Consider the following 48,867-nt stretch of genomic DNA (forward strand, 5'->3'; position numbering starts at 1 on the left):
ACGCCGACCCGCTTGGCGTCCTCGGTCGCGATATTGGCCAGCGCTCCGGGCAGCCGTCCCTCCTCAGCTCCGCCGCCGGTGCCGCGGAGTCAGACGACCAGGTCCAGCAGGGCCAGCAGCTTGCGCAGCTCCTGCGTGGCGGTCTGCGGTCCGAAGAGGTGGGCCACACCGGTGACGTTGAGGACGATCTCGTCGACCCCCGCCTCCCGGAAGGCGTCGAACTTGGCCAGCAGTTCGTCCGGTTCGCCGTACAGGAAGGCGTCGCCCGCGATCAGAGCCTTGCCCTGGACAGCTTCGTCGGCGCCGGGTGGGCCGGTGCCCTCCGGTACGTCGTCCGGCAGGTCCACACCGCCGCGCCGGAGCATGTCGCGGTAGTGCTGTGCGCGCAGATGGTTCCGGTTCGAGGCGAGGGCGAGCTGTACGGGGTCACGGTCGGGGGCGGCCAGAGCGACGGGCACCATGGCCACCACGCGGGGAGCGGGCCGGCCGGCCTTCTGCGCGCTCTCGCGCACCGCGGGCACGATGTGGTCCCGCAGATAGCGAGCGGGCGTCAGCCAGGTGATGGCCGCGTCGGCCACCTCGCCCGCCACCCGGGCCATACCGGGGCGCAGCACCCCGAGTCCGAGTTCCACCTTCGGCCCCGGCATCGCCCGCAGCAGCGCCTCCTGGTGCACGTACTCACCGTCCAGCACATCCGGACTCCCCGTCAGCGCGGAGCGTACGGCGGTGAGGTACTCGCGGGCCGCGGTGAGCGGACTCCGGTACGGGGCGCCGAGCAGGGCCTGTTGCACACTCGGCGCTCCGGGCCCGTACCCCGCCAGTACCGACTCGCCGGTCATCAGGGAGAGCGACCGTGCCTGGAGTGCGGCCTCCGTGGGATGCCGCAGGGGCATCAGGGTCACCCCGAGTCCCGCCGGCACCCGGAACCCCGCACCGGCGGCATGGGCGAATCCCTGGTGGGACTCGGTGGCGAGGCTCTGCCCCTGCCACAGCCGGTGGGCGCCGGTCCAGTGCACGAGTCCCGCGAACGGCAGGATCTGCTCGGGTCTGCTCGGGACGAACGGTACGAGGACCGAGTAGGCGGTCATCGGGGGTTCTCTCCTTGTTCCTTGGCCGGGGCCTTGGCTGACGGGCGGGTGAACTCGTTCCGGTTACTAGTCCCAGTCGAGGATCAGGCGGCCGACCGGTACCACTTCGCCGAGGATCAGAGCGGGGAGAGAGGACAGATCGGTAAGGGCGGAACCGGTGGCCGGAGCGGTGGTGGCGGCCACCTGGGCCGGGGTGCCGGCCGAAGCCTCGGCCGCCTGGGCGGTGCCGGTGCCGGCGAGGCCCAGAAGAGCGGCGGCGACGAGCGAGGTGGCGAAGCGCTTCTTCATGACTGTTCCCCCTGGTCGAGATGTGTGGATCTGGAATCCGGTCAGTCCGGCCGGGATTCCGTGGAGCTTTCGGGGTGTTCCCGTGGGCTCCTTGTGACCACAACTCTGCCGTTCGGGAAGCCCGAGTTGGAGGGGTCTTGCGCGCAGCTTGCTGCGCGCGGCCATGTCACTTCATGCGCGTGTTCTGTCACCGATCTGAACGGACATGTCGATCTACGTAGTTTTTCCCTGCTCAGCCCGGTAGACCTATGTGTGCGACTGACCACCGTGTAGACCCTGGGGGGAGCTATGCCGCATCCGAGTCTTGAGTTTCTCGGCGTCAGATCCGAGGAAGAGGCCTTCTACCGCATGCTGCTGCGGACCGGCGGCGTCGACTTGAAAGAAGCGGCAGAGAACAGTTCCCCGGGCGAGGAGTCGACGCGGTCACTGCAGAAGCGGGCCTGCGAACTGGGGCTCGCCACCATCGCCGACGGCCTGCTGCGCCCCGCGGCACCCGCCAAGGCGATCGAGGCCCTCATCGACCGCCGCGTGACCCTGGCCCGGGAGGAACTCGAGAACTCGGCCGCCGAGCACGACATCGTCACCTCGCTGCTCGCCGAACGGGACGCCGCACCGGTGAGCGACGCCGTGGCCGGAACCGACCGGCCCACGATGGAACGCCTGGTGGGAATCGACCGGGTCCGCGCCGCCATCGACGAACTGACCTTCTTCACCCGCACGGAGAGCCTGACCACTTGGCCGAGCGGACTGATCCCCCCTCAGGCCATCGCGGCGTCCCGGTCACCGAACGAACGCATCCTGCGCCGTGGGATCCGGATGCGCAGCCTGATCGGGGCCGCCGCGCTTGACGACCCCGGCACCATGGCGTACCTGCGGGAACTGACGGCCAAGGGAGCGGAGATCAGGATCTCCCGGCTCCCCCTCGAACGTGTCCTGATCTTCGACCGGGTCGCCGCGCTCACTCCCATCGACCCGGCCGACAGCAGCCGCGGCGCCCTGCTCGCCCGGGAACCCGGGCTCGTCGCCACCCTCGTCTCGCTGTTCGACCGCATGTGGGGCCAGGCCCACGAACTCCCACCGCCATCCGGCGAGGGCGTCGGCGCGGAGCCGGCCGACCACCGCCCCGGCGAGATCGAGCGCAAGATACTGGAATCGCTGTGCATGGCGGACAAGGACGAGACCGGTGCCCGTGACGTCGGCATGTCGGTCCGTACGTACCGCAAGTACGTGGCGTCGCTGATGCACCAGCTGGGCGCGTCCAGCCGCTTCCAGGCCGCGCTGCTCGCCCGCGAACGCGGCTGGATCTGAGAGCCCGCAACCGATACGACGGGGGTCGGAGCACCGTGACCAGGTGCTCCGACCCCCGTCGTATCGGTCGCCGTAGCGCTTATTGCCCGCCGGCCCGCGTCAGCGAACGGGCGCAGAAGAGCGCCCCGATGGCGAACACGGACACCGCCACGACCTTCACCGCACCGTCGAAGATCACAAGAGAACAGGCGAGAGCGATCAGCAGCCCGGTCATCCCGGCCAACGGATTCCGCTTACTCCCACCCGTGGATTTCTGGGCCATCGCGCCGGCTCCTTCTGTAAGGGGGATTGGTCGTTCCACTGTCCCAGCGCCCCCCTGCCCCCTCGCTCCGAACGACGTGCAGCTTCCTGCGAGCCGGCTCGCAGCATCCTGCGAACACGCGGTGCCGAGGGGGGCGGGCCTACTTCGGGTGCCTACTAAACGCCACCTAATGGGGTAATTGTCCGTACCTGGCCGGGCATGTCGCAGCGGCCGACTGCCAGTCTTGGAGTAACGGGAGCGCTCTGCGTTCAGGTCCAGCGCGCTCCTCGACGCCCGTGCGGCACCGAAGGCCCGGCCGCGGCCATCGCCGGACGCGATGACACTGCCGTACGGACAGTAAGGAGCGCACATGACGGCTGAAAGGTGCATATATGACAGGAAATCCGAGAATCGGTTCAGCTCCGGGAGAACTGCCTCTGCTCGGTCATGCGGTGCCGTTCGCCAAGGGGCCGCTCGACTTCCTGTCCTCTCTGCCGGTGCACGGTGACCTGGTCAAGATCAAGCTTGGGCCGGTGTCGTACCACGTGCTCTGCGATCCGGCGCTGGTCCACCAGGTCCTCGTCGATGACCGGACCTACGACAAGGGTGGCGCGGTCTACGAGCAGGTGCGGACCGTGGCCGGAAACGGGCTGGCTACCTGTGTGCACAGGGATCACCGTCGGCAACGTCGGCTGACGCAGCCGGCCTTCCATCACGATCGCCTCCCCGGCTACGCCAGGGTGATGTCCTCGGAGATCACCGCGATGACCGAGAGCTGGACGGAGGGCCGGAAGGTCGACGTGCTGGCCACCATGAACGAGCTCATCACCAACATCGTGGTGCGCACGCTGTTCGCCGCCCATCTCGACGCTTCGACCTTCAAGGAGCTACGGCTGTGTCTGCACATTGTCATGACCGGCATGATGCGTCGGATGCTCATGCCCTGGTCCTTCGTGAATCGAATTCCGACGCCGGGCAACCGCCGGTTCGATCAGGCCCGGTCAGGGCTCAGGCGGTATGTCGCCCAGGTCGTCGCGGACTACCGGCGTGCGGGCGTGGACCACGGAGATCTGTTGTCCATGCTGTTGGCCGTTCGTGACGAGAACGGCCAAGGTCTGACCGACACGGAGATCCACGATCAAGTTTTCGCCTTCTACCTCGGTGGCAGTGAGACTGCGGCGCCCTCGCTGGCCTGGTCGCTGTACCTGCTCGCATGCGACCCCCTCGTCCGGCAGCGGCTGCACGACGAGGTCGACGCCGTGCTCGACGGCCGGCTTGCCGAGTATGACGACCTCCCGCAACTGGACTTGACGCGTCGGGTCATCACGGAGACGTTGCGCTTGCACCCGCCGGCCTGGCTGCTCACCAGGGTCACGACCAAGGACACCGAACTGGCAGGCCAACATCTCCCGATCGGCTCCAACGTCCTGTACAGCCCCCACATCGTGCAGCAGCGCGCCGACCTGTTCCCCGGCCCTGAGCGTTTCGACCCCGATCGGTGGCTCGACGACAGCACCAGGCTTCCCCCGGGTGCGTATACGCCCTTCGGCGGTGGTGCTCGCAAGTGCATCGGGGAAGTCTTCGGCATGACGGAGGCCACCCTGGCACTGGCCTCCGTGGTCGCCCACTGGCAGTTCGATCCGCTGCCCGGAGCACACGCACGCCTCACTCCACGCCTCTCCTCCACCCCCCGGTCGCTCCCGATGTCCATGCGCAAGCGACGAGGAGCGTAGGCCCGCAGACGCCATCGGCCATCATGATCCACTCCCCGCTCACTCCCGAGAGGTCCCGGAGAACGCGTCAGGCCCGGTTCCCTGTGAAGGAAACCGGGCCTGACCTGGTACTTCTCTGTTGGGGTGGCGGGATTTGAACCCACGACCTCTTAGTCCCGAATAAGGTCAGGGTAAGATCGAAACCAGGGTGCGACGACGTCAATGCAGGTCAAGTCGTCGGTATGAGCTGGCTCTTCTGGGTGCTTGGAGGGCGGCGGGAGAAGATCTTCTCCCAGGTTTCTCCCAGTCCTTCAGAGGAGTCACGGCTCAGGAGAGACGGTGGCTAGGGGGTCGTCGTCGGTGCTTTCTGACGGTGCCGATCGGACCGGTCGCGCCTTCAACCGGAGATGCACGCTCCTGATACCAGCGATGACAAGTGCGGCACACAGGCTTCCGAGAAACTCTGGCAGGGCCCCGGCGAACACGCTCACGACATCACCGCCGCAGTCGCATTGGCCGATGCACGTCGTACGGTGTACCTGTTCCCAAGTCGCTTGAGCTTGCGCCACACTCGTGCGCCGTAGGCAGCTGGCATCCCCTTCGCAATCGCGGCGACAGCCCAGGTGTCACCCGAGTACGCCCACTGGAGGGCGATTGCCGCCTCCGTGTCGCACAGACCGCGTAACACCGACGCGATTGAATCGCTGATTGGTTCGCCGTGAAGGGCCCGCGTTTCCGGGGTTTGGCGGTCAGCTAACAGATCCTCCAGGGTCAGGCTGGCACCAATCTCTTGGCCGAGCAGCACGATGTGCTTGTCTCGCACTCTGCGCTCCCACAGAGGCTGCAAGTGCCGGTGCTCGATGTCCGCTTGCCGGCGCAGAAGCTGGGCTAGGACTGAGTCGCTAGCCACTCCTTGGGTGAGCTCCTCAACCCAGTCGCCCAGCAGCGCCATCTCTACGGCCTCACGCCATGCCGCTGGCCGGCGCAAGCCCAGCCATGTTCGAGCGAAGGCATCCACCTGGTCCACGTCCCCGTCGATTGCAGCGTTACGCGCAATCAGCGCAGCAAGGAGAGCACTGCGAATCGGCGGCGTGGGGAATCGTCGCCAGCAACGGAAAAGCGACAACAGCCAGTGGGCTGCTTCCCTAGAGCGGAGTACTCCCCGTTCCCCCGAAGCAGGTGGAATACGCTGCAACACCTCGTCTGGAGGCAAAACGATGAAAAGGATGCTGTTGCGGATCGAGCCAGCGTAGCTCCGCTGGCGGAGTATCCCTAGGTCGTCCAATACCTTGCGGGGAAGCGCGGAGAAGATGCCAGCGACAACATCGTCGGGGTCAGGCTCTAGCGGGTGGGGTAGCGCATCGGCACAGCGGGTGCAGGGGAAGCTTCGGTCAGGGGCTGGCCGACTGGCGCTCAACACGATTTGCGGGTCAAGGCATAGGCCGTCGCAACGTGTGGCGGTGGGCCGACCTTGACCCAGGCACGCAACGAAAGACATGCGGACTCCTTGCTGGTCCCAGATGAGGTTTCCTACCTCTAGGCGCGGGAAGGGCCCGGACCGTCAAAAAATCTTGGAGCGTTTGGTGTGATGCTCGTCACTGGGTCAGAGTGGCGGCGTTGCCCACCGTGTGTCACCGCTCCCGCCTCACTCTGCATAGGTGGGGCCGCCGTGCACAGTCTCCAACCAGCTGTAGGGTCGGTCGCTTTGCATGCTGACCGTTTCGTCCCGAAGCAACTTGGGCGGGCGTCTGACCTTGCGCCGCTGTGCCTCTCACCTCCCGCGATGGTCCACAGGTGTGCGGGGTTGTCCGCCGCTGTGCGTCGGCGTTGTCACGCAGTCAGACACTCATACCCGCGCTTGGGTACGGCTGGTCACTTAGCCCCGCAGCCTCAGCTTCGAGTGGTCCGGACGTACGACACCTGTGAAAACGGCTCGTACGGCACCGTCGAGACCGGCCTCTCCGCATGATCGGGCCGATCGCGGGTAGGCGGCGGTGTATCGAGTGGCGGGCTCGTCCAGCAAAGGTATGGCGTCATGACTGAGATCCCCGCCGAGCTCTTCGAGGCAGTGGCGCGGGACGCTCTGCGGGATCTGGCCAGGGCGCCCGACAGCCGGACGTTGGAGGCGCTGGCGGGTTGTGATGTGTTGATCCCGGCGGTCAGCGGGATCCAATACACACGTGACCGCAGTGAGTTCGTGCGGTTTGTGCTGCCGGTGATCGAAAGCGTGAATTTCGCCCCCGCGGTCATGGTCTTCACCTCGGAGGAGCGGCTGCTCAGAGCCTTCCCCCAGGTGCCCTGCTACCGGCCTGTCACCTTGCGGCAGCTGGCCGCTCATTGGCCGACCGACGAAGTGGTGCTGGTCATCGATGCCGGGAACGAGGACTCGCTGACCCTGTCCGCACACGAAGCGCGGTGGCTGCTCGCCCGCTGCCTCGCCTGAAACGATCAGGCCGGGCCGGAGGAATGACCCTCCGGCCCGGCCCTGATACGTATGGAGCGGGCGACGGGAATCGAACCCACGTAGCCAGTTTGGAAGATCGCGTATGCAGATCGGGACTCAGCTGGTGAGACGTTGACGTGCGGGTTCTCGGGCTTCTCGCCTCTGTTCCCCGTTGTTCCCCGCCGTGCACTGCTCGATCGGGCACGTTAGGGGCACGGGCCTCGGCGCGACCGCGTGGTGATCCATGATCCGCCTACTGAGCTCTTCGGATTGTTGTCGGGGGTGGTGACGGGTGGTGATCTCTGCGGTAGGCCGGTGGTATGCGGTACGCACAGGGTGGCGGACTGACCGCCGAGAGGCAGCGATTACGCGAACGGATCCGGTACGAGGCAGGCGAGCGGTTCGGCCGCGATGAGAGAACCCCGGTGATCGCGAAAGATCTGCGGGTGAGTGAGCGGTCGGTGGAACGCTGGCGGCGTGCCTGGCGGGAGGGCGGGATGGACGCGCTCGCCTCCGCGGGGCCACCGAAACTGTCCAAGTTGTCCGATGAGCAGTTCGCCGAGTTGGAGAAGGAACTGGTGCTGGGGCCGGCCGTGCATGGCTGGGAGGAGCAGCGGTGGACCCTGGCCCGGATCCGGGAGCTGATCGCCCGGACGTTCCGATTGGACTGCTCGTCGGCGGCGGTGTGGCGGCTGCTGCACCGGCACGGCTGGTCCTGGCAGTGTCCCGCCCGCCGGGCCCTGGAGCGCGACGAGCAGGCGGTGGGTCTGTGGAAGAAGGATGTGTGGCCGCACGTGGAATGACTGCGGCGGCGCTGGGGGCCTACATCGTCTTTGAGGACGAGGCCGGGTTCTCGATGACGCCGCCGCGCGCCCGCACTTGGGGCCGGCGTGGGCACACGCCGGTGGTGCGGATGCGGGGCCGCTCCTGGCGCCGCTGGTCGATCGCGGCGATGTGCTGTTACAGGCCCGGCGAGACCTCCCGGCTGATCTACCGGCCGCGCCGCCACCGCAAGCATCGGGGCAAAGGGCGTGACAGCTTCGCCTGGAACGACTACCGCGACCTGGTCGTGCGCGCCCACATCCAGCTCCAAGCTCCCATCGTGCTGATCTGGGACGATCTCAACACCCACCGGGCCGCCGGGATGCGTGACTACGCGGCCGCACACGACTGGCTCACCATCGTCCAACTGCCCTCTTACGTACCGGACTTGAACCCGGTCGAAGGCGTCTGGTCGCTGTTACGGCGCGGCCCACTGGCCAACACGGCCTTCACCGACGACGAGCACCTCGAACGCACCCTCCGCCGGGGCCTGCGTCACATTCAGCTCCGTCCCGACCTCATCGACGGCTGCCTTGCCGGCACCGGCCTCACACCCACCCGCCGACAACAATCCGAAGAGCTCAGTAGACACTCACACGGCAGGCGTGGCGGGAGCTTCAGTCGCCCGCGAACCACAAGTAACTGCCTGGGGTGGCCGCGCACTGTTCCAGCATGGACGCGAGGTCGTCGAGTGCGGCGAGCTGATGCTCCTCACCGCACCTTTGCCTGAGACCGTGGATCTCCCGGAGTGCGGCGGCGGACTCCTGCTCGTTCATCAACGTATCCCCGTATGGATCGACGGCAGTGAGCTTCCCGGATACTCCAAGGAGCTGGAGCGAGCCGAGCGCATCAGCTAGAGCGTGTCTCTTTGATGGGTTGGTCAGTTGATCGGATGTGTCTGTCCGATTAGTGATCACCGGTGCGATGTGGGACCGGATCGAACCGCCGATGCCGGCCGATCCGGCCTGTGGGCGACGGTGGGCTGACCACCGCCGGACCCTTAAGGCTATTGCGTGGAAGTACCGCACCTGCTCACCCTGGCGCGACCTGCCCAGCACTGCGGGTGCGGACGCCGACGATCCCCCGTGGCGCTGGTCGGTGGCGTGGTGCCGGTCGGCGAGGTAGGCAGCCACCGCCCGGTCCGGGGCGTCGCCGTCAACAGCCTCCGGCGCACGCCCGATCGCCGCCGGCGACGGCGTACGTCGCCACCCGAGCAGGTGACGGCCCACAGCGAGGGCCCGTGAACGGCCCACCCGAGGCCCTCGCACCCCGCTCGGCGAGTTCTCGACGCTCCCCGCACCGCAGACGACCGCCGCAGGCACACGTAGACCGGACCGGCGTCAGTGAGTGCCACCGGCCCCGCCGCGAGCGCGGGTTGGGCACCGAGCCGAACCAGAGGCTCAGGTGAGCGACCTGGTCGGGGTCCGTAATGATCACCAAGCCTGCCCGCACCGCTACCTGCCCCTCACGCCAAAGACCCGTACAACCACGGGACTTGAAGCCGCCTGGTTTCAGCCTGCGAACGTTTCTGCTGGCGAGTTTTGCGCGAGGTATTGACGCTGATCACCGGAACCCTATTATCCAATTGCTCGACATTTCGACCTATGTTCGTTATGTCGAACACGTCAGGGCCACACCACACCGCCTCCTGACAGCCCCTGACGGGCCAAGCCGGAGTCGCTTGCTCAAGGATGACGAGGTCCTTATGCACAGACGTAGTTTCAGCCGCAGACACCCGTCCGCGGTGCTCGCCGCCGCGGTCGCGGCCCTGGCCGCGCTGGCGGCGCTGCTCGTCGCCGGCCCGGCCCAGGCGGCCACCACCAGCGACGTGCGCGGTGTTGATTCCGGCCGCTGTCTCGACGTGGAGGGCTTCAGCCAGACCGACGGCGCGAACGTGCACATCTGGGACTGCCACGGCGGAAACAACCAGCAGTGGACGTCGACGGACAGCAACCAGCTGACCGTGTACGGCAACAAGTGCCTGGATGTCCGGGGCGGCGCCACCACGTCCGGGACCCCGGTGCAGATCTGGGCGTGCAACGGCAGTGACAACCAGCAGTGGCGGGTGAACCCCGACGGCACGATCGTCGGCGTGCGGTCCGGGCTGTGCCTGGACGTCTCGGGCTGGGGTAAGTCCAACGGCACGGGGGTGCAGATCTGGTCGTGCCACGGCGGCGCCAACCAGAAGTGGACCGGCCTGTCCGGGACGGGCAACGCGTGTGCTCTTCCGTCGACCTACCGGTGGAACTCGACCGGCCCGCTGGCGCAGCCGAAGGCGGGGTGGGCTTCGCTCAAGGACTTCACCAGCGTCGTCCACAACGGCAAGCACATCGTCTATGCCACGACGCACAACACCCTCGCCGGTAACGATGGGCGCTGGGGATTGACGACCTTCAGCCCCTTCACGAACTGGTCCGACATGGCCACCGCCACCCAGAACACGATTCCCTTCGATGGCATCGCGCCGACGCTGTTCTACTTCGCCCCGAAGAACATCTGGGTGCTCGCCTACAACGGGGGTTGGCCCTACAGCTTCTCGTACCGCACCTCTAGCGACCCCACCAACCCCAACGGCTGGGGCCCGCAGCAGGATCTCTTCACGACCACCCTCCCGGACGTTGTAGATCCCGACGGCACGCGCCGGAAGAGGGGCCCCCTCGACGTGACCCTCATCGGCGACGACACGAACATGTACATGTTCTTCGCCGACGACGAGGGCGGCATCTACCGCGCCAGCATGCCCATCGGCAACTTCCCGGGCACCTTCGGTTCGTTCACGAAGATCATGAGCGACACGGCGCTCAACCTGTTCGAGGCGCCGGAGGTCTACAAGGTCCAGGGCCAGAACCAGTACCTCATGATCGTCGAGGCCCAGAATTACACAGGGTATGGTCGCTACTTCCGCTCGTTCACGGCCACCAGCCTCGACGGTACGTGGACACCGCAGCCGCAGGCCGAGACCGTGACCAGCCCCTTCGCCGGCAGTGCCAACAGTGGCGCGACGGCCTGGACCAGGGACATCAGCCACGGCGATGTGGTTCGCACCAACCCCGACCAGACCAAGACCATTGACCCTTGCAATCTGCAGTTCCTCTACCAGGGGCGCGACCCCCGCACCGACGGCGGGGACTACGGCACCCTGCCTTACCGGCCGGGGGTACTGACACTGCAGCGCTAGCCGGTGGCGTGACACAGGTCCGGCTCCGGTGTTCCTGACATTCGCGGGCAACGACGTACGCCGAACCAGGTGAGCGTCACAGCGAGCGATCAGGAACAGGTGGAGTTGGAGCGGCGGGCTCGGTGCAAGGCCGAGCCCGCCCGTGCACGCGGAGAACCCGGATGGTGGCGGCCTCGTCCTGGTCGACCACGAGACGCGGAACGTCTCAAGCCTGGTGAGTCGGTCGGTTTCAGGGTTTGTCGAGTGAGCCGGGGTCGCCGGCGTCCGAGGTGATCACTGGGCGGCGGCGTGGCCGTCCGGCTGGTTGATCCACACGTTGGTGGGGATGATCGGCGGGGTGGGTGGCTTGTTGACGAACCGTTCGGGGTTGCGCTGGTAGGCGGCGGTCAGGACGTCGGCGCGGACGGCGACCATCCAGACGACGGTGTAGCGGTTGTAGATGTCGATGATCGAGTACAGGTGGCAGAAGACCCGTTTGCCCGGTCCGCGCAGCCGCGTTACGTCCCGGGACCGGATCTCGTTCGGGCGGGTGGCCGGTAGTTCCGGTTTGGCGTGCGCTGGGTGGACGGCGTGGCGGCGACGCTCACGGACCTCGTCGTGCTCGCGCAGGATGCGGTACATGGTGGACACGCCGGCCACGTACACGCCTTGGTCGAGCAGCTGATGGTATGCCGATGCCGGGACGTCACCTTCCCCGGCGGCGTCTGGAGCCAGGACATCAGTCACGGAGAGATGATCCGCGCGAGCAACGACCAGACACTGACCATCAACCCCTGCCGGCTCCAATTCGTCCACCAGGGCGTCGACCCCAAGGCCAACGGCAACGACGGCTACATCAAGATGCCCTACCGGATGGGCCTGCTCACGCAGACCAACTCCCCCTGCTGACACCGGTATCCGGCTCAAGCCCACCAGCGAGGTCCGAAAAAACTTGGACCGGGCGGCAACCTTTTCGGGAGCGGCGGCAACCAGTACCGCAACGGTGCCTGTCCAAGCCTGCCCGCACCGCTACCTGCCCCTCACGCCAAAGACCCGTACAACCACGGGACTTGAAGCCGCCTGGTTTCAGCCTGCGAACGTTTCTGCCCGCGAGTTTTGCGCGAGGTATTGACGCTGATCACCGGAACCCTATTATCCAATTGCTCGACATTTCGACCTATGTTCGTTATGTCGAACACGTCAGGGCCACACCACACCGCCTCCTGACAGCCCCTGACGGGCCAAGCCGGAGTCGCTTGCTCAAGGATGACGAGGTCCTTATGCACAGACGTAGTTTCAGCCGCAGACACCCGTCCGCGGTGCTCGCCGCCGCGGTCGCGGCCCTGGCCGCGCTGGCGGCGCTGCTCGTCGCCGGCCCGGCCCAGGCGGCCACCACCAGCGACGTGCGCGGTGTTGATTCCGGCCGCTGTCTCGACGTGGAGGGCTTCAGCCAGACCGACGGCGCGAACGTGCACATCTGGGACTGCCACGGCGGAAACAACCAGCAGTGGACGTCGACGGACAGCAACCAGCTGACCGTGTACGGCAACAAGTGCCTGGATGTCCGGGGCGGCGCCACCACGTCCGGGACCCCGGTGCAGATCTGGGCGTGCAACGGCAGTGACAACCAGCAGTGGCGGGTGAACCCCGACGGCACGATCGTCGGCGTGCGGTCCGGGCTGTGCCTGGACGTCTCGGGCTGGGGTAAGTCCAACGGCACGGGGGTGCAGATCTGGTCGTGCCACGGCGGCGCCAACCAGAAGTGGACCGGCCTGTCCGGGACGGGCAACGCGTGTGCTCTTCCGTCGACCTACCGGTGGAACTCGACCGGCCCGCTGGCGCAGCCGGCGAACGGGCAGGTCGCGCTGAAGGACTTCACCACCACCACGTACAACGGCAAGCACCTGGTCTACGCAACCACCTCCGACGGAGAGAATTGGGGCTCGACGATGTTCAGTCCCTTCACGAACTGGTCGGACATGGGGGCGGCCACCCAGACCCCGATGAACGAGTCCGCGGTGGCGCCCGAACTGTTCTACTTCGCGCCCAAGAACATCTGGGTGATGGTGTCCCAGTGGAGCCAGTGGCCGCTCTACTACCGCACGTCCAGCGACCCCACCAACCCCAACGGCTGGTCCGCCAAGCAGCCGCTGTTCACCGGCACCCTCCCCCAGAACCCCGATCCGAACCGGAAGGATGCCCCGATCGACCCGACCATGATCGCCGACGACCAGAACATGTACCTGTTCTTCGCCGCTGACAACGGCAGCATCTACCGGGCGAGCATGCCGATCGGGAACTTCCCCAGCAGCTTCGGCTCCTCGTTCACGACGGTCATGAGCGACACGGAGAAGAACCTGTTCGAGGCGCCGGAGGTCTACAAGGTCAAGGGCCAGAACCAGTACCTCATGATCGTCGAGGCTCGGGGTGTCAATGAGCAGCGCTTCTTCCGCTCGTTCACGGCCTCCAGCCTGAACGGTCCGTGGACCCCGCAGGCCGCCACCGAAAGCAACCCCTTCGCCGGCAAGGCCAACAGCAACGCCACCTGGACCAACGACATCAGCCACGGTGACCTGATCCGCGACAACCCCGACCAGACCATGACCATCGACCCCTGCAACCTGCAGCTCCTCTACCAGGGCAGGAACCCCTCCTCGGACGGCGCCGAGTACCTGACGCTGCCGTACCGGCCGGGCCTGCTCACCCTGCAGCGCTGACCCGCCTGATCCACGGTGATCGCGATGGGGTGCGGTCCGCCGACGCGTGGACGAGCTGTCTACGGCGTGCGCAACTCCACCCGCTGACCGATACTCACCACCTTGAGGAACCCCAGCCGCGCGTCGGCTGGGGTTCCTCTCGTTCGTGGACTCTCATCGTGGGTACGCTTCTGACCGTGCACGTCGACCAGCGGAATCTCTTCAATGGGGACCGCCGGGAGGCCAACGTTCTGGCCGGCATCTTTGACGGAGATCAGAACCGGCTCGTCGTCCACGCGCTGGCCTGACGAATCCTTCGGACGCCTTGCTCAGCGCCGGGTCCAGATGAGCCTGAACCGCTCGGTCAAGCGGGCCATGGCGCGGGACAAGGTCAAGCGCAACGTGGTGGAGCTGTGCTCCGTGCCGCAGGGGCAGATGGGTCGTCCCTCCAAGGCGCTCACCTTCGCCCAGGCCGAGGCGGTACTCAAGGCGGCCGAGGGGACCTCGATGCACGCGTACATCGTCGTAGCCCTGCTGACCGGTGCCCGCACGGAGGAACTGCGAGCTCTCACCTGGGACCACGTCTTCCTGAAGGGCCAGCCGGGCGCCGACCCGCCGCAGCTTCCGCACATCGCGGTGTGGCGCTCGGTCCGGCGCGGTGGGGACACCAAGACCCGGAAGTCCCGGCGCACGCTCGCTCTGCCGGCGCGCTGCGTAGAGGTCCTCTGGCAGCAGTTCGAAGACCAGGGCTGGGATCGGCTCGCCGCTGGCGACAAGTGGGAGGAACACGGGCTGGTCTTCTCGTCGGCCGTCGGCAAACCGCTCGACGCGACCAACGTCCGGCGAGCCTTCCGCCAGGCGCTCAAAGACGCCGAGGCAATCAACGCCGACGACTGGACACCCCGGGAGCTCCGCCACAGCTTCGTGTCCCTGCTCTCGGACCGTGGCGTCCCACTGGAAGAGATCTCCCGGCTCGTCGGCCACTCCGGCACGGCCGTGACCGAGGAGGTCTACCGCAAGCAGATCCGCCCGGTGATCCAGACGGGTGCCGTGGTCATGGACGGCATCTTTAAGCGCGGTACGGAGCGCTAGCTGTTCTGTCCGTTGAGTTGCGTGACCGCAGGTAGACGCACGTTCGGGAGATCGCACGATCAGGTTGCGTCGCATGCCTCGGCGACTGACGGCCTCGCGACCGGACACGCTACGAGCATGACCACTCTGCGCTTGCGCTACATCCTCGGACGTTCCGCTGTCGTAGCCGCCCTGGGCATCACCACGGCCATCATGACTACCACCTCTGCCTCAGCTCTTCCTCAACCTCCCTCGCCTCCCGGCTCCAGTGACTGCGTGATCGCCATTGCCCCCAAATCAGGCCTTCAAGGGCTCTTGTGGGGAGCAGCGTACGGGCCCGCAGGGGCAGCCAACTCTTACGCACTCTGCCCATCGCGCTAAGGCGTGTCCGATGAGTGCGGAGGCTGACCCATCTCACAGGCCTCAGTCACGCAGATAGACACGCACACGAAACAGGTCCCCGGACTACTCACGTGAGTAGTCCGGGGACCTGGTGTTTCTCTGTCGGGGTGGCGGGATTTGAACCCACGACCTCTTCGTCCCGAACGAAGCGCGCTGCCAAGCTGCGCTACACCCCGATGTCGCTTTGAGCAGGCCACTTCAAGTGGGCTGTGTCGTGGCGACGTCGTTTACTTTAGCCCACCGGTGGCTGGAGGCGAAATCCGGTTTTTCCGGGGGGACCCGGAACCACGGGCGCAGCGACAGCGCCCGCTACTCCCTCCCCGTAAGCGTCAGCAACGTAGCCTCCGGCGGGCAGGCGAACCGTGCCGGTGTATAGCGGTTTGTGCCGCAGCCCGCTGAGACGTGCAGGTACGAGGTCCGGCCGGCGGACGTATGCGTGGACAGGCCCTTCACGCGGTCCGTGTCCAGGTCGCAGTTGGTGACGAAGGCACCGTAGAAGGGGAGGCAGAGCTGGCCGCCGTGGGTGTGGCCGGCCAGGGTCAGGGGGTAGCCGTCCGCGGTGAAGGCGTCGAGGACGCGCAGGTACGGGGCGTGGACGATGCCCATCGAGAAGTCGGCCGAGTCGGAGGGGCCGCCGGCCACGCGCTCGTACCGGTCGTGTTTGATGTGCGGGTCGTCCAGGCCGGTCAGCTCGATCTCCAGGCCGTCGATCTTCAACGTGCCCCGGACGTTCGTCAGGTTCAGCCAGCCCGCCGAGTCGAAGCCGTCGCGCAGGTCCTCCCACGGGTTGTGCAGGGCACCGACGACGGGCGGGTTGCCGTTCAGCCCGTGCCGTCCCTGCACCTTCTCGAGCAAGTACCGGGCGGGGTTGCGGAATCTGGGCCCGTAGTAGTCGTTCGAGCCGAAGACGTACGCGCCGGGGAACTCCATCAGCGGGCCGAGGGCGTCCAGGACCTCCGGAACCCCCTCGGGGTCGGAGAGGTTGTCCCCCGTGTTGATCACGAAGTCGGGGCGCAGCCCGGCCAGCGAGCGCAGCCACCGCTGCTTCTTGCGCTGGCCGCTCACCATGTGGATATCGGAGACCTGGAGGACGCGGAGCGGGCGCATGCCCGGCGGCAGTATGGGCACCGTCACCCGCCGCAGGCGGAAGGAACGGGCCTCGAATCCCACCGAGTAGAGCAGTCCGGCGGCGCCGGCCGCCGTGATTCCCAGAGGTACTGCGTATTGCGCGCGCATACGCCCATCGTGTCAGACGGCGCGTACGACCGAGCCGCACGGCTCTCCCCGGGCGGCCGAAGGCGTGCCGCCGGAAATCAAGGGGCCGTTGTCCCACCACACCTGCGACAATCGACCCCATGACCACGCTCAAGTCGAAGCTGCAGGAAGACCTCAACGCCGCGATCAAGGAGCGCGATGAGCTCCGCTCCTCGACGCTCCGGCTGACCCTCACGGCGATCACGAAGGAGGAGGTCGCCGGCACGGAGAAGCGCGAGCTCTCCGACGAGGAGATCACGAAGGTGATCACCCGTGAGGCGAAGAAGCGCCGTGAAGCCGCCGAGGCCTTCGCGAAGGGTGGTCGCGCCGAGTCCGCCGAACGGGAGAAGGCGGAAGGCGAGGTCCTCGCCGACTACCTGCCCAAGCAGCTGTCCGACGACGAGCTCCAGCAGATCGTCGCCCAGGCGGTCGAGGAGGCGAAGGCGGCCGGCGCCGAGGGCCCGCGCGCCATGGGCCAGGTCATGAAGATCGTGAACCCGAAGGTGGCGGGCCTCGCCGAGGGCGGCCGCGTCGCCGCACTGGTCAAGAAGCAGCTCGCGGGCTGAAGATCCGGAACCCGAGAACCCGAGAAGCCGAGAACCCGAGAACCCGAGGCCTGCACAGCCGTACGGGGATACGCCCATAGCCGTACGTGGATACGTCTATAGCCATACGCGAGTACGCCCGATACGACGGTGGGGGCGCCCCTTATGACAAGGGGCGCCCCCACCGTCGTATCGGCATCAACACCGGTCGTACGGCGTCAACGGCCCAGGATGCCTATGGCCTACGGGCTACGGGAACCGACCGCCGTTCCCGTTCCCGCCGTTGCCGTTGTTCCCGCCGATCGTCCACTCCTCCGGGATCGAGAAGGACGGCTGGGGGATGGGGAGGTCACCGATGCCGCCGTTGTCGTTCCCGCCGTTGCCGTTCCCGCGGTCGTCACCGTCGTCGCCGTCGCCCGGACGGTCCCTGTCATCGCTGGGCGGGTCGGGGATGTGGACGGGGTTGAAGCCCGGGGCCTCCTTGCCCTCGAGGGCGCCGGTCATGGCGTCCTTCCAGATCGGGCCGGGCACCTCGCCGCCGAAGACCTTCTCGTGCCACTCTCCGCCGATCCTGATGTTCGACATCTTGACGGCCTGGGTGGCGCTGCCGACCCAGACGGCGCCGGACATGTTCGGCGTGTAGCCGACGAACCAGGCGTTCCTGCGCTCGTCGGTCGTACCCGTCTTACCCGCGTTGGCCCGGTCGGAGAGGCCGGCCTGCCGCCCTGTACCGGAGTCGACCACTCCGCCCAGCAGTTGGTTGATGGTGTCCGCCGTGGTCTCGGACATCGCCCTGCTGCAGGTCGACTTCGGCACCTCGAGCGACTTGGTCTCGCCGCCTGTCCGCCGGTTGATCGACTCGATCGCGATCGGCGTGCAGTACGTACCGCGGTTGGCGAAGGTCGCGTACGCGCTCGCCATCGTCAGCGGTGAGATGCCGGTGGAGCCGAGGGTGAGGGAGGACGGCACGATGGGCAGCTTCTTGCCGTTGCCCTGCACCACGCCCATCTTGTCCAGGATCTTGGACACCGGGCACATGCCGATGTCCTCGATCATCTGCACGAAGTAGGTGTTGACGGATTTCTCCATCGCCTCCCGCAGGCGGTACGGGCCGACCTCGGACTCGTCCTCGTTCTCCACCTTGGCGCCTTCCGAGTTCCGCCAAGGACTCCCATCACAGGTCTGCACTGTCTCCGGATACGGCATTTCGAACGGTGCCGGGTACTCCTGGATCGGCGGGGTGCCCTCCTCGAGGGCGGCCGCGGCCAGGAACGGCTTGAAGGTCGAACCGGTCGGGAAGCCGAAGTTCGAGCCGCCCACGCTCTGGTCGACCGAGTAGTTGATCTCGGTCTCGTTCTTGCGGTAGCCGTACGGCTTCGACTGGCCCATGCCGAGGATCTTGCCGGTGCCCGGCTCGACCAGCGTGGTGGCCGTGGCGACCTTGTCCGACTTCCTGACGTGGTTCTTGATCGAGGCCTGTACCGAGTCCTGTGCCTGCGGGTCGAGTGTCGTCTGGATGGTCAGGCCGCCCTGGTTCCAGAGCTTCGCGCGGGCCTTCTTGGTCTTGCCGAAGACCTTGTCGCTCAGCACCAGTTCGCGGACGTAGTCGCAGAAGAAGCTGGCGCCCTTGACCGCCGTGATGCACCCGTTGTTCGGCTTGCTGACCTTCAGGCCGAGTGGCCTCTCCTTGGCCTCGTCGGCCTCCGCCTGGGAGACGTTGCCCAGGTCGGCCATGCGCTGGAGCACCACATTGCGCCGCTGTATCGCCTCTTGCTCGTCGTTGACCGGGTCGTAGCGGGTCGGGGACTGGACGACGCCGGCGAGCAGCGCGGCCTGCTCCAGGTTCAGGTCCTTGGCGGACGTGGAGAAGTAGCGCTGGGCCGCGGCCTCGACTCCGTAGGCCTGCTGGCCGAAGAACGTGATGTTCAGGTAGTTCTCGAGGATCGTCTTCTTGCCGAGCTCTTCCTCGACCTGGATCGCGTACTTCAGTTCCTTGATCTTGCGGCCGAGGGTCTGCTGTGTGGCCTGGGCGACCTTCGTCGGGTCGTCACCGGCCTCCTCCACGAAGACGTTCTTCACGTACTGCTGCGTGAGCGTGGACGCGCCCTGGGACACTTCGCCGCTCCGCGCGTTCCGGTTGAGCGCGCGCAGGACGCCCTTGAGATCCACCGCGCCGTGCTTGTAGAAGCGGGAGTCCTCGATCGCGACGATCGCCTGCTGCATGAACGGCGAGATGTCCTTGAGTTCGACCACGGTGCGGTCGCGTGAGTAGACCGTGGCGATCCGGCCGCCCTGGTTGTCCAGGATCGTGGTGCGCTGACTCAGCGGCGGACGCTTGAGGTTGGCGGGGATCTCGTCGAAACCCTCGACCGAGCCCTTGGCCGCCAGCCCGAGTGCGCCTGCCGCGGGCAGCGCGATGCCCGCCGCGACGGCTCCCGCGAGCACGCTGACACCCAGGAACTTGGCGGCCTGCTGAACCGGAGACAGGCCTCCACCCGATCGCTTGTTTGCCATGAGGGCAGCCTACGTTCTCATTCGCCGGACACGCGTACAGGCCTTGGCCTAAGCTGCTCACAACTGTCACAGCAGTAGGGCCACGTATCAATACGGCTGGCGACCCCGAATCGTTCCAGTCGATTCCCAACTTTTTTGTTGGGCTCGTGCCCGAATCCGCCTCATGTGTCACTCGGCGTCCGTTGTGACGCAGCTCAACTGTCCTGGTTTGCCAGGAAAGTTACATATGCCGTCAGCTCACTCCGTTGGGTGATCTGCCGCGTACCCATAGTCCATTCGGGCCATTCAAGATTGGGCCCGCAGGGGCTGGTTGACTGTGCCCACCTTCCGTAACGTCCTCAACTGGCGGCGGTGAATATGCCGCTGCCGCCGTGGGGGAGCCTCGATTCGGGAGAGGACGGCGCCGGTATGGGCTGGGTAACCGACTGGAGTGCGCAGGCGGCCTGTCGCACTACCGATCCGGACGAACTGTTCGTTCAAGGAGCAGCGCAGAACAGGGCGAAGGCAGTGTGCACCGGATGTCCGGTGCGTACGGAATGTCTTGCCGACGCGCTGGACAACCGCGTCGAGTTCGGCGTGTGGGGAGGGATGACGGAGCGGGAGCGCCGCGCACTGCTGCGCAGGCGGCCAACCGTCACCTCCTGGCGCAGGCTGCTCGAGACAGCGCGTACGGAATACGAGCGGGGGGCGGGCATTCTGCCCCTCGACGAGGAAGAGGTGTACGAGAACTACGCGGCGGTGGGCTGACCGCCTGCCGCGGTCACCTCACACGAACCGCGGCCGCGTCACACCACCCGCCGCGGTCGAGCGTGCCTACAAGCACCGTACGCAGCCGTCCGTATGCGACTGCTGCCGTACGGGTACTGCCGTACGGGCCGTATACGACGCTGTCTGCGACCAGGGCCCGCGAGGTCCCATACGCAGCCGGGGTCCAGGCGACCCCGAGAGGCTCACGCAGCTCCGGCCGGCCAAGGACTACGAACCGGCGGCGAGCCGGTCCCCGATGTCCCGCAGCCCTGCGAGGTCGTGCACATCGCCGGGCAGCGCGGCCACTTCTGCCACCGCCACCTCGGGGTGGAGCGAGGTGAAGCGGTCGCGCGTGCGCTGCTCGCGGAAGAGCAGCCGCATGCGCTCGGCGTGCAACCTCAGCAGGCCCGCGGTGAGTTGCTCGACGGTCCGGGCCGTCCCTGCTCCTTCGGCGTCGATCCGGTCCGCGGCGGGGGAGCCTGCGTCGGGTGCGGGAGCCTCGGGAACGGCGGAAGCGGGAGATTCTGAACTGTCATCCGTGTCGGGAGAGTTACGAAGTCCAGCTTTCCCAGCCTCCTGATCGACAATGCGGGCTTCCGTAAGATTTTCCGCGGCGGCGAGCGCCCGCTCGGCGGACAGCTGGGCGGCGCCGCTGTCGTGCACCCGGTTCAGCACCAGACCCGCGAGCGGCATGTGCTCGGCGGCCAGCCGCTCCACGAAGTACGCGGCCTCGCGCAGCGCGTCGCGCTCCGGGGCCGCAACTACGAGGAAGGCCGTGCCGGGCGCCTGGAGGAGCTTGTACGTGGCGTCCGCGCGGGTACGGAAACCACCGAAGGTGGTGTCCATCGCGGCCACGAACGTCTGGACGTCCTTGAGGAGTTGCCCGCCCAGCAGCTTGCCCAAGGTGCCCGTCATCATCGACATCCCGACGTTCAGGAACTTCATCCCGGCCCGGCCGCCCAGCTTCGCCGGCGCGGTCAGCAGCCGGATCAGCCTGCCGTCCAGGAAGGAACCGAGCCGCTTCGGGGCGTCCAGGAAGTCCAGCGCCGAACGGGACGGGGGCGTATCGACGACGATCAGGTCCCATTCGTCGCGGGCCCGCAGCTGGCCCAGCTTCTCCATCGCCATGTACTCCTGCGTGCCCGCGAAGCCCGCCGAGAGCGACTGGTAGAAGGGGTTCCCCAGGATCGCGGCGGCCCGCTCGGGGTCCGCGTGCGCCTCGACGATCTCGTCGAAGGTGCGCTTCATGTCGAGCATCATCGCGTGCAGTTCGCCGTCCGCGGAGTCGTCGACGCCCTTCACCCGGCGCGGGGTGTTGTCGAGCGCGTCGATGCCCATCGACTGGGCGAGCCTGCGCGCCGGGTCGATGGTGAGGACGACCACCTTCCGGCCGCGCTCGGCCGCACGCAGCCCGAGGGCCGCCGCGGTGGTGGTCTTGCCGACGCCGCCCGCCCCGCAGCAGACCACGATGCGGGTCTTCGGGTCGTCGAGCAGCGGGTCGACGTCCAGGACGCGGACCGGGTCCAAGCTCATGAGATCCCCTGCCGGCGCAGTTCGGTGGCGAGTTCGTACAGGCCCGCGAGGTCCAGTCCCTCGGCGAGCAGCGGGAGTTCGTGCAGCGGGAGGCCGAGCTCCTGGAGCACGGCCCGCTGCTCGCGCTCCAGTGCGTACCGCTCGGCGTACTCGTCGGCCTGGGTGAGCAGCGGTTCCACGAGCCGCTCGGCGACTCCGCCGCGGCGTGCGCCGCCGAGTCCGGCCGCGGACAGCGACTTGGCGATGGCCGTGCGCGGCGCCTCGCGGGTGAGCGCCAGGTCTGCCTCGTCGAGAATCGTGGGCCGCACCATGTTCACGATGATCCTGCCCACCGGGAGCTTCGCGGCACGCAGTTCGGAGGCGCCGTCGACGGTCTCCTGGACGGGCATCTCCTCCAGGAGGGCCACCAAGTGCACGGCTGTCTCACGGGACTTGAGGACCCGCATGACGGCCTGGGCCTGGTTGTGTATCGGGCCCATCTTGGCGAGGCCCGCCACCTCGTCGTTCACGTTCAGGAAGCGGGTGATGCGGCCCGTCGGCGGGGCGTCCATGACGACGTAGTCGTACACGAACCGCCCGGTCTTGTCCTTCCTGCGGACCGCCTCACACGCCTTACCGGTGAGGAGTACGTCCCTGAGGCCGGGCGCGATCGTCGTGGCGAAGTCGATGGCGCCGAGCTTCTTGAGGGCCCGTCCGGCACCCCCCAGTTTGTAGAACATCTGGAGGTAGTCGAGAAGCGCCAGCTCGGGGTCTATGGCGAGGGCGAACACCTCCCCGCCCCCGGGCGCGACGGCGATCTTCCGCTCCTCATAGGGCAACGCCTCCGTCTCGAAGAGTTGCGCGATGCCCTGCCTGCCCTCGACCTCGACCAGGAGGGTGCGCTTGCCCTCCGTGGCGAGGGCGAGCGCGAGGGCTGCGGCGACCGTCGTCTTACCGGTACCGCCCTTGCCGCTGACGACCTGGAGCCTGCTCACATCTTCGAGCCTAACCAGTCGGCGGCCGGGCTACGCAGGTGGCTGTGGACAACGGGGGGCGGAGGCTGTGGAGAACGTGCGGGGGAGGCCGGTTGCAAGGCGTGCGGAAGCCCGGTTGCAAGGCATGCGGAAGCCAGGCTGCAAGGCGCGCGGAAGGCCGTGCGGGGCAGCGGATACAGTCGGCCACATGACCAAGTGGGAATACGCAACCGTGCCGCTGCTCGTCCATGCCACGAAGCAGATTCTGGACACCTGGGGCGAGGACGGCTGGGAGCTCGTCCAGGTCGTGCCCGGGCCGAACCCCGAGCAGCTGGTGGCCTACCTGAAGCGCGAGAAGCAGGCATGAGCGCCGTCGAGTCCAAGCTGGCCGAACTCGGGCTGACCTTGCCCGAGGTGGTGCCGCCGCTGGCCGCGTACCAGCCCGCCGTGCAGAGCGGGGTGTACGTCTACACCTCCGGCCAGCTCCCCATGGTGGACGGCAAGCTCGCGGCCACCGGCAAGGTGGGTGCGGAGGTCACCCCGGAGGCGGCCAAGGAGCTGGCCGCCACCTGTGCGCTGAACGCCCTGGCCGCGGTCAAGTCGGTCGCGGGTGACCTCGACCGCGTCGCGCGCGTGGTCAAGGTCGTCGGCTTCGTGGCCTCGGCCGCCGACTTCACGGGCCAGCCCGCCGTCGTGAACGGCGCGAGCGAGCTGCTGGGCGCGGTCCTGGGCGACAAGGGCGTACACGCGCGCAGTGCGGTCGGGGTGGCGGTGCTGCCGCTGGACTCGCCGGTGGAGGTCGAGATCCAGGTGGAGCTGACGGAGGCGTAATCGGGCCTCCTGGGGCGCCGGTCGGTCGTTGATCGGGCTCCCTGGGGGCATTGGTTCCGGCATTGGTTCCTCCGGGGCGGCCCCTGGAGCAGCCAATTGTTGCCTCTCGAACATCAGCTCTCTACGGGATAGCCTCCGCGCATGGCGAATGGGCAGTGGTACCCCCCGGAGTGGCCGGACCGTATCCGCGCGCTCGCGGAGGGCAGGCTCACACCGGTCGTCCCCAAGCGGGCGGCCACCGTCATGCTGCTCAAGGACACCGACGGCACTCCCGCCGTACACATGCTGCGCAGACGCGCCTCCATGGCCTTCGCCGGAGGCGCGTACGCGTATCCCGGGGGCGGTGTGGACCCCAGGGACGACGACCGGCAGATCCGCTGGACGGGCCCCACGCGCGCGTGGTGGGCATCCCGGCTCGGCGTCGACGAGACCTCCGCCCAGGCGATCGTCTGCGCGGCGGTGCGCGAGACGTATGAGGAGGCGGGCGTGCTGCTCGCCGGACCCACCCCGGACAGCGTTGTCGGTGACACCACGGGCGACGACTGGGAGGCGGACCGTGAGGCCCTGGTCGCCCGGGACGTCTCCTTCGCCGAGTTCCTGGAGCGCAGGGGGCTCGTGCTGCGATCCGACCTCCTGGGGGCGTGGACGCGGTGGATCACCCCGGAGTTCGAACCCCGCCGCTACGACACCTGGTTCTTCGTGGCCGCCCTCCCGAAGGGGCAGCGCACCCGCAACGCCTCCACGGAGGCCGACAGCACCGTCTGGATCAGCCCCGGCGAGGCGGCGGACGCGTACGACAAGGGCGACCTCCTGATGATGCCGCCCACCATCGCGACCCTGCGCCAGCTCCGCTCGTACGCCACTGCCGCCGATGCCCTCGCCGCCGCACCCGGGCGCGACCTGGCCCCCGTCCTGGCCCAGGCCCGCCTGGAGGACGGCGAGCTGGTGCTGTCCTGGCCGGGCCACGACGAGTTCACGAAGCACATCCCGACCGGTGGAGCCCCCGCATGACGGACGCAGCAGCCCTTCCCGGCCAGCCGCGGGGCGGGGTTCTCGATGGCCCCGCCACTGCGCGTGCGATCAACGTTCTCGCCCCCAACGCGTCCCCGATGACGCTCGACGGGACGAACACCTGGGTCCTCTCGGAGCCGGACTCCGAGCTCGCGGTGGTGATCGATCCAGGGCCCCTGGACGACGTACACCTGCGCAATGTCGTGGACACCGCCGAGAAGGCGGGCAAGCGGGTCGCGCTGACCCTGCTGACGCACGGGCACCCCGACCATGCCGAGGGCGCCACCCGGTTCGCGGAGCTGACCGGCACGAAGGTACGGGCGCTCGACCCGGCGCTGCGGCTCGGTGACGAGGGCCTGGCGGCCGGAGACGTGGTCAGGACGGGCGGCCTGGAGCTGCGCGTCGTACCGACGCCCGGCCACACCGCCGACTCGCTGTGCTTCCATCTGCCCGCCGACCGGGCCGTCCTGACCGGCGACACGATCCTGGGCCGCGGCACCACGGTCGTCGCCCACCCCGACGGCCGCCTCGGCGACTACCTGGACACCCTGCGGCGCCTGAGGTCCCTGACGGTCGACGACGGCGTACACACAGTGCTGCCGGGCCACGGCCCCGTCCTGGACGACGCCCAGGGAGCCGTCGAGTTCTACCTGGCCCACCGCGCCCACCGCCTGGCCCAGGTAGAGACGGCGGTCGAGGACGGCTACCGCACCCCGAGCGAGGTGGTGGCCCACGTCTACGCCGACGTGGACCGCTCCCTGTGGCCGGCAGCGGAACTGTCGGTACGAGCACAGCTGGACTACCTACGGGAGCACGGCCTCATCTAGCCCCGTAAAGGGGCGTGGGGCTGTGTCGATTTGCGGCTCCGCCGCGATGGGGGTCCCCCCGCTCGAGCGAAGCCGAGAGTGGGGGAGCAGCCGAGAGTGGGGGAGCGACAGCCACGACGGGCCGTCAGCCGCGACACGACTGTCGTCCCCACCCCTTGGCGGGGTTCTGGGGCGCAGCCCCAGGGATGGGACGGGCAGGGGCGGCGGGGGCGAGATCCATCCCGGCCCGCCCCCGAGGGCGACAACAACCGGCCCGCCCCGAGGGCGACAACAAACGGGCCCCGCCCTCCAAAAGGGCGGGACCCCACAGACGTACGGCCAAGACCCAGCGTCAGCGCGACCGCTTGGCCAACCGCTCCACATCCAGCAAAATCACCGCACGCGCCTCCAGCCGAAGCCATCCACGCCCGGCGAAGTCGGCAAGCGCCTTGTTGACCGTCTCACGGGAGGCGCCGACCAGCTGGGCGAGCTCCTCCTGCGTGAGGTCGTGCACCACATGGATGCCCTCTTCGGACTGCACGCCAAAGCGGCGCGAGAGGTCGAGCAGAGCGCGCGCGACCCGGCCGGGAACGTCCGAAAAGACCAGGTCGGACATCTGGTCGTTCGTCTTGCGCAGGCGCCGCGCGACGGCGCGCAGCAGGGCGGCGGCCACCTCGGGCCGCGCGTTCAGCCACGGCTGAAGGTCGCCGTGACCCAGGCCCAGCAGCTTGACCTCGGTCAGCGCGCTGGCAGTCGCCGTGCGCGGGCCCGGGTCGAACAGCGACAGCTCGCCGATGAGCTCGCCGGGACCGAGGACGGCGAGCATGTTCTCGCGGCCGTCGGGGGACGTGCGGTGGAGCTTGACCTTGCCTTCGGTGACCACGTACAGGCGGTCACCCGGGTCACCCTCGTGGAAGAGCGCGTCGCCGCGCGCGAGGGTCACCTCACTCATGGAGGCGCGGAGCTCCGCGGCCTGCTCGTCATCGAGCGCCGCGAAGAGCGGGGCGCGCCGCAGAACGTCGTCCACGAGTTCTCTCCTTGTCGACCTGCTCAGGGGATCTTGCTCCCCCGTGTACCAGGGGACGGTGTTCCCCATATTGCCGGACGGTCCAAACAGTGTGATCAGTCACAAGTCTGCCGCACGTACGTGCCGGACAGTGCGGCAGGGGGCCAATTGGGGTCCGATCCCGGAGGGCCGGGGCGGATGTCAGTGGTGGGCTTTAGGCTGGCCGGGTGTCCAAATCGCCGGTGAGAGCACAGGCCAAGGGGGCTGAACGGGTGGCTGCACGTCGCGATTCCGCTGTGGGCGAACAGAGCCCCGACGGAACGAAGAAAACGGCAAAGGCGGCACATCCGGCACCGGTCAAGCGGACGCCGGGAGCCGCGAAGAAGGCAACGTCTACTACGAAGAAGGCCGCGCCCGTGAAAAAGGCTGCCAAGAAGACTGCGCCTGCGAAGAACGAATCCCGTACCGCCCTCGTCCGCCGCGCCCGCCGTATCAACCGCGAGCTCGCCGAGGTCTACCCGTACGCCCACCCGGAGCTGGACTTCGAGAACCCCTTCCAGCTCGTGATCGCCACCGTCCTGTCGGCCCAGACGACGGACCTGCGGGTGAACCAGACGACGCCGACGCTCTTCGCCAAGTACCCGACCCCCGAGGATCTGGCCGCCGCGAACCCCGAGGAGGTCGAGGAGATCCTGCGTCCGTGCGGGTTCTTCCGGGCCAAGACCAAGTCGGTGATAGGGCTCTCCAAGGCCCTGCGGGACGACTTCGGTGGCGAGGTCCCCGGACGCCTGGAGGACCTGGTCAAGCTTCCTGGAGTGGGCCGGAAAACCGCCTTCGTCGTACTCGGCAACGCCTACGGGCGGCCAGGAATCACCGTGGACACCCATTTCCAGCGTCTCGTCCGCCGCTGGCAGTGGACCGACCAGAAGGAGCCGGACAAGATCGAGGCGGCCGTGGGCGCGCTCTTCCCCAAGAGTGACTGGACGGACCTCTCCCACCACGTGATCTGGCACGGCCGCCGGATCTGCCACGCCCGCAAACCCGCCTGCGGCGCCTGCCCCATCGCCCCGCTCTGCCCGGCGTACGGAGAGGGCGAGACGGACCCGGAGAAGGCCAGGAAGCTTCTGAAGTACGAGAAGGGCGGCTTCCCCGGCCAGCGCCTGAAGCCCCCGCAGGCGTACCTGGACGCTGGTGGCCTCCCCGCGCCGCCGCTGGGGGTGCCCGTGCCGAGCGCGTCTGCGGCGGATTCGGGATGACGGAACGATCGGACGGGCTGCGGGCGTTGAGATCAGCAGAACGGGGGTGTCGATGACGCACGCGAGCGATATGCGGGGCGGCCGCTTGAGCCTGAGCAAGGATGGTCTGCCCGACTGGCTGGACCCGGTGGTGCACGCCGTAGAGACGGTGGAGCCGGTCCAGCTCAGCCGCTTCCTGCCGCCGGCCAACGGCGCGGGCCGCCAGTCCGCCGTGCTGATCCTGTTCGGCGAGGGGGAGTGCGGCCCCGAACTGCTGCTCATGGAGCGGGCCCATTCGCTCAGATCGCATGCGGGGCAGCCGTCGTTCCCCGGTGGCGCCCTCGACCCGGAGGACGGCGACCCGAAGGCCGACGGGCCGCTGCGGGCCGCTCTCCGCGAGGCCGAGGAGGAGACCGGCCTCGACCCGCGCGGCGTCCAGCTCTTCGGCGTGCTGCCCGCGCTCTACATCCCGGTGAGCGGCTTCGTGGTCACCCCGGTGCTGGGCTGGTGGCGCGAACGTACGCCGGTGGGTGTCGTCGATCCGAACGAGACGGCCCGGGTCTTCACGGTCCCCGTGGCGGATCTCACGGACCCCGCCAACCGCGCGACGACCGTCCACCCCAGCGGCCACCGAGGTCCGGCATTTCTGGTCGAATCGGCCCTGGTCTGGGGTTTCACGGCCGGAATCATCGACCGTCTCCTGCACTACTCGGGCTGGGAACGACCTTGGGACCGGGACAAGCGGGTCCCGCTCGACTGGCGCTCATGACAGGGTGGCGTGCGTGCTGTGTCTTCCCAGGGGTCGCTGTGTCCCATTGCCGCTGCGCGGCGGGCCGGACCCCCGGCCGGGCGATGGCGAACGTGAAGTGACGAGGCGAGGCCTGAATCAGTGAACGTGCTGGACATCCTGCTGCTGGTCGCCGCCGTGTGGTTCGCGATCGTGGGCTATCGCCAGGGGTTCGTCGTCGGCATCCTGTCGGTGATCGGCTTCCTGGGCGGCGGTCTCGTCGCCGTCTATCTGCTGCCCGTCATCTGGGACGCCCTGACCGATGACGCCGAGGTGGGCACCACGGCCGCCGTTGTCGCGGTGGTCATCGTGATCGTCTGTGCCTCCGTCGGCCAGGCCCTCACCACCCACCTGGGCAGCAAGCTGCGCCGGTACATCACCTGGTCCCCGGCCCGCGCCCTGGATGCCACGGGCGGCGCCCTGGTCAACGTGGTGGCGATGCTGCTGGTCGCCTGGCTGATCGGCTCGGCCCTCGCCGGTACGACACTGCCGACGCTCGGCAAGGAGGTCCGTAACTCCAAGGTGCTGCTCGGCGTGTCGCGGGCCCTTCCCGCACAGGCCGACACCTGGTTCGCCGACTTCTCCTCCGTCCTCGCGCAGAACGGCTTCCCGCAGGTCTTCAGCCCGTTCTCGAACGAGCCCATCAACGAAGTGCAGGCCCCCGACCCGGCCTTGGCCAACAGCCCGGTCGCCGCCCGCGCCCAGCGTTCCATCGTCAAGGTCACCGGCACCGCCGAGAGCTGCGGCAAGGTCCTCGAAGGCACCGGCTTCGTCTTCGGCCAGCGCCGCGTGATGACGAACGCGCACGTGGTGGGTGGCGTCGACGAGCCGTACGTCCAGATAGGCGGCGAGGGCAAACGGTACGCCGGGAAGGTAGTGCTCTATGACTGGGAGCGCGACATCGCCGTACTCGACGTGCCCGATCTGCGCGCCCCCGCCCTCCAGTTCACGTCCCAGGACGCCGCGAGCGGCGAGGGCGCGATCGTCGCGGGCTTCCCGGAGAACGGCTCGTACACCGTCAACGCGGCGCGCGTACGCGGCCGCATCACGGCCGACGGCCCGGACATCTACCACCGGGGCACCGTTCGCCGCGACGTCTACTCGCTCTACGCGACCGTGCGCCAGGGCAACTCGGGTGGCCCGCTGCTCACCCCGGACGGCAAGGTGTACGGGGTGGTCTTCGCGAAGTCCCTCGACGACCCGGAGACGGGGTACGCGCTCACCGCGGACGAGGTCCAGGAGGACATCGCCAAGGGCCGCACCGCCGTCCAGCAGGTGGACAGCGACAGCTGCGCGCTGTAACCGGGTGTGTCGCGAGCCGCTGTGTTGCGAGCGGGTCAGCCGCGAGGGTGGCGCAGGCGCGCCGAGACCCAGCGGGCCCGGCGCCTCAGAATGTGCGGGATGCCCAGCCGGGGGTCCGTGCCCTGCATCTGCGGGGCGCCCCTCTGGTGGGAGCTCAGGCCACTGGCCGAGCGGCGGTTGCGTGCTGCGTCACTGTAGTCGTGCGTCCAGCCCATACCCCGACGTCTGCCCCTGCCCCAAGGTCGATAACCGCCCCCATGCCCCCCAATTGGCCTATGCGCCAGGCATTGGCCGTTCGTAGGACAGGTGTTCCCGTGGAGGGCCCTCAGCGGCGGCTCGAGCGCTCCCGTGGACGGCTCATCGGTCCGGTTCTGGGTCCTTGAGCCAGTTGATGAGCTCGGTGGAGAACGCCACCGGATCCTCCTCGTGCGGAAAGTGCCCCAGCCCGTCGAACAGCCGCCAGCGGTACGGCGCTTCGACGTACACCCCGGAGCCCGCCGCGCTGCGCGTCCGCATCACCGGATCGAGCGAGCCGTGCAAGTGCAGCGTCGGCACCCGCACCGGCCGCTTCATCCGGCGGTTGAACTGGATCCCGTCCGGCCGGGCCAGCGAACGCACCATCCAGCGGTACGGCTCGACCGAGCAGTGCGCCGTCGACGGAATGAGCATCGCCCGCTGGTACATGGCCACGTCCTCGTCGTCCGGCAGCCGAGGCCCGGACCAGTCCCGTACGAGACGGCCCACCAAGGCGCCCTCGTCGGCGACGAGTTGACGCTCCGGGATCCAGGGCCGCTGAAAGCCCAAGATGTACGAGCCCGCCCTCGTCTGCTTCATGTCCGACAGCATCGCCGAGCGCCAGCGCCGGGGGTGCGGCATCGAGGCGACCGCGAGCCGGCGCACCAGCTTGGGGCGCATCACGGCCGCCGTCCACGCCAGATAGCCGCCGAGGTCATGGCCGACCAGGGCCGCGTCGGGCTCGCCGAGGGACCGTACGACCCCGGTGATGTCGAGGGCGAGGTTCGCCGGGTCGTAGCCGCGGGGCGTGCGGTCACTTCCGCCGACGCCCCGTAGATCCATCGCGACCGCGCGGAAGCCGGCGTCGGCGAGCGCGACCAGCTGATGCCGCCAGGACCACCAGAACTGCGGGAAGCCGTGCAGCAGCAGCACCAGGGGTCCGTCACCCAACTCCGCGATGTGGAAACGCGCGCCGTTGGCGGCGACGTCCCGGTGACGCACCTCTTTCGCGCCGGGCACGTCGAGCCGTACGACCGAGGTGGAGGGCGCCGAGGGTGTGTCGGGGTCCGTCATGAGGACGAGCGTGCCACAGCCTTGACGCCCTCACCGACCCGGTCGGCCTCGTTCACCTGACGGGGGTGCGGCTTCGCATTCTGCAGGACGGACGCGGTCTCCTTGACCGAAGCCGCCGTCTTCTGCGGACCCTTGCCCTTCTTGGCCTTCTTCGCGAAGACGACGCCGATCAGGGCGAGCACGCCCGCGACCAGCACGTTCGCCGCGAACGACAGCAGGAAGCAGACCGCGAGGTTCCAGTCGCTCCAGGTGCGGATCCCGTACGCCAGCGCGAAGCTCAGCATCGGCAGGGAGAAGATCAGTACCGCCCCGGCCGCCGCGAACGCGCCACCGCCCACCGCACCGCGCTTGACGTCGCGCTTGAGCTGGGCCTTCGCCAGCGCGATCTCGTCGTGCACCAGCGCGGACATCTCGGTCGTCGCCGAGGCGAACAGCTGGCCGATGCTGCGTTCGGCGCCGACCGGGCTGCCGTCGGGTGCGCTCATCGCGTTCTCCCTGTTCTCTTGGGCGTCTCGACCCCTGAGCCTCTGGACTCTTGGGGCGTTTTGCGTGTGTGTCAGATCATGCCGGACCGTCGTTCTCCTCGCTTGCCCCGGCGGTCACTTCGGCAAGCCTGCGATGTTCGGCGGCCTTCCGCTCGTAGATGTCCGCCATCCTCAGGTGGTACTCCGGATTGTCCTGCTCGTATATGTCGGGGATGCCGTCATGGTCCTCGTCCAGCTCCTCGGCCTCGCACAGCTTGCGGTACTTGGCGTTCCGTATCTTGAGCAGCGTTCCCGCCAGGACGGCCGCGATCAGGGAGCCCATCAGGACGGCGGCCTTGATCTCGTCGGTGAGCACTTCGTCGCCCTCGAAGGCGAGCTCGCCGATGAGCAGCGAGACGGTGAAGCCGATGCCCGCGAGGGAGGACACCGCGAAGACATCCGGCCAGGCCAGGTCCTCGGAGAGTTCCGCCCGGGTGAAGCGGGCCGCCAGCCACGTACCGCCGAAGATGCCGACCGCCTTGCCGACGACCAGCCCGAGCACGACACCCAGCGTCTCCGGCCGTGTGAACACCTCTCCGATCGCGTCCCCCGACACCGCGACACCCGCGCTGAACAGCGCGAACAGCGGCACGGCGAAGCCCGCCGACACGGGCCGTACGAGATGCTCGATGTGCTCGCCCGGGGAGTGCGCCTCGCCCTCATGGGGCGTGCAGCGCAGCATCAGACCCATCGCGACACCGGCGATGGTGGCGTGGATGCCGCTGTTGTACATCAGCCCCCAGATGACCAGGGCGAGCGGGACGTACACGTACCAGCCGCGTACACCCTTCCTCAGCAGCAGCCAGAAGACGGCGAGGCCGACGACAGCACCGCCGAGGGCCGCGAAGTCCAGGTGGTCGGTGAAGAACACCGCGATGATCAGGATCGCGAAGAGGTCGTCGACGACCGCGAGGGTGAGCAGAAAGGCGCGCAGGGCGCTCGGCAGGGACGTACCGATGACGGCGAGGACGGCAAGCGCGAAGGCGATGTCGGTCGCGGTCGGCACGGCCCAGCCGGCGAGCGAGCCTCCGCCTGTGCTGCTGACCAGCGTGTAGACGAGCGCGGGCACGGCCATGCCGCAGAGCGCGGCGACGACCGGGAGCATGGCGGCCCTGCGGTCCTTGAGATCGCCGGCGACCAGCTCACGCTTGAGCTCGATGCCGGCGACGAAGAAGAAGACCGCGAGCAGTCCGTCGGCGGCCCAGTGTCCGATGGAGAGGTCGAGGCCTAGCGAGGCGGGCCCGAAGTGGACGTCGCGGACGGACTCGTAACTGTCCTTGAAGTCGCTGTTCGCCCAGATCAGCGCGGCGATCGCGGCGAGGAGCAGGAGCACGCCGCCGAGGGTTTCGGTGCGCAGGGCGTCCGCGACGAAGTTCCGCTCGGGGAGCGAGAGCCGTCCAAGGGCCTTGCGGTCTTTGTTGGTCGTGGGAGCAGGCGCGGGCACGTGGATTCGACCTCCGGTCGGTGGGCAGGGCAGAGCACATGCCGACCAGACTTCCCGGCGCACCTGAGGCTTCTTGTCGCGTTGCTGACGTTTTCCTTAGCCTACCTAAGAAGGGCACCCGGCGCGTTGCCGGGTGCCCCTCTCGTCGTACGTACGACTCTCAGGCCGTACGTACGACTGTGACCGTCTTCCTCCGTACGACCGTCAGTCCTCGCTTGCCGCCGACGGGAGCTTCGTCTGGATCAGGTCCATCACCGTGGAGTCGGTGAGCGTGGTGACATCACCGAGCTCGCGGTTCTCGGCGACGTCGCGCAGCAGACGGCGCATGATCTTGCCGGAGCGGGTCTTGGGCAGCTCGGCCACCGGCAGGATCCGCTTGGGCTTGGCGATCGGGCCGAGGGCCTTGCTGACGTGGGCGCGCAGCTCGCCCACCAGGTCCGAGGTCTCCGCGGCCGAGCCGCGCAGGATCACGAAGGCCACGATGGCCTGGCCGGTGGTCTCGTCCGCCGCGCCCACGACCGCCGCTTCGGCGACGGAGGGGTGCGAGACGAGCGCCGACTCGACCTCGGTGGTGGAGATGTTGTGCCCGGACACGAGCATCACGTCGTCGACCCGGCCGAGCAGCCAGATGTCGCCGTCCTCGTCCTTCTTGGCACCGTCCCCGGCGAAGTACTTGCCCTCGAACCGCGACCAGTACGTGTCGAGGAACCGCTGGTCATCACCCCAGATGGTGCGCAGCATCGACGGCCACGGCTTGGTGAGGACGAGATAGCCACCGCCTCCGTCCGGCACTTCGTTCGCCTCGTCGTCGACGACCGTGGCGGAGATGCCGGGCAGCGCGCGCTGCGCGGAACCGGGCTTGGCCTCCGTCACGCCCGGCAGCGGCGAGATCATCATCGAGCCGGTCTCGGTCTGCCACCAGGTGTCCACGACCGGGCACGTGTCGGCGCCGATGTGCTTGCGGTACCAGATCCACGCCTCGGGGTTGATCGGCTCGCCCACCGACCCCAGCACGCGAAGGCTGGACAGGTCGAACTTCGCGGGGATGTCGTCGCCCCACTTCATGAACATGCGAATGACGGTGGGCGCGGTGTAGAGGATCGTCACGCCGTACTTCTGGATGATCTCCCAGAACCGCCCCTGGTGCGGGGTGTCCGGAGTGCCCTCGTACATCACCTGCGTCGCGCCGTTCGCGAGCGGTCCGTACGTGATGTACGAGTGGCCCGTCACCCAGCCGATGTCAGCCGTGCACCAGTAGACGTCGGTCTCCGGCTTGAGGTCGAAGACGGCGTGGTGGGTGTACGCGGCCTGGGTGAGGTAGCCACCTGAGGTGTGCAGGATGCCCTTCGGCTTACCCGTCGTCCCCGAGGTGTAGAGGATGAACAGCGGCTGCTCGGCGTCGAACGCCTCGGGCGTGTGCTCCGCGGACTGCTTCTGCGTGATCTCGTGCCACCAGATGTCGCGGCCTTCGGTCCAGTCGACCTCCTGGCCCGTACGGCGCACCACGAGCACCTTGTCGACCCCGTCGACCCGGGCGACCGCCTCGTCGACGGCGGGCTTGAGCGCGGAGGGCTTGCCGCGGCGGTAGCCGCCGTCCGCGGTGATGACCAGCTTCGCGCTGGCATCCTCGATACGGGTGGCGATGGCGTCGGCCGAGAAGCCGCCGAAGACGACCGAGTGCGCGGCGCCGATGCGGGCGCAGGCCAGCATCGAGACGACGGCCTCGGGAATCATCGGCAGGTAGATGGCGACCCGGTCGCCCTTCTCAATTCCGATCTCCGTAAGGGCGTTGGCGGCCCGGGAGACCTCGTCCTTCAACTCGGTATAGGTGATGGCCTTGCTGTCGCCGGGCTCGCCCTCGAAGTGGATCGCGACCCGGTCGCCGTGCCCGGCCTCCACATGGCGGTCGACGCAGTTGTACGCGACGTTCAGCTTTCCGTCCGCGAACCATTTGGCGAAGGGCGGGTTCGACCAGTCCAGCGTCTCGTTCGGCTCGGTGGCCCAGGTCAGCCGGCGCGCCTGCTCGGCCCAGAAACCGAGCCGGTCAGCCTTGGCCTGCTCGTACGCCTCCGCTGTGACGTTGGCGTTCGCGGCCAGGTCAGCGGGCGGCGCGAACCTGCGCTCCTCACGAAGCAGGTTGGCCAGGCTTTCGTTGCTCACGACATCTCCCTTTCCCAGGGTGTCCGTTGTGTCCCAGGCCAGCTCATCAGACGCGGACCCCTGGTGACAAGGGCCGTCGCCGAAATTGGTTTAGACCTGTTCGGGGCGGTGGTGGCCCCTGCACACAGGGGCCACACGTTTTCACGGACGGGGGAGGCGTGCGGTTCAGGCTCAGGGGTGAGGGGAGCCTGGCCGCGGTGGGGTGCTTGCGGCCGGTTAAGGGCTGTTCGCGGGCTGGGTCGAGGCCCCGACTTCGTACAGCGCTCTCGCCTCTACCCGGTCGAACACCATGCCGCCTGGCTCGTGGCCGGGCTTGGCCACGGACCGGTCGCCGGGTGCCTGCTGCTTGTCCGGTGCCTGCTGGTGGTCCGGCGACTCCTGGCTCTCGGGGGACTTCTGGCTTTCGGGTACGTCCGTGAGCAGATACGCCTGGGCCTCGCCCACGTGGAAGTACATCCCGTGCAGCTCGAGCGCGCCCGCCCGCAGAGCCCGTGCCACGGACTCGTGGGCCCGCAGATGCTCCAACTGCTGCACCACGTTGGTCAGACAGAGCTGCTCTACGGCGTCGGCGGGCGTCCGTCCGGCGATCCGCGCAGGTGGCCCATCCTGCCCGGCAACCCGCTCCAGACTCGGCAGTCCATACCGCAGCCACCGCTTCAACGGCGTCCGCCCGCCGGTGGGTTCGGCGTGCAGCAGCGCCTGCATCGCACCGCATCCGGAGTGCCCGCACACGGTGATGGATCTCACCTTGAGCACCTCCACCGCATACTCGATCGCGGCCGCCACCGAGTCGTCCCCGCTCTCCTCGCCGGGCGGCGGCACGAGATTGCCGACATTGCGTACGACGAAGAGGTCGCCCGGGCCGCTGGAGGTGATCATCGACGTGACCAGCCGGGAGTCGGCGCAGGTCAGGAAGAGCTGCGAGGGCTGCTGCCCCTCCCGCGCGAGCCGGGCCAGCTCACCGCGCACCAGGGGAGCGGTGTTGCGCTGGAACGCGCTGATGCCGCTGGCCAGCTCGCCTGCACCCCCGTCCGGCGGCGCGGCCCTCGACGGCTGGGCGCATTGGTGGTTGCGCCAAGGCGTCCAGGGCCGGCAGTGGCACTGGGCGGCGCCCGCGGGCTCGGTGATCCGCCTGCCTCCCCGCCCGGTCAGCTCCACCGATCCGCCGTGCGTGGTGTGCGAACTCTGCCAGTCGTGCAGCGACTCGTACGCCGCGTGGTCCATGAACGAGCCGTCCAACTCCACGACGGCATCCGCCCCTTGGGGCACCAGATGCAGCGCCCGGCTGAGCCGCGGCACGGCGAGAAACGTCAACTGCCCGCGGACGCGCACATGATGGACGCCACCCTCGTCCTCTTCGTGGGTGATACGCGTACGGGTCAGCCGGTGCAGCGCCACAGCCACGGCCACGGCGACGCCGATCCCGACGCCTTCGAGGACGCCGAGGAACACCACGCCCGCCGTGGTGGCCGCGTACACCAGGACCTCGCGGTGGCGGGTGACAGTGCGGATGTGGGTGAGTGACACCATCTGTACGCCGACGGCCGCCACCAGTGCGGCGAGCGCGGCCAGCGGAATCAAGTCCAGTACGGGCACCAGCAGCAGTGCGGCGATCACGATCCACAGGCCGTGCAGCATCGTGGAGTTGCGGCTCACGGCGCCCGTCTGGACGTTGGCCGCGCTGCGCACCGCGACGCCCGTGACGGGCAGTCCGCCCAGCGCCCCGGAGACGATGTTCGCCGCGCCCTGGCCGCGCAGCTCCCGGTCGAGGTCCGCGCGCGGGATGCGCGGCCCCTGCTTGCGGGCGGCGGCCAGCTTGTCCACGGCCACCGCGGAGAGCAGCGACTCGACGCTGCCGACCAGCGCGATGGTCAGCACGGCCGCGGCGATGCCCAGTACTGGCCCTTCCGGCAGCCCGGCGAGGGTGTGACTGTTCCAGGAGGGCAGGTCGACCCGGGGCAGCTGCAGCCCGGCGACCGCCGCTGCCGCCGTGGCTGCCGCGACCGCGGCGAGCGCCGCCGGCACCGTACGGACAACTCGCCCGGCCTGCCCGGGAATGCGCGGCCACAGCAGCAGAACGGCCAGCGTCAGGACGCTCGTCGCCAGCGCCGCCAAACGTGGGTCGGCCAACTGGGCGGGCAACTCGCGGACGTTGTCGACGACGGAGCTGCGCGGTGAGCCGCCGAGCACGATGTGCAACTGGGCGACGGCGATGGTGATGCCGATGCCGGCCAGCATGCCGTGCACGATCGCAGGGCTCACGGCGAGCGCCGAGCGTGCCACCCGCAGGAAGCCCAGGGCGAGTTGGGCGAGCCCGGCGAGCACGGTGATGGCGCAGGTCGTACGCCAGCCGTACTGCTGGATGAGGTCGGCGGTGACCACCGTGAGTCCGGCAGCGGGCCCGCTCACCTGGAGCGGTGCGCCACCGAGCCGGCCGACCAGGAGCCCGCCGGCGGCGGCGGCGACGAGGCCCGCCTGCAACGGTGCCCCGGTCGCCAGGGCGATGCCGAGGGACAGCGGCAGCGCGATCAGGAAGACGGCGATCGAGGCGGACAGGTCGGCGGCCGCGATCCGGGGACCGCGGCGGCGGGGCGAGGGCGGGCTGTGCGGCCTCCCATCGTCGGGCAGATGCGAAGAGTCGTCGCTTCGGGGGGTGGTGCAAGTAGACATTTGGTTTCCGTCTCCTCCGGGGCCGCGTGGTTGTAGAAGGGCTTCAGGGGGCGGCCGTGGGACACGGCCTTACAGTTGCGGGATTTCTCAACTCTCGGTAAATGAATGGTAATGGAGAGTAAAGACCATGGGGCAGAAACTAGCGCAAATGGGCTAGTGATTCACTCTGGCGAGTTAATACGCACATTCATCGGCTTGTCGCACTAATTCCTTCGGATCCCCGTGCGACCTTGGCGGCGCTGTCGGTGTTCGCCCGGGTTTTCCCGGATCTGAAGGAAGTAGGTGGGCGGATGGTGGGCGCCAGCCAGAGAATCGCCATGGGCGTCATGGTCACCGCGCTCTGCGGGGCCGCCCTCGCGGGTTGTGCGACCGGTGACGCCGGCGTGGAGAGGGCGACCGGCGCCCGGGCGTCCAAGAGCGCCGCCGCGGGCGCCCAGGCGCCGAAGAACGCGCTCCGTCTGATCGGCGACGGCTCCACCGCCTTCACCGGCGCGCAGCCGCATCTGCCCCGACCCGAGCGGCTGAGGTCCGGTCAGAAACCGCCGCAGTTCGTGGTGTTCTCGTGGGACGGCGCGGGCGAGGACAGCCAGAAGCTGTTCTCCCACTTCCGCGAGGTGGCCCGGGACAACAAGGCGACGATGACGTACTTCCTCAGCGGCGTGTACATGCTGCCGGACGAGAAGCGCGCCCTCTACCGCCCCCCGGGGCGCTCAGCCGGCCGCTCCGACATCGGCTTCAATGACAGGCAGGGTGTCTGGGACACGGCGGAACAGCTGCGCGGCGCCTGGCTCGAGGGCAACGAGATCGGCACCCACTTCAACGGCCACTTCTGCGGCAGCGGTGGCGTGGGTGACTGGTCGGTCGAGGACTGGAAGAGCGAGATCGCCCAGGCCAAGTCGTTCGTGCAGTCCTGGAAGACCAATACGGGCACACGGCAGGCCTCCCCGTTGCCCTTCGACTACGACAAAGAACTGATCGGCGCCCGCACGCCGTGCCTGGAGGGCCGGCAGAATTTCCTGCGTGCGGCCCGTGAGATGGGCTTCCGCTACGACACCAGCGGCGTCAACGACCAGGTCTGGCCCAAGAAGGAGCAGGACCTGTGGGACCTGTCGATGCAGCTCGTCCCGTTCCCGGGACGCGACTTCGAGACGCTCGCCATGGACTACAACTTCATGGTCAACCAGTCGGGCACCACATCCCGGGGCGACCGGGCCAAGCACAAGTACTGGGGCGACCAGATGCGTGACGGCCTGCTCAGGGGCTTCGCCCGCGCCTACCACGGCAACCGCGCGCCCCTGATCATCGGCAACCACTTCGAGTCCTGGAACGGCGGCACCTACATGCGCGCGGTGCAGGAGACCATCGAGCGCGTCTGCACCCGGCGTGAGGTGCGCTGCGTCTCCTTCCGGCAACTCACCGACTGGCTCGACGCCCAGGACCCGCGGACCCTGGCCAAGCTCCGCACCCTCGAGGTCGGCCAGGCCCCGAAGCAGGGCTGGACGTCGTTCCTCACCGCCCGGCCGACGCCACCCGCACCCGCCTCGAAGGGCGTCCCGGGCACCACGGCAGCGAAGCCGTAGCGCCCGGTCGGCCGATGTCAGGGCCTGCCCGGCGGATCATGCCGGACAGACCCTGGCCGTCACGCCGTGGCGCTCTCGGCCTCACGCAGTACGAAGGCGGGGTCGACCTGGGCGGCCAGGTCGGCACCCGTCCGCTCATTGCCCCAGGACTGCGCGTTCTTCAGGTGGAAGTGCACCATCTGACGCGTGTAGCGCTCCCAGTCGCGCAGCTCGTACGTGGCGTCCGCGGCGGACTGAAGTGCCTGCAGTGCGCGGCGGTTTGCGTCCTCCAGGTGCTCGAAGCGGGGCGGGCGGCCCTTCTCCATGGCGCGCACCCAGTCCGAGTGCCCGACCGTCACCAGGAGGTCGTCCCCGACCTCGGCGCGGAGGAAGTCGATGTCGTCCTGGCCCTGCACCTTGTTGCCGACGACCTTCAGGGTGACGCCGAAGTCGCGCGCGTACTCCTTGTACTGGCGGTAGACGGAGACCCCCTTCCGGGTCGGCTCGGCGACGAGGAACGTGATGTCGAAACGGGTGAACATGCCGGACGCGAAGGAGTCCGAGCCCGCCGTCATGTCGACGACGATGTACTCGCTCTGGCCGTCGACGAGATGATTCAGGCAGAGCTCCACTGCACCGGTCTTGGAGTGGTAGCAGGCCACTCCCAAATCGGCCTCGGTGAACGGGCCGGTGACCATCAAACGGACGGCGCCGCCGTCGAGTTCCATGGCTCGCGCACAGGCGTCGTACACCGGGTTGTTCTCGACCACCCGCAGCAGCCGGGAGCCCTCTCCGGGAGGTGTCGTCTTGATCATCGTCTCGGCGGAGGCGATACGCGGGTTGGAGCCGCGCAGGTAGTCCTTGATCAGCGGAAGCCGGTCGCCCATCGCGGGCAGTGCTGCGGCATCCGCCTCGTCGAGTCCGAGTGCGGGCCCGAGGTGCTGGTTGATGTCGGCGTCGACCGCGACGACCGGCGATCCCGTGGCCGCGAGGTGACGGATGAAGAGCGAGGACAGGGTGGTCTTGCCGCTGCCGCCCTTCCCAACGAAAGCAATTTTCATGTTCAGTAAGCCTAGTGGTCGAACCACGTCTGGTCGCCGCCAAACGTGAAGAAGACCACTCCATCGTGGGGATGGTCACAGTGGTGCGTAGGGTCGTACCCATGAGTACGACAGGTGCGAACGCCGACCCTCTCGCGACACTGGGCTCGCTGTCCGGCGTCGCCGAATCCGTGGAGTCCGTGCGCAAGGCCGTAGACCGGGTGTACGGGCATCGCATCATGCGGCGCCGCAGCAACGAGGTCACCTCCGAGGCCGCGCTGCGCGGAGCGCGAGGCTCCGCTGCGCTGTCCGGCGCCGACTGGGCACTCGAAGAGGTGCGCCGGCGCACCGACTTCAGTGTTGACGACGAGGCCAGAGTGGTGGGCGCGGCCCTCCGGTTGACTGCCGAGGCAGGTCAACTCCTGTCCATCTGGCGGCAATCGCCCCTTCGGGTACTCGCGCGGCTGCACCTGGTGGCTGCCGCGGACAAGGCGGACGAGGTCGGCCGGCCGCGGCAGGACGGCGAATCCGTCGACGAGCCGCTGATCGAACTGCCGTTGCCCGACGCGGCCGAGGTCGGGGGCCGTCTGGACGGCCTCGCGCAGCTGGTCATCGCGGGCAGCTCCGCACCCGCCCTGGTGACCGCCGCCGTGGTGCACGGCGAACTCCTCGCGCTGCGTCCCTTCGTCTCCCACAACGGCCTGGTCGCGCGCGCGGCCGAACGCATCGTCCTGGTCGGCAGCGGCCTCGACCCGAAGTCCGTCTGCCCCGCAGAGGTCGGCCAGGCGGAACAGGGCCGCGCGGCCTATCTGGCAGCCTTCGAGGGTTACGTTTCCGGCACCCCGGAGGGCATGGCGACCTGGATCGCCCACTGTGGCAAGGCGGTTGAGCTGGGCGCGCGGGAGTCGACGGCGGTGTGCGAGGCGCTGCAGCGCGGGGCGGCGTGACGTTCGGCCTCTCGCTGTCACGTCTTGCCTCGCGGCGCGGGCTTCTGCGCTCCGGGGCTCGAAAAAAAGGAGCCTCCTAGGAGGGCGAAAAACTCCCTGAACAGGGTTGCGGCGGTACGAGAGTTCGTACCGCCGCTGGCATGTTCACCGGGTTACCAAGCGTCCTCGAGATATTGCCCATCAGGTCGGGAACTTTGCCCGTTGCCTGGTGCGGCTGGCCCGTAATCGACGGGTCGACGTCGCGTGGGTGCCCTGTGTTCATGCTCGGTCCGTGGGGCCTTGGTTGCGTTTAAAGGTGATCCTTTCGGATGATCCTTGGTCTCGCGGGCCGTTAACTTCTTTGTACTCCAGGACCGGAGGAAGCGGAAGCCCTCGCTGCGCTTCTTTACTTTTGGGTTCAAAGAGGAGTGAATCGGTCACCCGAATCGGCACGGGGCGATTCGGCGTGCTCAGCTCACCACCGAACGGCGTCGGCTCGCGTACCAGACCAGGCCCGCGGTGGCCGCCGCCGCGCCTATCGCCGCCGCCGCGACCAGGGCAGGCCGGGGCGGCACGGACAGCCGCTGCTTGAGCCGCACCGGATGGTGGAAGTCGAGTATGGGCCACCCTCGCGTAGTGGCCTCGCGGCGCAGGGCGCGGTCGGGATTGACGGCATGGGGATGGCCGACGGCTTCGAGCATCGGGATGTCGGTGGCCGAGTCGCTGTAGGCGTAGCAGCGCGAGAGGTCGTACCCCTCGGACGCGGCCAGGTCCTTGATCGCCTCGGCCTTCGTCGGGCCGTATGCGTAGTACTCCACATCGCCCGTGAAGCAGCCGTCGTCGCCCACGACCATGCGGGTCGCCACCACCCGGTCCGCGCCGAGCAGTTCACCGATGGGCTCGACGACCTCCGTGCCGGAGGTGGAGACGATCACGACGTCGCGACCGGCGAGGTGGTGCTCCTCGATGAGGGACGCCGCCTCGTCGTAGATGATCGGGTCGATCAGGTCGTGCAGCGTCTCGGCGACGATCTCCTTGACCTGCTGGACGTTCCAGCCGCGGCAGAGCGCGGACAGATACTCGCGCATCCGCTCCATCTGGTCGTGGTCGGCGCCGCCCGCGAGGAAGACAAACTGGGCATATGCGGTACGCAACACAGCCCGGCGGTTGATCAGTCCACCTTGGTAGAACGACTTGCTGAACGTGAGCGTGCTCGACTTCGCAATGACCGTCTTGTCCAGATCAAAGAAGGCCGCTGTGCGGGGCAAGGAGTGGTTTTCCACGAGGGTGAGCATAGGCGCCCACCATTCGGCGTAAGGTGAGGTGCGTGGGTTTGCCTGAGAAGGCTCTCGGGTACACCATGGAAGTCACGGATCGTTCGCGACCGTGCTAACCCGGTCCGGCTCCTCCCCCCCCGAGTCGGCCGTGGGGACGACCCCCGCTCTCCCCCCCGGCGGGGGTCGTCGCATGTCCGGGTGGGTTTTCTCTCTTCCTTCGCTGAGCGCCGGGTCCGTTGTGCGGGCTTCGGCGCTTCTTCGCGCATACGCATGATCCGTCACCATCCGTAGTCGTCGCGCTGCTCTGTGGAAGTCGCACAACAGTCACCGGTTTGGGTGAACGCGATATTCACAACCATCGGGTCGTCCACAGTTATCGACCAAGATCCACACGATTTCCGGGATCGCTGCACCGTGATTCCAGCGCGTGCCGCCGAGTGCGAGTTCATGGCCGGTTCGGTTTGTCCGGGGCTATGGCCGGTTCGTATCGGCGGTTCATATGGAGGACCGGTTGCCGGTTCTTGTGCGCGGCGGGATGCGCGGGGCCGCGGGGGCTTCGCGAGCAGGCAGCGAAGGGGGATGGAGATCGTGGCGGGAGCCATCACATACGACCGGACGTCGGCCGCCGAGGGGCGACAGGGTAGGCCGTTGATCGTCACGGAAGACGTGGAACTGCTGGACGACCTGCTGCGGCTGTGTGCCGCGGCGGGTGCCAGGCCCGAGGTGCACCACGGGGTGCCGGAGCGCGGAGGCGGCTGGGACACGGCGCCCTTGGTGCTGGTCGGCGATGATGCCGCGCGGCGGGTGCGCGGGGCAGGGCGCAGGCGCGGAGTGGTGCTGGTAGGGCGGGATCAGGACGATCCGGGGGTGTGGCAGCGGGCCGTGGAGATCGGCGCCGACCATGTCCTGCTGCTGCCGGATGGCGAACAATGGCTGGTCGACCGGATCGCCGACGTGGCCGAAGGAGTCGGCCCGCCCGCGCTCACCGTGGGCGTGATCGGCGGTCGTGGCGGGGCCGGTTCGTCCACGCTCGCCTGCGCTCTCGCGGTCACCTCGGCGCGCGAGGGGCGGCGCACCCTGCTCGTGGACGCGGATCCGCTGGGCGGCGGACTGGACGTACTCCTCGGCGGCGAAACAGCCGAGGGCCTGCGCTGGCCGGCCTTCGCCGGCTCGCGCGGCCGGGTCGGCGGCGGTGCTCTGGAGGAGTCGCTGCCCGAGCTGCACGCTTTGCGTGTCCTCAGCTGGGACCGCGGCGACTGTGTCGTCATCGCGCCCGAGGCCGTCCGCGCGGTGCTGGCCGCGGCCCGACGGCGAGGTGGCACGGTGGTCGTGGACCTGCCGCGCCGGATCGACGAAGGCGTCGCGGAGGTTCTCGCCCAGCTGGACCTCGGGCTCCTCGTGGTACCCGCCGAACTGCGCGCCGTCGCGGCGGCAGGGCGGGTGGCGTCCGTGGTCGGCATGGTCCTGCGCGATCTGCGGGTCGCGGTACGAGGGCCGTACGCACCCGGCCTGGACGACAAGGAGGTGGCCCGACTGCTCGGGCTCCCCTTGGCGGGCGAGGTCCCCATGGAGGCGGGACTGCCGGTGGCCCAGGAACGCGGGGCTCCACCCGGAGCCGACGCACGGGGGCCACTTGCCCGCTTCTGCTCGGCGTTCTGGGAGCGGGCCGCGATGGCGGGAGGGAGCGTATGAGCGGGGGCACGCGCGTGCGTGGCGGAGGGCTCGGCGGACGTACGGGTGTTGCGGGGCTGCCTGTGGACGCCGGGTCGTTGGACGGGCGTGCGGGTGTGGATTCGTCTGCGGGCGTGAGGCCGACGGATGGTCGTACGGGCGTGAACTGGCCTGCGCATGCGGGGTCGTCCAGCAGGCGAGCGGGAGTTGGGCCGTCTGTGGTTGCGGGGTCGGTCGGTGAGCCTGCGGGTGTGGGTTTGCCTGCGGAGGCGAGGTCGGCGGATGGTCGTACGGGCGTGGGCTGGTCTGTGGATACAGGGCCGACCGGCGGGCGAGCGGGAGTGGGGCGGCCCGCGGTTGCGGGGCCGGTCGGTGGACGTGCGGGCGTGGGATTGCCGGCGGACGCGAGGCTGACGGGCGGGCGTACTAGCGTCAAGTGGCCTGCCGATGAAGAGCTGTTGGACGGGGTGCGGCAGTGGCTGGCCGAGAGTGGGGCCGAGCCGACTCCAGCCCGGGTGGCGCAGGCCTTGCGCGACCAGGGGCGGGTGCTGGGGGATGCCGAAGTGCTCGGCGCGGCCGAGCGGTTGCGCTCCGAGCTGGTCGGGTCCGGTCCGCTGGAGCCGCTGCTCGCCGATTCCTCGGTGACCGATGTGCTGGTCTCGGCGCCCGACCGAGTATGGGTGGACCGGGGCGGCGGCCTGGAGCTGACGGCCGTCTCCTTTCCGGACGCGGCGGCCGTACGGCGGCTCGCACAGCGCCTCGCGGCCGTGGCCGGGCGGCGGCTCGACGACGCGCACCCCTGGGTCGACGCCCGGCTTCCGGATGGCACGCGTCTGCATGCCGTGCTGCCACCGGTCGCGGTCGGCTCGACGTGCCTGTCGTTGCGGGTCGTGCGGCCGCGGGCGTTCACACTCGACGAGCTGGTGGCGGCGGGGACGGTACCCCCGGGCGGCGACCGGGTGCTGAGGGCACTGCTCGATGCCCGGCTGTCCTTCCTGATCAGCGGCGGTACGGGCAGCGGCAAGACAACGCTCCTGAGCGCCCTGCTGGGGCTGATCGGACCGGGTGAGCGGATCGTGCTCGCCGAGGACTCGGCGGAGCTTCGCCCCGATCACCCCCACGTCGTACGCCTCGAATCCAGACCCGCCAACCAGGAGGGCGCTGGACTCGTCACACTCCAGGACTTGGTACGCCAGGCTCTGCGGATGCGCCCGGACCGGCTGGTCGTCGGTGAGGTCCGCGGGCCCGAAGTCGCCCACTTGCTGGCCGCGTTGAACACCGGCCACAACGGCGGTGGCACCGTCCACGCGAACGCCGCGTCATTGGTACCCGCCCGATTGGAGGCGCTGGGTACGGCGGCGGGGCTCGACCGAGCCGCCCTGCACAGCCAGGTGGCGGCAGCTCTCTCGGTGGTGCTCCATCTCGTACGCGACCGGGCCGGGAGGCGGCGGATCGCCGAAGTTCATGTGCTGGAGCGGGATCCGGCGGGGCTCGTCGTGACGGTGCCGGCGCTGCGCTGGGGCGCGGAGGCCTTCGCGTATGAGCGGGGCTGGGAGCGGCTGCGGGGGCTGCTCGGTGAGAGGAGTGAGGGCTTGTGACGGGGGTCGGAGAGGTGTTGATGGTCGCGGCGATGGTGTGTGCCGGGGCGGCGGCCTGGCTGATGGGTGGCCAGGGGCCAGGTGCTCGGCGGGCTCAACTGCTGTGTGCGGGTGGCGGGGTGGCGAGAGCCGGACCGCCGACGTGGGAGCGAAGGGCGCGGGAGCGGGCCGCACCGACTGTGGACTGGCTACGGCGGTTGCATCGGCGCCGGGGCGACTGGTGGTCGCTGGTCGCCGGGGTGGTGGTCGCTCTGCTGGGGACGTCCGTGGTGCCGCTCGTCGTGGGCGCGCTCGGGGTGCCGCTGGTGAGGCGTGCTCGGCGGGTGAGTCAGGCGCGCCGTATCCGGGAGCGGAGCGCCGACGCGGTGATCGTGTTGTGCGGAGCGCTCGCGGGGGAGGTCCGCGCCGGACGGCAGCCGGGCGAGGCGCTGCTTCGGGCCGCTCGTGATTCGGGCGGGCTCGGCGAGGCGCAGGCGGTGGTGCTGGCGGCGGCGCGGTTCGGCGGGGATGTGCCCGGCGCGCTCACGGATGCGGCACGGCGGCCGGGTGCCGAGGGACTCCTGGGCCTCGCCGCGTGCTGGCGGGTCGCTGTGGACCGAGGTGCCGGACTCGCGGCCGGCCTCGACCGGCTGGAGGCGGCGCTCCGCGCGGAGCGGGACCAACGGGCCGATCTGCGCGCCCAGTTGGCGGGGGCGCGGTCGACGGCGGTGCTGCTCGCCGGGTTGCCCCTGCTGGGTCTGCTCCTCGGTACCGCGCTCGGCGCCGATCCGCTGCACGTCGTCCTGCACACCGGCGCGGGCCTGGGCTGTCTGCTGATCGGCGGGGCGCTGGAGGGCGCCGGGCTGTGGTGGGCGCTGCGGATCATACGGAAGGCGGAGGCGGGATGAGTACGGAGGCTGTCCACAGGCTGGGGGTGGCCCTGTGCCTGGTGGCGGGACTGTGGTCGCTCGCATGGGTTCTGGGGGCGGCGCGGCGGGAGCTGCGGGTGCGCAGGAGACTGCGAGCGGTGCTGGACGTCGTGGAATCGACGCCCACCGGACGACGCTTCGCCGTTCGGGCCCCGATGCGGAAGTGGCTGCCGGTGGTGGGTGCCGTCAGCGCCTGCTGGGTGTTCGTCGGCGGCGTTCCCGGGGTCGTCGTGGGGCTCGTAGCCGGGTTCGGGGTGAGGCGGTGGCAGCGCAGGCCGGCTCCGGCAGAGGAGTCCGACTCGGGACTGGCCGAGCGGCAACTGCCCCTGGCAGCCGACCTGTTGGCGGCCTGCATTGTGGCGGGCGCCAGTCCCGTAGCGGCGTCCCAGGCCGTGGGGGAGGCGCTGGAAGGGCCCGTGGGAGAACGGCTCGCGCGGGGTGCGGCCGAGGTGCGGCTCGGCGGTGAACCGGCCGAGGCATGGCGGGGGTTGGCCGCGTTGCCCGGCGCCCGGGCATTGGCCCGGCTGCTGGAGCGGGCGGGTGAGTCGGGCGTACCGGCGGCGAGTCCTGTCGGCCGCCTCGCCGCGGAGGCCCGCGCGGAGTGGGGACGTACCGCCACCACTCGTGCGCGGCGGGCGGCCGTCATGGTCACCGCGCCGGTGGGGCTGTGCTTCCTGCCCGCGTTCATCGCGATCGGGGTGCTTCCTGTGGTGATCGGGCTCGCGGACGGGGTGTTGGGAGGTGGTGGATGACCGGCGAGGCGTGATGAAGAGCGAGCGATGAATGGAACAGGTCCGGCACAGCTGGACGAAGTGAACGAGTTGAACGAGTCGAACGAGTCGACAGTGCGGATCTACACGGGGGTTCGGATGAACAAGGCAATGCGGGTACGAGTGCAGGCCGACCGGATGCAGGCACTGGCGGGCAGGGCGTGGGCGGTGCCGGCTGCCTGGGCGGTGCGGAGGGCTTCGGCGGCGCGGAAGGATGCCGGAATGGTGACCTCCGAGTACGCGATGGGGCTGATCGCGGCGGTGGGGTTCGCGGCGCTGCTCTACGAGGTGGTGACCAGTGGGCAGGTCAAGGGGGCTCTGCAGGACATCGTGGAGCGAGCGCTCAATGGCCAGTTCTGAGGAGCGGGCGGCGCGTCCGGCAGGGCGCCGGGATCCGTTCCCGCGCCTGGCCGGGGACCGAGGGTTCGTGACGGCGGAGGCGGCCATGGTGCTGCCCGTGCTGATCGCGTTCGCCTTGGCACTGGTCTGGGCCCTGCTGGCCGCGTCCGCGCACATCCAGTGCGTGGACGCGGCCCGGGCGGGGGCACGTGCGGCGGCCCGCCAGGACCCGCCGGGCACGGTGACGACGGTGGCCCGGGAGACGGCACCGGACGGGGCGCAGGTCACAGTTCGGCGCGAGGGAGATCTGGTGCGTGTGCGGGTCACGGCGAAGCCTCCGGGGCCCGACGCGCTGGCTCTCGACCTGGACCACGAGGCTGTGGCCCTGGCCGAGGAGACGGTGGGGGCGGGCGGATGACGAAGGGGAACGAGCGATGGTGGGAGTCGCGGAGGAGAGCGTTCTCCTCTGACCGGGGCTCGGCGACCGTTACGGCGGTGGGCGTCATCGCGGTGCTGTGCGTCTTCTTCGGCGCCATCCTCGCGATGAGCCAAGCGGTGATGACACGTCACCACGCGGGTGGTGCCGCCGACTTGGCGGCCCTCGCGGCGGCCGACCACTGGATGGAGGGCGGTACGGCGGCCTGCGCCCAGGCGGACCGGGTGGCGCGGGCCCAGGGCACCCGCATCGTCCGGTGCGCCGTCTACGGCGAGATCTCGGACGTCAGGGTCGCGGCGGGGCGGGGGCCGTTCACCGCGGAGGTCAGGTCTCGGGCGGGACCGGCGGGGCCGAAGCCACCGGCGGGACCTGAGGGGGTGATAGCTCCGCCTCACCCCGGGGGTGAGGCAGCGGAGCCTGAGAGGGGATGAACCCGTGGAGGGACCCGGCGCTCGTGTCGAGCTACCCCTCCGCCACCTCACCCC

44 protein-coding genes, 1 tRNA gene and 3 pseudogenes are annotated in these 48,867 nt (G+C 68.9%); 29 read left to right on the forward strand and 19 right to left on the reverse strand.

The genetic code is table 11. From position 1 onward, the window contains the following. Positions 1-89: 89 nt before the first annotated feature. Both G6048_RS19220 and G6048_RS19225 read right to left on the reverse strand, forming a co-directional pair. Complete coding sequence (locus G6048_RS19220; RefSeq protein ID WP_165340797.1) at positions 90-1,088, reverse strand: LLM class flavin-dependent oxidoreductase; 999 nt, start codon at positions 1,086-1,088, stop codon at positions 90-92. A gap of 66 nt (positions 1,089-1,154) precedes the next feature. Beyond that, positions 1,155-1,376, reverse strand: coding sequence for a hypothetical protein (locus tag G6048_RS19225; RefSeq protein WP_165340798.1), 222 nt, complete (start codon positions 1,374-1,376; stop codon positions 1,155-1,157). Positions 1,377-1,664: 288 nt separating this feature from the next. On the opposite strand from G6048_RS19225, the gene G6048_RS19230 reads away from it, so the two are divergent. Beyond that, entirely contained in the window at positions 1,665-2,684 is a 1,020-nt protein-coding gene (locus G6048_RS19230) for a response regulator transcription factor (protein ID WP_165340799.1), read from the forward strand. 79 nt (positions 2,685-2,763) lie between these two features. On the opposite strand, the gene G6048_RS19235 is transcribed toward G6048_RS19230, so the two are convergent. Beyond that, positions 2,764-2,946, reverse strand: a complete 183-nt coding sequence (locus G6048_RS19235; protein WP_165340800.1) for a hypothetical protein — start codon at positions 2,944-2,946, stop codon at positions 2,764-2,766. A 371-nt stretch (positions 2,947-3,317) separates the two neighbouring features. On the opposite strand from G6048_RS19235, the gene G6048_RS19240 reads away from it, so the two are divergent. Further along, complete coding sequence (locus G6048_RS19240) at positions 3,318-4,658, forward strand: cytochrome P450 (protein WP_165340801.1); 1,341 nt, start codon at positions 3,318-3,320, stop codon at positions 4,656-4,658. A 466-nt stretch (positions 4,659-5,124) separates the two neighbouring features. On the opposite strand, the gene G6048_RS19245 is transcribed toward G6048_RS19240, so the two are convergent. Further along, entirely contained in the window at positions 5,125-5,664 is a 540-nt protein-coding gene (locus tag G6048_RS19245) for a hypothetical protein (protein ID WP_165340802.1), read from the reverse strand. A 1,008-nt stretch (positions 5,665-6,672) separates the two neighbouring features. Here G6048_RS19245 and G6048_RS19250 point away from each other — a divergent pair. From G6048_RS19250 to G6048_RS19270, 5 genes and pseudogenes are all read left to right on the forward strand, one after another. Continuing rightward, positions 6,673-7,080 carry an SseB family protein gene (locus G6048_RS19250; RefSeq protein ID WP_165340803.1) on the forward strand — a complete coding sequence of 136 codons (408 nt, stop codon included), beginning with the start codon at positions 6,673-6,675 and terminating at the stop codon, positions 7,078-7,080. Between the two features lie 320 nt (positions 7,081-7,400). Further along, positions 7,401-8,455, forward strand: a pseudogene (locus G6048_RS52230) (IS630 family transposase); the annotation flags it as partial. 181 nt (positions 8,456-8,636) lie between these two features. After that, the gene (locus G6048_RS50950; RefSeq protein ID WP_268978900.1) at positions 8,637-8,759 is read left to right on the forward strand and encodes a hypothetical protein; all 123 of its coding nucleotides are present in this window, start codon (positions 8,637-8,639) and stop codon (positions 8,757-8,759) included. A gap of 37 nt (positions 8,760-8,796) precedes the next feature. Next, positions 8,797-8,970, forward strand: a pseudogene (locus tag G6048_RS19265) (transposase); the annotation flags it as partial. Between the two features lie 637 nt (positions 8,971-9,607). Then, entirely contained in the window at positions 9,608-11,080 is a 1,473-nt protein-coding gene (locus G6048_RS19270) for a non-reducing end alpha-L-arabinofuranosidase family hydrolase (protein WP_206341792.1), read from the forward strand. A gap of 273 nt (positions 11,081-11,353) precedes the next feature. Here the strand turns inward: G6048_RS19270 and G6048_RS19275 are convergent, their stop codons facing one another. After that, entirely contained in the window at positions 11,354-11,806 is a 453-nt protein-coding gene (locus tag G6048_RS19275; protein WP_165340796.1) for a hypothetical protein, read from the reverse strand. A gap of 6 nt (positions 11,807-11,812) precedes the next feature. Here G6048_RS19275 and G6048_RS19280 point away from each other — a divergent pair, with 6 nt between their 5' ends. From G6048_RS19280 to G6048_RS19290, 4 genes and pseudogenes are all read left to right on the forward strand, one after another. Beyond that, on the forward strand, positions 11,813-11,968 hold the full coding sequence (locus G6048_RS19280) for a hypothetical protein (protein WP_235990035.1): 156 nt from the start codon (positions 11,813-11,815) through the stop codon (positions 11,966-11,968). A 371-nt stretch (positions 11,969-12,339) separates the two neighbouring features. Next, positions 12,340-13,776 (forward strand): non-reducing end alpha-L-arabinofuranosidase family hydrolase, encoded by a 1,437-nt coding sequence (locus tag G6048_RS19285; RefSeq protein WP_165340805.1) that lies wholly within the window; start codon positions 12,340-12,342, stop codon positions 13,774-13,776. A 158-nt stretch (positions 13,777-13,934) separates the two neighbouring features. Next, a complete protein-coding gene (locus G6048_RS50955; protein ID WP_268978901.1) occupies positions 13,935-14,063 on the forward strand; it encodes a hypothetical protein in 129 nt (42 codons plus the stop codon). A 40-nt stretch (positions 14,064-14,103) separates the two neighbouring features. Continuing rightward, positions 14,104-14,847 (forward strand): annotated as a pseudogene (locus G6048_RS19290) (site-specific integrase); the annotation flags it as partial. Between the two features lie 483 nt (positions 14,848-15,330). On the opposite strand, the gene G6048_RS19295 reads toward G6048_RS19290, so the two are convergent. Beyond that, positions 15,331-15,404: transfer RNA gene (locus tag G6048_RS19295), tRNA-Pro, on the reverse strand. A gap of 133 nt (positions 15,405-15,537) precedes the next feature. Beyond that, on the reverse strand, positions 15,538-16,464 hold the full coding sequence (locus tag G6048_RS19300) for a metallophosphoesterase (protein ID WP_165340806.1): 927 nt from the start codon (positions 16,462-16,464) through the stop codon (positions 15,538-15,540). Between the two features lie 119 nt (positions 16,465-16,583). Here G6048_RS19300 and G6048_RS19305 point away from each other — a divergent pair, with 119 nt between their 5' ends. Further along, positions 16,584-17,048 (forward strand): GatB/YqeY domain-containing protein, encoded by a 465-nt coding sequence (locus G6048_RS19305; RefSeq protein ID WP_165340807.1) that lies wholly within the window; start codon positions 16,584-16,586, stop codon positions 17,046-17,048. Between the two features lie 228 nt (positions 17,049-17,276). Here the strand turns inward: G6048_RS19305 and G6048_RS19310 are convergent, their stop codons facing one another. Beyond that, the gene (locus G6048_RS19310) at positions 17,277-19,541 is read right to left on the reverse strand and encodes a transglycosylase domain-containing protein (RefSeq protein WP_165340808.1); all 2,265 of its coding nucleotides are present in this window, start codon (positions 19,539-19,541) and stop codon (positions 17,277-17,279) included. A 408-nt stretch (positions 19,542-19,949) separates the two neighbouring features. On the opposite strand from G6048_RS19310, the gene wblA reads away from it, so the two are divergent. Next, on the forward strand, positions 19,950-20,288 hold the full coding sequence (gene wblA, locus G6048_RS19320) for a transcriptional regulator WblA (RefSeq protein ID WP_055515737.1): 339 nt from the start codon (positions 19,950-19,952) through the stop codon (positions 20,286-20,288). Between the two features lie 228 nt (positions 20,289-20,516). On the opposite strand, the gene G6048_RS19325 is transcribed toward wblA, so the two are convergent. Together G6048_RS19325 and G6048_RS19330 are read right to left on the reverse strand one after the other, a co-directional pair. After that, a complete protein-coding gene (locus tag G6048_RS19325; RefSeq protein ID WP_165340809.1) occupies positions 20,517-21,821 on the reverse strand; it encodes an ArsA family ATPase in 1,305 nt (434 codons plus the stop codon). After that, complete coding sequence (locus G6048_RS19330) at positions 21,818-22,795, reverse strand: ArsA family ATPase (protein WP_165340810.1); 978 nt, start codon at positions 22,793-22,795, stop codon at positions 21,818-21,820. The genes G6048_RS19325 and G6048_RS19330 overlap by 4 nt, the downstream gene beginning before the upstream one ends. A gap of 187 nt (positions 22,796-22,982) precedes the next feature. Here G6048_RS19330 and G6048_RS19335 point away from each other — a divergent pair, with 187 nt between their 5' ends. The 4 genes from G6048_RS19335 to G6048_RS19350 all read left to right on the forward strand — a co-directional run bounded on the left by G6048_RS19335 (position 22,983) and on the right by G6048_RS19350 (position 25,443). After that, the gene (locus G6048_RS19335; RefSeq protein ID WP_009189813.1) at positions 22,983-23,141 is read left to right on the forward strand and encodes a DUF4177 domain-containing protein; all 159 of its coding nucleotides are present in this window, start codon (positions 22,983-22,985) and stop codon (positions 23,139-23,141) included. Next, complete coding sequence (locus G6048_RS19340; protein ID WP_165340811.1) at positions 23,138-23,605, forward strand: RidA family protein; 468 nt, start codon at positions 23,138-23,140, stop codon at positions 23,603-23,605. Before G6048_RS19335 ends, G6048_RS19340 begins: the two co-directional genes overlap by 4 nt. Before the next feature lie 141 nt (positions 23,606-23,746). Then, entirely contained in the window at positions 23,747-24,616 is an 870-nt protein-coding gene (locus tag G6048_RS19345; RefSeq protein WP_165340812.1) for an NUDIX hydrolase, read from the forward strand. Beyond that, on the forward strand, positions 24,613-25,443 hold the full coding sequence (locus G6048_RS19350) for an MBL fold metallo-hydrolase (RefSeq protein ID WP_165340813.1): 831 nt from the start codon (positions 24,613-24,615) through the stop codon (positions 25,441-25,443). Before G6048_RS19345 ends, G6048_RS19350 begins: the two co-directional genes overlap by 4 nt. Before the next feature lie 331 nt (positions 25,444-25,774). Here the strand turns inward: G6048_RS19350 and G6048_RS19355 are convergent, their stop codons facing one another. Beyond that, positions 25,775-26,449, reverse strand: a complete 675-nt coding sequence (locus G6048_RS19355; protein WP_016642758.1) for a Crp/Fnr family transcriptional regulator — start codon at positions 26,447-26,449, stop codon at positions 25,775-25,777. A gap of 251 nt (positions 26,450-26,700) precedes the next feature. Between G6048_RS19355 and nth the strand changes: the two genes are divergently transcribed. The 3 genes from nth to G6048_RS19370 all read left to right on the forward strand — a co-directional run bounded on the left by nth (position 26,701) and on the right by G6048_RS19370 (position 29,752). Next, the gene (nth, locus tag G6048_RS19360; protein WP_165340814.1) at positions 26,701-27,684 is read left to right on the forward strand and encodes an endonuclease III; all 984 of its coding nucleotides are present in this window, start codon (positions 26,701-26,703) and stop codon (positions 27,682-27,684) included. A gap of 52 nt (positions 27,685-27,736) precedes the next feature. Beyond that, positions 27,737-28,432, forward strand: a complete 696-nt coding sequence (locus G6048_RS19365; RefSeq protein WP_165340815.1) for an NUDIX hydrolase — start codon at positions 27,737-27,739, stop codon at positions 28,430-28,432. A gap of 120 nt (positions 28,433-28,552) precedes the next feature. Beyond that, a complete protein-coding gene (locus tag G6048_RS19370) occupies positions 28,553-29,752 on the forward strand; it encodes a MarP family serine protease (protein ID WP_165340816.1) in 1,200 nt (399 codons plus the stop codon). Positions 29,753-29,787: 35 nt separating this feature from the next. On the opposite strand, the gene G6048_RS49645 is transcribed toward G6048_RS19370, so the two are convergent. The 6 genes from G6048_RS49645 to G6048_RS19400 all read right to left on the reverse strand — a co-directional run bounded on the left by G6048_RS49645 (position 29,788) and on the right by G6048_RS19400 (position 37,858). Then, on the reverse strand, positions 29,788-29,967 hold the full coding sequence (locus G6048_RS49645; RefSeq protein WP_165340817.1) for a hypothetical protein: 180 nt from the start codon (positions 29,965-29,967) through the stop codon (positions 29,788-29,790). Positions 29,968-30,109: 142 nt separating this feature from the next. Further along, positions 30,110-31,060 (reverse strand): alpha/beta fold hydrolase, encoded by a 951-nt coding sequence (locus tag G6048_RS19380; protein WP_165340818.1) that lies wholly within the window; start codon positions 31,058-31,060, stop codon positions 30,110-30,112. After that, positions 31,057-31,545 (reverse strand): phage holin family protein, encoded by a 489-nt coding sequence (locus G6048_RS19385; RefSeq protein WP_165340819.1) that lies wholly within the window; start codon positions 31,543-31,545, stop codon positions 31,057-31,059. Before G6048_RS19385 ends, G6048_RS19380 begins: the two co-directional genes overlap by 4 nt. Before the next feature lie 76 nt (positions 31,546-31,621). Beyond that, complete coding sequence (gene nhaA, locus G6048_RS19390) at positions 31,622-33,028, reverse strand: Na+/H+ antiporter NhaA (protein ID WP_165340820.1); 1,407 nt, start codon at positions 33,026-33,028, stop codon at positions 31,622-31,624. Positions 33,029-33,232: 204 nt separating this feature from the next. Continuing rightward, positions 33,233-35,230 (reverse strand): acetate--CoA ligase, encoded by a 1,998-nt coding sequence (acs, locus tag G6048_RS19395; RefSeq protein ID WP_165340831.1) that lies wholly within the window; start codon positions 35,228-35,230, stop codon positions 33,233-33,235. Positions 35,231-35,404: 174 nt separating this feature from the next. Further along, positions 35,405-37,858 carry a bifunctional SulP family inorganic anion transporter/carbonic anhydrase gene (locus G6048_RS19400; protein WP_235990037.1) on the reverse strand — a complete coding sequence of 818 codons (2,454 nt, stop codon included), beginning with the start codon at positions 37,856-37,858 and terminating at the stop codon, positions 35,405-35,407. Between the two features lie 293 nt (positions 37,859-38,151). Between G6048_RS19400 and G6048_RS19405 the strand changes: the two genes are divergently transcribed. Next, positions 38,152-39,438, forward strand: a complete 1,287-nt coding sequence (locus G6048_RS19405) for a polysaccharide deacetylase family protein (protein WP_165340832.1) — start codon at positions 38,152-38,154, stop codon at positions 39,436-39,438. A gap of 59 nt (positions 39,439-39,497) precedes the next feature. Here the strand turns inward: G6048_RS19405 and G6048_RS19410 are convergent, their stop codons facing one another. Continuing rightward, on the reverse strand, positions 39,498-40,478 hold the full coding sequence (locus G6048_RS19410) for an ATP-binding protein (RefSeq protein WP_165340821.1): 981 nt from the start codon (positions 40,476-40,478) through the stop codon (positions 39,498-39,500). 101 nt (positions 40,479-40,579) lie between these two features. On the opposite strand from G6048_RS19410, the gene G6048_RS19415 reads away from it, so the two are divergent. Then, a complete protein-coding gene (locus G6048_RS19415; protein WP_165340822.1) occupies positions 40,580-41,404 on the forward strand; it encodes a Fic family protein in 825 nt (274 codons plus the stop codon). Between the two features lie 449 nt (positions 41,405-41,853). Here the strand turns inward: G6048_RS19415 and G6048_RS19420 are convergent, their stop codons facing one another. Continuing rightward, on the reverse strand, positions 41,854-42,678 hold the full coding sequence (locus G6048_RS19420; RefSeq protein WP_165340823.1) for an HAD family hydrolase: 825 nt from the start codon (positions 42,676-42,678) through the stop codon (positions 41,854-41,856). A gap of 561 nt (positions 42,679-43,239) precedes the next feature. On the opposite strand from G6048_RS19420, the gene ssd reads away from it, so the two are divergent. From ssd to G6048_RS19455, 7 genes are all read left to right on the forward strand, one after another. Further along, on the forward strand, positions 43,240-44,352 hold the full coding sequence (gene ssd / locus G6048_RS19425; protein ID WP_206341794.1) for a septum site-determining protein Ssd: 1,113 nt from the start codon (positions 43,240-43,242) through the stop codon (positions 44,350-44,352). 389 nt (positions 44,353-44,741) lie between these two features. Then, positions 44,742-45,929 carry a TadA family conjugal transfer-associated ATPase gene (locus G6048_RS19430; protein WP_235990038.1) on the forward strand — a complete coding sequence of 396 codons (1,188 nt, stop codon included), beginning with the start codon at positions 44,742-44,744 and terminating at the stop codon, positions 45,927-45,929. A gap of 20 nt (positions 45,930-45,949) precedes the next feature. Next, entirely contained in the window at positions 45,950-46,816 is an 867-nt protein-coding gene (locus G6048_RS19435; RefSeq protein WP_165340834.1) for a type II secretion system F family protein, read from the forward strand. Continuing rightward, positions 46,813-47,589 (forward strand): type II secretion system F family protein, encoded by a 777-nt coding sequence (locus G6048_RS19440; RefSeq protein WP_165340825.1) that lies wholly within the window; start codon positions 46,813-46,815, stop codon positions 47,587-47,589. The genes G6048_RS19435 and G6048_RS19440 overlap by 4 nt, the downstream gene beginning before the upstream one ends. 27 nt (positions 47,590-47,616) lie before the next feature. Then, positions 47,617-47,967, forward strand: coding sequence for a DUF4244 domain-containing protein (locus G6048_RS51425; protein ID WP_328826384.1), 351 nt, complete (start codon positions 47,617-47,619; stop codon positions 47,965-47,967). Next, positions 47,954-48,364, forward strand: coding sequence for a TadE family type IV pilus minor pilin (locus G6048_RS19450; protein ID WP_165340826.1), 411 nt, complete (start codon positions 47,954-47,956; stop codon positions 48,362-48,364). The genes G6048_RS51425 and G6048_RS19450 overlap by 14 nt, the downstream gene beginning before the upstream one ends. Beyond that, positions 48,361-48,813, forward strand: coding sequence for an Rv3654c family TadE-like protein (locus G6048_RS19455; RefSeq protein ID WP_165340827.1), 453 nt, complete (start codon positions 48,361-48,363; stop codon positions 48,811-48,813). The genes G6048_RS19450 and G6048_RS19455 overlap by 4 nt, the downstream gene beginning before the upstream one ends. Positions 48,814-48,867: the final 54 nt, after the last annotated feature.

Origin of the sequence: Streptomyces ureilyticus, assembly GCF_011045025.1 — a bacterium.
Lineage (GTDB): Bacteria > Actinomycetota > Actinomycetes > Streptomycetales > Streptomycetaceae > Streptomyces > Streptomyces ureilyticus.

Bases quoted from the DNA above. Each gene is read 5' to 3' on its own strand.
- ssd (WP_206341794.1), top strand. From the start codon at position 43,240: ATGGAGATCGTGGCGGGAGCCATCACATACGACCGGACGTCGGCCGCC.
- G6048_RS19285 (WP_165340805.1), top strand. From the start codon at position 12,340: ATGCACAGACGTAGTTTCAGCCGCAGACACCCGTCCGCGGTGCTCGCC.
- G6048_RS19335 (WP_009189813.1), top strand. From the start codon at position 22,983: ATGACCAAGTGGGAATACGCAACCGTGCCGCTGCTCGTCCATGCCACG.
- G6048_RS19310 (WP_165340808.1), bottom strand. From the start codon at position 19,541: ATGGCAAACAAGCGATCGGGTGGAGGCCTGTCTCCGGTTCAGCAGGCC.
- G6048_RS19250 (WP_165340803.1), top strand. From the start codon at position 6,673: ATGACTGAGATCCCCGCCGAGCTCTTCGAGGCAGTGGCGCGGGACGCT.
- G6048_RS19400 (WP_235990037.1), bottom strand. From the start codon at position 37,858: ATGTCTACTTGCACCACCCCCCGAAGCGACGACTCTTCGCATCTGCCC.
- G6048_RS49645 (WP_165340817.1), bottom strand. From the start codon at position 29,967: ATGGGCTGGACGCACGACTACAGTGACGCAGCACGCAACCGCCGCTCG.
- G6048_RS19325 (WP_165340809.1), bottom strand. From the start codon at position 21,821: ATGAGCTTGGACCCGGTCCGCGTCCTGGACGTCGACCCGCTGCTCGAC.
- G6048_RS19270 (WP_206341792.1), top strand. From the start codon at position 9,608: ATGCACAGACGTAGTTTCAGCCGCAGACACCCGTCCGCGGTGCTCGCC.
- G6048_RS19380 (WP_165340818.1), bottom strand. From the start codon at position 31,060: ATGACGGACCCCGACACACCCTCGGCGCCCTCCACCTCGGTCGTACGG.
- G6048_RS19340 (WP_165340811.1), top strand. From the start codon at position 23,138: ATGAGCGCCGTCGAGTCCAAGCTGGCCGAACTCGGGCTGACCTTGCCC.
- G6048_RS19230 (WP_165340799.1), top strand. From the start codon at position 1,665: ATGCCGCATCCGAGTCTTGAGTTTCTCGGCGTCAGATCCGAGGAAGAG.
- G6048_RS19300 (WP_165340806.1), bottom strand. From the start codon at position 16,464: ATGCGCGCGCAATACGCAGTACCTCTGGGAATCACGGCGGCCGGCGCC.
- G6048_RS19305 (WP_165340807.1), top strand. From the start codon at position 16,584: ATGACCACGCTCAAGTCGAAGCTGCAGGAAGACCTCAACGCCGCGATC.
- G6048_RS19220 (WP_165340797.1), bottom strand. From the start codon at position 1,088: ATGACCGCCTACTCGGTCCTCGTACCGTTCGTCCCGAGCAGACCCGAG.
- G6048_RS19455 (WP_165340827.1), top strand. From the start codon at position 48,361: ATGACGAAGGGGAACGAGCGATGGTGGGAGTCGCGGAGGAGAGCGTTC.
- G6048_RS19385 (WP_165340819.1), bottom strand. From the start codon at position 31,545: ATGAGCGCACCCGACGGCAGCCCGGTCGGCGCCGAACGCAGCATCGGC.
- G6048_RS19350 (WP_165340813.1), top strand. From the start codon at position 24,613: ATGACGGACGCAGCAGCCCTTCCCGGCCAGCCGCGGGGCGGGGTTCTC.
- G6048_RS19225 (WP_165340798.1), bottom strand. From the start codon at position 1,376: ATGAAGAAGCGCTTCGCCACCTCGCTCGTCGCCGCCGCTCTTCTGGGC.
- G6048_RS19415 (WP_165340822.1), top strand. From the start codon at position 40,580: ATGAGTACGACAGGTGCGAACGCCGACCCTCTCGCGACACTGGGCTCG.
- G6048_RS19240 (WP_165340801.1), top strand. From the start codon at position 3,318: ATGACAGGAAATCCGAGAATCGGTTCAGCTCCGGGAGAACTGCCTCTG.
- wblA (WP_055515737.1), top strand. From the start codon at position 19,950: ATGGGCTGGGTAACCGACTGGAGTGCGCAGGCGGCCTGTCGCACTACC.
- G6048_RS19345 (WP_165340812.1), top strand. From the start codon at position 23,747: ATGGCGAATGGGCAGTGGTACCCCCCGGAGTGGCCGGACCGTATCCGC.
- G6048_RS51425 (WP_328826384.1), top strand. From the start codon at position 47,617: ATGAATGGAACAGGTCCGGCACAGCTGGACGAAGTGAACGAGTTGAAC.
- G6048_RS19420 (WP_165340823.1), bottom strand. From the start codon at position 42,678: ATGCTCACCCTCGTGGAAAACCACTCCTTGCCCCGCACAGCGGCCTTC.
- G6048_RS19235 (WP_165340800.1), bottom strand. From the start codon at position 2,946: ATGGCCCAGAAATCCACGGGTGGGAGTAAGCGGAATCCGTTGGCCGGG.
- G6048_RS19280 (WP_235990035.1), top strand. From the start codon at position 11,813: ATGATCCGCGCGAGCAACGACCAGACACTGACCATCAACCCCTGCCGG.
- G6048_RS19365 (WP_165340815.1), top strand. From the start codon at position 27,737: ATGACGCACGCGAGCGATATGCGGGGCGGCCGCTTGAGCCTGAGCAAG.
- G6048_RS19450 (WP_165340826.1), top strand. From the start codon at position 47,954: ATGGCCAGTTCTGAGGAGCGGGCGGCGCGTCCGGCAGGGCGCCGGGAT.
- G6048_RS19410 (WP_165340821.1), bottom strand. From the start codon at position 40,478: ATGAAAATTGCTTTCGTTGGGAAGGGCGGCAGCGGCAAGACCACCCTG.
- G6048_RS19440 (WP_165340825.1), top strand. From the start codon at position 46,813: ATGAGTACGGAGGCTGTCCACAGGCTGGGGGTGGCCCTGTGCCTGGTG.
- G6048_RS19435 (WP_165340834.1), top strand. From the start codon at position 45,950: ATGGTCGCGGCGATGGTGTGTGCCGGGGCGGCGGCCTGGCTGATGGGT.